The 56,966-nt window shown below is 62.6% G+C and carries 52 protein-coding genes (2 of these 52 cut by a window edge); 22 read left to right on the top strand and 30 right to left on the bottom strand.

What is annotated here, in order from left to right; all coding sequences use genetic code 11:
• A protein-coding gene (locus RIE31_11300; protein MEQ8641169.1) for a hypothetical protein crosses the window boundary here: on the top strand, positions 1-1,284 show its 3' portion. 417 nt of this gene lie to the left of the window's left edge; only the last 1,284 of its 1,701 coding nucleotides appear in the window; its start codon lies off the left edge, out of view; the stop codon is at positions 1,282-1,284.
• 87 nt (positions 1,285-1,371) lie between these two features.
• Here the strand turns inward: RIE31_11300 and murJ are convergent, their stop codons facing one another.
• Together murJ and RIE31_11290 are read right to left on the bottom strand one after the other, a co-directional pair.
• On the bottom strand, positions 1,372-2,700 hold the full coding sequence (gene murJ / locus RIE31_11295) for a murein biosynthesis integral membrane protein MurJ (GenBank protein ID MEQ8641168.1): 1,329 nt from the start codon (positions 2,698-2,700) through the stop codon (positions 1,372-1,374).
• Positions 2,701-2,718: 18 nt separating this feature from the next.
• Positions 2,719-3,681, bottom strand: a complete 963-nt coding sequence (locus RIE31_11290) for a lysylphosphatidylglycerol synthase transmembrane domain-containing protein (protein ID MEQ8641167.1) — start codon at positions 3,679-3,681, stop codon at positions 2,719-2,721.
• Positions 3,682-3,943: 262 nt separating this feature from the next.
• On the opposite strand from RIE31_11290, the gene RIE31_11285 reads away from it, so the two are divergent.
• From RIE31_11285 to RIE31_11265, 5 genes are read left to right on the top strand one after another with little or no spacing between them, the layout of a single operon-like run.
• Positions 3,944-4,777 (top strand): glycosyltransferase family 2 protein, encoded by an 834-nt coding sequence (locus tag RIE31_11285; GenBank protein MEQ8641166.1) that lies wholly within the window; start codon positions 3,944-3,946, stop codon positions 4,775-4,777.
• 9 nt (positions 4,778-4,786) lie between these two features.
• Positions 4,787-5,827 carry a thiamine pyrophosphate-dependent dehydrogenase E1 component subunit alpha gene (locus RIE31_11280; GenBank protein MEQ8641165.1) on the top strand — a complete coding sequence of 347 codons (1,041 nt, stop codon included), beginning with the start codon at positions 4,787-4,789 and terminating at the stop codon, positions 5,825-5,827.
• 54 nt (positions 5,828-5,881) lie between these two features.
• The gene (locus RIE31_11275; GenBank protein ID MEQ8641164.1) at positions 5,882-6,916 is read left to right on the top strand and encodes a transketolase C-terminal domain-containing protein; all 1,035 of its coding nucleotides are present in this window, start codon (positions 5,882-5,884) and stop codon (positions 6,914-6,916) included.
• Positions 6,917-6,950: 34 nt separating this feature from the next.
• On the top strand, positions 6,951-7,472 hold the full coding sequence (locus RIE31_11270) for a hypothetical protein (GenBank protein ID MEQ8641163.1): 522 nt from the start codon (positions 6,951-6,953) through the stop codon (positions 7,470-7,472).
• Positions 7,469-7,948: a hypothetical protein gene (locus tag RIE31_11265; GenBank protein MEQ8641162.1), complete on the top strand. Its 480-nt coding sequence runs from the start codon at positions 7,469-7,471 to the stop codon at positions 7,946-7,948. The genes RIE31_11270 and RIE31_11265 overlap by 4 nt, the downstream gene beginning before the upstream one ends.
• Before the next feature lie 52 nt (positions 7,949-8,000).
• Here RIE31_11265 and RIE31_11260 read toward each other — a convergent pair whose 3' ends face one another.
• Positions 8,001-9,977 carry a hypothetical protein gene (locus RIE31_11260; protein MEQ8641161.1) on the bottom strand — a complete coding sequence of 659 codons (1,977 nt, stop codon included), beginning with the start codon at positions 9,975-9,977 and terminating at the stop codon, positions 8,001-8,003.
• A 328-nt stretch (positions 9,978-10,305) separates the two neighbouring features.
• Between RIE31_11260 and RIE31_11255 the strand changes: the two genes are divergently transcribed.
• Positions 10,306-13,302, top strand: a complete 2,997-nt coding sequence (locus tag RIE31_11255) for a hypothetical protein (GenBank protein MEQ8641160.1) — start codon at positions 10,306-10,308, stop codon at positions 13,300-13,302.
• Positions 13,303-13,417: 115 nt separating this feature from the next.
• Here RIE31_11255 and RIE31_11250 read toward each other — a convergent pair whose 3' ends face one another.
• The 10 genes from RIE31_11250 to RIE31_11205 form a co-directional block, all read right to left on the bottom strand.
• Positions 13,418-14,077: a class I SAM-dependent methyltransferase gene (locus RIE31_11250; protein MEQ8641159.1), complete on the bottom strand. Its 660-nt coding sequence runs from the start codon at positions 14,075-14,077 to the stop codon at positions 13,418-13,420.
• Between the two features lie 12 nt (positions 14,078-14,089).
• On the bottom strand, positions 14,090-14,971 hold the full coding sequence (locus RIE31_11245; protein MEQ8641158.1) for an NAD(P)-dependent oxidoreductase: 882 nt from the start codon (positions 14,969-14,971) through the stop codon (positions 14,090-14,092).
• A 43-nt stretch (positions 14,972-15,014) separates the two neighbouring features.
• Positions 15,015-16,304: a nucleotide sugar dehydrogenase gene (locus RIE31_11240; protein MEQ8641157.1), complete on the bottom strand. Its 1,290-nt coding sequence runs from the start codon at positions 16,302-16,304 to the stop codon at positions 15,015-15,017.
• Positions 16,301-17,230 carry a Gfo/Idh/MocA family oxidoreductase gene (locus RIE31_11235; GenBank protein ID MEQ8641156.1) on the bottom strand — a complete coding sequence of 310 codons (930 nt, stop codon included), beginning with the start codon at positions 17,228-17,230 and terminating at the stop codon, positions 16,301-16,303. Before RIE31_11235 ends, RIE31_11240 begins: the two co-directional genes overlap by 4 nt.
• A gap of 14 nt (positions 17,231-17,244) precedes the next feature.
• Entirely contained in the window at positions 17,245-18,801 is a 1,557-nt protein-coding gene (locus RIE31_11230) for a PfkB family carbohydrate kinase (protein ID MEQ8641155.1), read from the bottom strand.
• Positions 18,802-18,807: 6 nt separating this feature from the next.
• Complete coding sequence (locus tag RIE31_11225; protein ID MEQ8641154.1) at positions 18,808-19,806, bottom strand: GDP-mannose 4,6-dehydratase; 999 nt, start codon at positions 19,804-19,806, stop codon at positions 18,808-18,810.
• Positions 19,803-20,804 carry an SDR family oxidoreductase gene (locus RIE31_11220; GenBank protein MEQ8641153.1) on the bottom strand — a complete coding sequence of 334 codons (1,002 nt, stop codon included), beginning with the start codon at positions 20,802-20,804 and terminating at the stop codon, positions 19,803-19,805. The genes RIE31_11225 and RIE31_11220 overlap by 4 nt, the downstream gene beginning before the upstream one ends.
• Positions 20,805-20,858: 54 nt before the next feature.
• Positions 20,859-21,605 carry a transaldolase gene (locus RIE31_11215; GenBank protein ID MEQ8641152.1) on the bottom strand — a complete coding sequence of 249 codons (747 nt, stop codon included), beginning with the start codon at positions 21,603-21,605 and terminating at the stop codon, positions 20,859-20,861.
• 89 nt (positions 21,606-21,694) lie between these two features.
• Complete coding sequence (locus RIE31_11210; GenBank protein MEQ8641151.1) at positions 21,695-22,246, bottom strand: HAD family hydrolase; 552 nt, start codon at positions 22,244-22,246, stop codon at positions 21,695-21,697.
• 366 nt (positions 22,247-22,612) lie between these two features.
• A complete protein-coding gene (locus RIE31_11205; GenBank protein ID MEQ8641150.1) occupies positions 22,613-23,200 on the bottom strand; it encodes an SIS domain-containing protein in 588 nt (195 codons plus the stop codon).
• Positions 23,201-23,474: 274 nt separating this feature from the next.
• On the opposite strand from RIE31_11205, the gene RIE31_11200 reads away from it, so the two are divergent.
• Entirely contained in the window at positions 23,475-24,512 is a 1,038-nt protein-coding gene (locus tag RIE31_11200; GenBank protein MEQ8641149.1) for a glycosyltransferase family A protein, read from the top strand.
• Complete coding sequence (locus RIE31_11195) at positions 24,509-25,852, top strand: hypothetical protein (protein ID MEQ8641148.1); 1,344 nt, start codon at positions 24,509-24,511, stop codon at positions 25,850-25,852. Before RIE31_11200 ends, RIE31_11195 begins: the two co-directional genes overlap by 4 nt.
• A gap of 16 nt (positions 25,853-25,868) precedes the next feature.
• On the opposite strand, the gene RIE31_11190 is transcribed toward RIE31_11195, so the two are convergent.
• Entirely contained in the window at positions 25,869-26,468 is a 600-nt protein-coding gene (locus RIE31_11190) for a class I SAM-dependent methyltransferase (GenBank protein MEQ8641147.1), read from the bottom strand.
• 421 nt (positions 26,469-26,889) lie between these two features.
• Between RIE31_11190 and RIE31_11185 the strand changes: the two genes are divergently transcribed.
• The 3 genes from RIE31_11185 to RIE31_11175 are packed head-to-tail and all read left to right on the top strand — an operon-like array spanning position 26,890 to position 30,875.
• Positions 26,890-27,369 carry an NUDIX domain-containing protein gene (locus tag RIE31_11185; GenBank protein ID MEQ8641146.1) on the top strand — a complete coding sequence of 160 codons (480 nt, stop codon included), beginning with the start codon at positions 26,890-26,892 and terminating at the stop codon, positions 27,367-27,369.
• A 45-nt stretch (positions 27,370-27,414) separates the two neighbouring features.
• On the top strand, positions 27,415-30,273 hold the full coding sequence (locus RIE31_11180) for a hypothetical protein (GenBank protein ID MEQ8641145.1): 2,859 nt from the start codon (positions 27,415-27,417) through the stop codon (positions 30,271-30,273).
• Positions 30,274-30,278: 5 nt separating this feature from the next.
• Positions 30,279-30,875 carry a hypothetical protein gene (locus RIE31_11175; protein MEQ8641144.1) on the top strand — a complete coding sequence of 199 codons (597 nt, stop codon included), beginning with the start codon at positions 30,279-30,281 and terminating at the stop codon, positions 30,873-30,875.
• A 19-nt stretch (positions 30,876-30,894) separates the two neighbouring features.
• Here RIE31_11175 and asnB read toward each other — a convergent pair whose 3' ends face one another.
• The 8 genes from asnB to RIE31_11135 are packed head-to-tail and all read right to left on the bottom strand — an operon-like array spanning position 30,895 to position 39,266.
• Positions 30,895-32,844, bottom strand: a complete 1,950-nt coding sequence (gene asnB / locus RIE31_11170; protein MEQ8641143.1) for an asparagine synthase (glutamine-hydrolyzing) — start codon at positions 32,842-32,844, stop codon at positions 30,895-30,897.
• 49 nt (positions 32,845-32,893) lie between these two features.
• Positions 32,894-33,739, bottom strand: a complete 846-nt coding sequence (gene cysQ / locus RIE31_11165; protein MEQ8641142.1) for a 3'(2'),5'-bisphosphate nucleotidase CysQ — start codon at positions 33,737-33,739, stop codon at positions 32,894-32,896.
• Positions 33,732-34,730, bottom strand: a complete 999-nt coding sequence (locus tag RIE31_11160) for a lysylphosphatidylglycerol synthase transmembrane domain-containing protein (GenBank protein MEQ8641141.1) — start codon at positions 34,728-34,730, stop codon at positions 33,732-33,734. Before RIE31_11160 ends, cysQ begins: the two co-directional genes overlap by 8 nt.
• Positions 34,730-35,266 carry an LPS assembly lipoprotein LptE gene (gene lptE, locus RIE31_11155; GenBank protein ID MEQ8641140.1) on the bottom strand — a complete coding sequence of 179 codons (537 nt, stop codon included), beginning with the start codon at positions 35,264-35,266 and terminating at the stop codon, positions 34,730-34,732. Before lptE ends, RIE31_11160 begins: the two co-directional genes overlap by 1 nt.
• 12 nt (positions 35,267-35,278) lie before the next feature.
• The gene (locus RIE31_11150) at positions 35,279-36,307 is read right to left on the bottom strand and encodes an aromatic ring-hydroxylating dioxygenase subunit alpha (protein MEQ8641139.1); all 1,029 of its coding nucleotides are present in this window, start codon (positions 36,305-36,307) and stop codon (positions 35,279-35,281) included.
• Positions 36,308-36,315: 8 nt separating this feature from the next.
• A complete protein-coding gene (locus RIE31_11145) occupies positions 36,316-37,173 on the bottom strand; it encodes a creatininase family protein (protein ID MEQ8641138.1) in 858 nt (285 codons plus the stop codon).
• Between the two features lie 5 nt (positions 37,174-37,178).
• The gene (locus RIE31_11140; protein ID MEQ8641137.1) at positions 37,179-38,231 is read right to left on the bottom strand and encodes a GntG family PLP-dependent aldolase; all 1,053 of its coding nucleotides are present in this window, start codon (positions 38,229-38,231) and stop codon (positions 37,179-37,181) included.
• A gap of 3 nt (positions 38,232-38,234) precedes the next feature.
• Positions 38,235-39,266 (bottom strand): succinylglutamate desuccinylase/aspartoacylase family protein, encoded by a 1,032-nt coding sequence (locus RIE31_11135; GenBank protein ID MEQ8641136.1) that lies wholly within the window; start codon positions 39,264-39,266, stop codon positions 38,235-38,237.
• A 236-nt stretch (positions 39,267-39,502) separates the two neighbouring features.
• On the opposite strand from RIE31_11135, the gene RIE31_11130 reads away from it, so the two are divergent.
• The 5 genes from RIE31_11130 to RIE31_11110 all read left to right on the top strand — a co-directional run bounded on the left by RIE31_11130 (position 39,503) and on the right by RIE31_11110 (position 43,620).
• Positions 39,503-40,150 (top strand): cysteine dioxygenase family protein, encoded by a 648-nt coding sequence (locus RIE31_11130; GenBank protein MEQ8641135.1) that lies wholly within the window; start codon positions 39,503-39,505, stop codon positions 40,148-40,150.
• Positions 40,150-41,778, top strand: coding sequence for a rhodanese-like domain-containing protein (locus RIE31_11125; GenBank protein MEQ8641134.1), 1,629 nt, complete (start codon positions 40,150-40,152; stop codon positions 41,776-41,778). Before RIE31_11130 ends, RIE31_11125 begins: the two co-directional genes overlap by 1 nt.
• Positions 41,779-41,841: 63 nt before the next feature.
• Positions 41,842-42,306, top strand: coding sequence for a host attachment protein (locus RIE31_11120; GenBank protein ID MEQ8641133.1), 465 nt, complete (start codon positions 41,842-41,844; stop codon positions 42,304-42,306).
• A gap of 33 nt (positions 42,307-42,339) precedes the next feature.
• Positions 42,340-42,717 carry an HPF/RaiA family ribosome-associated protein gene (locus RIE31_11115; protein ID MEQ8641132.1) on the top strand — a complete coding sequence of 126 codons (378 nt, stop codon included), beginning with the start codon at positions 42,340-42,342 and terminating at the stop codon, positions 42,715-42,717.
• 6 nt (positions 42,718-42,723) lie between these two features.
• Positions 42,724-43,620 carry an MBL fold metallo-hydrolase gene (locus RIE31_11110; GenBank protein MEQ8641131.1) on the top strand — a complete coding sequence of 299 codons (897 nt, stop codon included), beginning with the start codon at positions 42,724-42,726 and terminating at the stop codon, positions 43,618-43,620.
• Positions 43,621-43,696: 76 nt separating this feature from the next.
• On the opposite strand, the gene aceA is transcribed toward RIE31_11110, so the two are convergent.
• Both aceA and RIE31_11100 read right to left on the bottom strand, forming a co-directional pair.
• Positions 43,697-45,016, bottom strand: a complete 1,320-nt coding sequence (aceA, locus tag RIE31_11105; protein ID MEQ8641130.1) for an isocitrate lyase — start codon at positions 45,014-45,016, stop codon at positions 43,697-43,699.
• Between the two features lie 211 nt (positions 45,017-45,227).
• Entirely contained in the window at positions 45,228-45,998 is a 771-nt protein-coding gene (locus RIE31_11100) for an SDR family oxidoreductase (GenBank protein ID MEQ8641129.1), read from the bottom strand.
• Between the two features lie 153 nt (positions 45,999-46,151).
• Between RIE31_11100 and RIE31_11095 the strand changes: the two genes are divergently transcribed.
• The gene (locus RIE31_11095; protein MEQ8641128.1) at positions 46,152-46,826 is read left to right on the top strand and encodes a DNA-3-methyladenine glycosylase I; all 675 of its coding nucleotides are present in this window, start codon (positions 46,152-46,154) and stop codon (positions 46,824-46,826) included.
• Here RIE31_11095 and RIE31_11090 read toward each other — a convergent pair.
• The 3 genes from RIE31_11090 to pabB are packed head-to-tail and all read right to left on the bottom strand — an operon-like array spanning position 46,819 to position 49,670.
• A complete protein-coding gene (locus tag RIE31_11090; GenBank protein MEQ8641127.1) occupies positions 46,819-47,664 on the bottom strand; it encodes an aminodeoxychorismate lyase in 846 nt (281 codons plus the stop codon). The genes RIE31_11095 and RIE31_11090 overlap by 8 nt on opposite strands.
• A gap of 3 nt (positions 47,665-47,667) precedes the next feature.
• Positions 47,668-48,267: an aminodeoxychorismate/anthranilate synthase component II gene (locus RIE31_11085; GenBank protein MEQ8641126.1), complete on the bottom strand. Its 600-nt coding sequence runs from the start codon at positions 48,265-48,267 to the stop codon at positions 47,668-47,670.
• Positions 48,264-49,670, bottom strand: a complete 1,407-nt coding sequence (gene pabB / locus RIE31_11080) for an aminodeoxychorismate synthase component I (protein MEQ8641125.1) — start codon at positions 49,668-49,670, stop codon at positions 48,264-48,266. Before pabB ends, RIE31_11085 begins: the two co-directional genes overlap by 4 nt.
• Positions 49,671-49,966: 296 nt before the next feature.
• Here pabB and RIE31_11075 point away from each other — a divergent pair, with 296 nt between their 5' ends.
• On the top strand, positions 49,967-51,622 hold the full coding sequence (locus tag RIE31_11075) for a urocanate hydratase (GenBank protein MEQ8641124.1): 1,656 nt from the start codon (positions 49,967-49,969) through the stop codon (positions 51,620-51,622).
• A gap of 88 nt (positions 51,623-51,710) precedes the next feature.
• Here RIE31_11075 and RIE31_11070 read toward each other — a convergent pair whose 3' ends face one another.
• Together RIE31_11070 and RIE31_11065 are read right to left on the bottom strand one after the other, a co-directional pair.
• Entirely contained in the window at positions 51,711-52,172 is a 462-nt protein-coding gene (locus RIE31_11070; GenBank protein ID MEQ8641123.1) for an SRPBCC domain-containing protein, read from the bottom strand.
• Positions 52,172-52,480 (bottom strand): metalloregulator ArsR/SmtB family transcription factor, encoded by a 309-nt coding sequence (locus tag RIE31_11065; protein ID MEQ8641122.1) that lies wholly within the window; start codon positions 52,478-52,480, stop codon positions 52,172-52,174. Before RIE31_11065 ends, RIE31_11070 begins: the two co-directional genes overlap by 1 nt.
• Positions 52,481-52,654: 174 nt before the next feature.
• On the opposite strand from RIE31_11065, the gene RIE31_11060 reads away from it, so the two are divergent.
• The 3 genes from RIE31_11060 to RIE31_11050 all read left to right on the top strand — a co-directional run bounded on the left by RIE31_11060 (position 52,655) and on the right by RIE31_11050 (position 56,256).
• Complete coding sequence (locus RIE31_11060; protein MEQ8641121.1) at positions 52,655-53,614, top strand: DUF4892 domain-containing protein; 960 nt, start codon at positions 52,655-52,657, stop codon at positions 53,612-53,614.
• 100 nt (positions 53,615-53,714) lie between these two features.
• Complete coding sequence (locus RIE31_11055; GenBank protein ID MEQ8641120.1) at positions 53,715-55,274, top strand: acyl--CoA ligase; 1,560 nt, start codon at positions 53,715-53,717, stop codon at positions 55,272-55,274.
• Between the two features lie 4 nt (positions 55,275-55,278).
• Positions 55,279-56,256: a 2-dehydropantoate 2-reductase gene (locus tag RIE31_11050; protein ID MEQ8641119.1), complete on the top strand. Its 978-nt coding sequence runs from the start codon at positions 55,279-55,281 to the stop codon at positions 56,254-56,256.
• On the opposite strand, the gene RIE31_11045 is transcribed toward RIE31_11050, so the two are convergent.
• Positions 56,257-56,966, bottom strand: partial view of a Rieske (2Fe-2S) protein gene (locus RIE31_11045; protein ID MEQ8641118.1) — the 3' end only. The gene runs 871 nt beyond the window's last position; the window shows 710 of its 1,581 coding nt (coding positions 872-1,581); the start codon falls outside the window, past its right edge — the gene reads right to left on this strand; its stop codon occupies positions 56,257-56,259. It abuts the gene before it with no gap.

The following is a 56,966-nucleotide window of genomic DNA, read 5'->3' as shown; positions in this document are numbered from 1 at the left end:
GCGGTCGCTGCCTGTCTCATTCTGCTGTTCTTCTACCGTGAAGCCATTGGCACAGTGCTGTCGGAGAATATCGGCCTGGCCTTGGGCTGCGCCGCGCTCGTCATGCTGTGGTCGGGGGTGGTGGAACGCCGCCGCTGGCTGATCGCCCTCGGCCTGTTCGCACTGGCCATGGCGCTGAACGCGCGGGCGGGCGCCTATTTCGTCCTGCCGGCCATCATCGTGTGGCTGTCCGTCAATGCCTGGCGGGCGGGCGGCGGCGGACTCAGGCGGCGGGCGATTGCCGCCTTCACAGTGGCGGGACTATGGAGTGCGGCCGCCGGACTTGCCGGCTTCCTGCCCAATGCCTGGCTGCTGGCCTGGTTTGGCACTGGCGACGGCCTGCCGTTCGGCAATTTCGCCCCCACGCTGTATGGCCTGGTCGCCGGCGGCGAAGGCTGGACCCGCGTCTATGAGGTTCACCCGGCCTTGCAGGCCATGAATGACAGCCAGGCCTTCCCGTTGATCTTCCAACTGGCGTGGGAGCGGTTCGCCGCCGCCCCCGGCGATCTGGTGTGGGGTATTCTCCGCGTCTACAACCAGTTCTTCTTTCAGAACGGGCCGCGCATCCTCACCACCGCACTGACGCTGCTGGGTCTGTGGCGTATCTGGCGCCATCCGCGACGGGCCGAACACGGGCTGTTGCTGGCCGGGCTGGTCGGCACCTGGCTGTCGGTGCCTTTCCTGGCCGATGGCGGGCTGCGGGTTTTTGCCGCGACGATACCGTTCCTAGCCGTTGTGATGGCGCTTGGCGCGGCCTGCTTGGACCGACTGCCCCGCTGGCGCCCGGCTGGCCTGCCGACAGGCGCGGGACTGGCGATGGCCGTGGTTGCGGTGATCCTGGCGGCGGTCGGGCCGGGGACGGCAATCGTCGCCGGCCGCGCCGCGCCGGTGCAGCCAGCCGCCAGCGCCTGTCCGCCGGGCGAGGTGGCGGCGACGGTGTTCTGGCGGGCAGGCATGGCGGCCGTCATAGGCCGGCCCGTGTCCCGGGCCGCCGATCGGCACGACGGCCGGACGGTTCTGGAATGGCGCGTCGAACCCGACCGTCTGTTGGCGGCACGGCCGGACATGCCGCTGCAGCCGCTGACAGAGGGCATGGTTATCCTGCCGAGCTATGACCATGTAGCGGCACGCGGCGGCTGGTTCCTGATGCCGCGCGCAATCGAGCCCGCGACGGAAACATGGGTCGCATTATGCGGCCGATGGGAATCACCGATGCTCTTTCGCGGGAGTCCGGCCAGGTCGTGACCGGGCCGTCGCCTGTCTGTGGCGCCCCACCCTCGCGCTCAAAGAACGTGGCAGGGGCCGGCGGCGCCTGCTCCAAGTCGCCCGAAACTATGAGAGAGCCGGGTGTCGCGGAGCGTCGCGGCCAATCACTCGATAGACCAGCCAGGCGGAGACGCCCGCACTTATGGCCATTGTCAGGCTGGTGGCGAGCGCAATGCCAGCAAGACCGAAGAACCTCATGAGAATGAGGTCGCCGGCCAGATTGAGCATGAATCCGAGCAGTGCAATCACAAATACCTGACGCGCCGCCTGAAGAGCGGTCAGTGTCCGGATGATCAGCGTGCTTACCAATGCAAAGGGAATCTGAAGCGCGTATATGGCGAGAATCCTGCCGACCAGATCGGTATCGGCTGGAGTGAACGCGCCACGCTCGAAGAGTAGCCGAATCATGGAGTCGGCCAGGAAATAGACAATTGCGGCGATTGGCAGACCAGCGATGAACGCGGCGCGAATCCAGCGTTTGAGGTCCCGCGTCAAGGTCTGGCTTTCGCTGCGGCTGGCATGTCCGGCGATCAGGGGCAAGGCCGCCGTGCCGAGTGGCAATGCGGTGAGGCCCAGGATCACGACAATGACCTTGTTGCCGTAGCTGAGCGCCGAAACGGCGCCAGGGCCCAACAGTGAAGCGATCACCTGGTCGACGACCAGCATTCCCGTGAACACGCTGCCGCTTGCCAGCATCGGCCAGAACTGAGTCAGAATGCGGCGTATCGCGGGATGAAAACCGTGCCAGCGGGGCAAAACAGGCAACCCCTGACGGAAAAGAAAACCGCCGACGAGCAGGATCTCCAGCAATGATCCTGCCACCAGGCCGATGACGAGAATCGTGACTCCGAACCGGTCGCCAAACAGCAGCAATAGCAAGAGCGTCAACAACGGCCGAAGCGTCGGCGCTACCGCCACCAAAGCAAAACGCTGGACGGAGTGGGCGACACCGCTCCACACCGTGACCATGCCCTGCAACAGGATGAGCGGCAGAAGCCACCTGAAGAGGTGGGTGGTCAGGTCCATGGTGGCGTCGTCGAAACCGGGCCCAAGGAACCCCATAAGAGGGCGCGCGGCGAAGAAACAGGCCACCGTCAGCGCGACCAGGACACAGAACGCCAGCGCGAGAACGCTGCCGACCCATCGTTTTGTTTCCGCGGATGTGGCTGGGCCGTCCGCCCTGACCAGGGCAGGCACCAGCGCCGCGGCAAGGGAGCCGGCGATGAGCTGGACGAGAAGGGAGGGCAGAATCTGCGCGATGACAAATGCGTCGATGAGCCGGCTGACGCCAAATGCATTGGCCACCGCGAGTTCGCGAAGCGCGCCCACCGCGGTGACGACCATGGTCAGGATGCTGATGAGGCCGGTTGTCTGAACGAGCCGACGAAACATCATCGATCGATTGTCTGCACGTTAGTTGAAGTCAGTCTTGCCGGTATTGCGCTTGTACAACAGCCATATCAGGCCTCCGGGCAAGGCAACGACGAGGCTGGCGAGGCCAAAGATAATGGAAATCAGCAGCACGGTTTCTCCCGGCTGGCCATAAAGGCTGAATCCCACAACCATAGCACCTTCACGCACGCCCCATCCGCCGATCGAAATGGGCATCATCGCCATCAGCAGAACGGGAGGGACAACGATCAGGCACTGCAAGAGTGACACGTCCAGTCCGAATCCCCGGGCCAGAACAAAAATAATCAGGACGTTCAGAAGATTGATGAGAAAGCTGCCGAACAGGGCCTTCGTCCAACCCCAAGGGGCGGAAAATGCATAGCGCCCCGCGCTGACAAGCTCCATCAAGGGGCCCAGCCTCTTCAGGCGGCGCCACGTTGCCGGCATAAATCCGAGAAGCACGAAAGCAGCAGCGAACGCCAGCCCCGCGGCAAGCAGCGCGAACAAGCCGAGACGTGTTGTCTGGCTGGTGATCAGGTCCAGTATGCTGACGAGACCCAGCGTCACCATCGCCATCAGCGCAAACATGCCGCTGACCCGGTCCAGCACAATGGCGACCGCCGCCTTGATGACCGGAATCCCTTGACGGGTCAGTTCAAGCGTGCGCATCGCGTCGCCACCGACAAACGAGAGCATGGCCTGAGAGAAGAAATTGCCGACAAAGGTGGTTGCAACGGCGGCGCGGTGACCAATGGACGCTCCGCTCATTGTGACGCTTACGGCAAGACGCCATGCGGCCAGCACTTGCTGGAAAATCAGAAGAAGGAAAACCTCGGCGACAATCAGCGCGCTTAGCTGGCTAAGGTTCTCCAGTGACTCCGCGAGGTCGAACTGTCTGAATATCCACAGGACGACGATGGCGGGGATAGCCAGCTTGGCGGCGAGAAGAACACGATGTCCCTGTTGACCTCGCAAAATCGCCACCGTCGCCCCCTCTGTCGCCCCCCCCTGCCGCCCCCCGGGTGCCTGTTGCAAGGTTTCTACCTTATGGCCTTGCCCCGGGGGTAGTCGGCGGCGAGCATCGGCGTCCGACCGAGGGCTTGAGACAGCCGCGGGCAGGCTGTCCCAAGGGGTCAATCTGGCCTGCGATGTTGACAGTGATGGGTGGGTGGGGCAATACCGTCCGCAAGTCCGTTGGGGCTCCGATTTTTGTGGAGATATCTATAGAAATAGTGGATTAGAGGGTATGCCTGCGACGTTGCATCGGCAGCACGACAGCGTGGAAGGGGAGCGTATGCACCACGAGAACAGAGGGGCGAATCTGACGATTGTGGTCGCTGCCTTGAATGAAGAAGTCCTGATTCGCAGCGTCGTCACCGAGATCATCGAGGCCGTCGAGCCGCGCGTCGCTGAATATGAAATTATTCTGGTCAATGACGGCAGCCGTGACGCTACGGGGGCCATCATGGACGACATGGCCAAGTCCTCGCCAAGGCTGCGGGTTGTCCATAACGAAACCAATCAGGGCCTGGGCGCGATCTATCGCCATGGCCTTGGCCTCGCGCGCTACGAGTATTACATGCTGATGTGCGGAGACGGCGGGGTTCCCGCGTCCAGCCTGCCCCCAATGCTCGATGCCCTGGGAAGGGCGGACATTGTGCTCCCTTATGTCACCAATCTCCGCCGGATCAAAAGCCCCATGCGGTTCTTTGCGTCCCGGTGCTATACGGGGTTGTTGAACCTCATGTTCCGGCAGAAGGTGAAGTACTACAACGGGCTGCCCATCCATCGCACAGACTTGGTACGCGCAATCCGTGTGACGAGCACTGGTTTTGCATTTCAGGGCGAGATACTGATCAAGCTGCTGAAGGCGGGCTGTACGCGATTCGAAGTTCCCATCGAGGGGGCCGAACGGGCCGGAAAGTCGATGGCGCTGCGTCCGCGCAATCTTCTCAACGTCGTGAGCACGTTGGCAAAGCTGTCGTGGGCGATTTTCGTTTTCAATTCCCGTTCTGTCGCGGGGCGTGGCGCGCCGGAGAATCTGCGCGCCGGTATCCCTGAGCGCGATGCCGGATATTGACTGAGCTTTGTGGCCAAGCGGGCGCTGCATGCCCAGTCCGGCTTTCCGATCGACAAGGGAACGGGTGATTCCGTCATGAAGGAACTTCCTGGCGAGATATTGCGGGATCTCTATCGCGCCGTATTCCGTATCCGGCGAACCGAGGAGACGCTGGCCTCGCTGTACCCGGAGCAGGAGATGCGGACGCCGACGCATTTTGGAATCGGGCAGGAGGCGGTGGCCGCCGGCGTGTGCGGCGCCCTGGGCGATGACGACGTCGTGTATAGCCATCACCGGTGCCACAATCATTACCTGGCGCGTGGCGGCAGCCTGCTGGGGCTGGTGGCCGAGCTGTATGGCCGGATCGACGGGTGTGCGAACGGGCGCGGGGGGTCTGTTCATCTGACCTCGCGGGAAACCGGGTTTGTCGTCAGCAGCGCCATTCTTGGCCAGACAATTGCCGCGGCGACCGGCAGCGCGCTTGCGTTTCAATTGGACAAGACGCCTCGTGTCGCCGTGACCTTTTTCGGCGAAGCGACCTGCGAGGAAGGCGTTTTCTACGAGAGCCTCAATTTCGCCGCCGTGCGCCGGCTGCCGGTTCTTCTGGTATGCGAGAACAACCTGTACTCGACGGAAAGCCCGTTGTCCGTACGTCAACCCGCGGGTACCGATCTGTGCGAACGTGTTCGGGCGTTCAAGGTCACGGCGGAGCGCGTCGATGGCAATGATGTCGTCGCAGTGTATGGCAGGACGTTGGCGGCGCTGGACCAGTTGCGGGCCGGAGAGGGGCCAGTGTTTCTGGAGTGCATGACCTATCGCTGGCGTGAACATGTTGGTCCCAACTTCGACCACGAGGCGGGGCGAAGCTATCGGGACAAGGCGGAGCTGGACCGCTGGATGGATCGCTGTCCGGTCAAGCGGGCTCGGGCGCTGATCGTGGCGTCCGGGACCGGCGAAAGCGAAGTGCTTTCCTGGGAGTCCGCAATAGAGGACGAAATCCAGACGGCCGTTGCGGCCGCCAAGGGTTCGCCCTGGCCCGAGACCAGAACCTTGTTCGATAACATCTACTGAGGTCGCTGAAAGCTGCAATGCTGAGCGTCGGCGATTCCCGGGAACGGCTGATCTATGCGTGAACTGACCTATGTTGACGCCCTTTCGGAGGGCCTGGTGCAGGCGATGGAGGCCGATGACGGCATTTTCGTCACGGGTATCGCGGTCGACTATCCCTCCGGCATTTTCGGATCGACGGTGGAGGCGGCCCGCCGCTTCGGACCGTCCCGGGTCTTCGACGCGCCGGCCATGGAAAATGCCCTGACAGGCATCGCCATCGGCGCAGCGGCCATGGGCAAGCGTCCGGTCGTCGTGCATCCGCGCAACGACTTTATGTTTCTCGCCTTCGATCAGATGATCAATCTGGCTGCGAAATGGAAGTACATGTATGGCAGCCACGCCGGCTCTGTGCCGATCGTCGTTCGCGGGGTGATCGGCCGGGGCTGGGGGCAGGGCGCGACGCACTCCCAGAGCCTGCAGAGCGTTTTGGCTCACTTTCCGGGGTTGCAGGTGGTCATGCCGGCCTTGCCGCAGGACGCGAAAGGGCTGACCATTGCGGCTCTGACGGGCGACGCGCCGACGGTCATCCTGGAACACCGCTCGCTCTATCCGATTGCCGGGCCGGTGGATCAGGCCTTCGCGCCCACGCCCATCGGCAAGGCAGCCGTAGTGCGCGACGGAACGGACGTTTCGGTCGTGGCCTCGTCTTACATGGTTGTCGAGGCGATGCGGGCCGCGGAAAGCCTGGAGCAGGACGGTGTGTCGGTCGAGGTGGTCGATCTGCGCAGCATTCGGCCGCTGGACGAGGAGACGATCCTCGCCTCCGTCCGCAAGACCGGTTGCCTGATTGTCGCCGATACGAGCTGGGTGCTATACGGGGTCGCCAGTGAAGTCGCGGCGCTGGTGGCGGAGAAAGCGTTTCACAGCCTCAAGGCGCCGGTCTATCGAATCGGTCTGGCCGACAGCCCGGCGCCGGTTTCCCAGCCCCTGGAGGATGCCTTCTATCCCAAGGCCTCGACCATCGCGAAGGCGGCGCTTACGCTCCTCGGCCGAACCCACAGTCACCTGGGCGACATCGACCTGGCGGATGAGTTCAAGGGACCGTACTAGTCTCTTTCAGTGACGACAAAGGCCTTGCTGAAGCATGGCGACAGACTCCAGTGCCACAATTGTTCTGTGGGCGACGGCAGGATATAGCGTCATTCACCTGTTGGCCTACATAGTGTTTCTGCGTAACTGGCCTTCGATGCGTCAGGAACGTGGGATTTTCGCTTTTCATATGATTTCGTTCCTGCTTGTTTCTGTGGCAGCGGCACTGGTTGGCTTGTATGCAGAAACGGTGGGGCCCGTGATCGCGGCGATCGCTGTTCACGGGATCTACAGTCTATCCTTTCTGGAGGCGTGGTCTCTCGCGCAAGGCGGCTATTCGCTGACTATCCTTGACCGTTTGAGTCGGACTGCCAGCCAGACAAGCGATGACGTTCTGAAGGGGCTTGAAGCCGTCGGTCTCGAGAAGCTGCAAAGCCGGTACCGCGCCCTGGTCGCTATGGGTCTGATCGCAATGCATGAGGACGGAAAAACCAGACTTACCATCGTGGGGCGGGCGGTGACGCTGCTATTGGCGGCCCTGGTGAATGCAACGGCAACACGAAAATCCGTCTCATGACCATTCTTGTTTTGGTGCTTGGCTACTGGGCTGCTTCGATTTTGGCCTTAACTATGGTGTGTCGCCTGCCCGTATCGGGAACGGCTGTCCATCGGTATTTGGTTGTTGGAGGTCTGATTGGCCTGGCGATGCTGCTTCATGCCTACTTTATCTTCGGACTGACAATAGCCTGGTGGATAAGCGCGCTGTTCTACGCCTTTGTTTGCGAGCTCTACATATTCGCCTTCACACTTGTCGGCAGCAGTATATCCGCTGGCTTGCTGCTTCGCCTGCGGCAGAATCCCCTAACGGTTGAAGAGATCGAGGCTGCCTACAGCCCCGCGTCTATGGTCGAGAGCCGCTTGCATAAGATGGAGGCAACCGGCCTTCTTGAAAGGCAGGAAAACGGAGAGATGCGAATGACAGAGCGGGGGGCTTCTCTTCAGCGCGCGTTCGCCATGCTGCGTCGCTTCTTTCGACACGAGGCTGCGAGCTGATTATTAGTAAGGCTTCCCGCGGGGCGCTTGGGCTCTGGCTCTTTCGCGAAAATCAAAACGGTCTGTAGAGCAGATTGATCGTATTCACCGGGTTTCGGCAGTCCTCTCGGGCAATATTGTCCTGTACGGGGACATTACGCCACGTGGCGGAAACACCTTCTACGCTCCCGAACTCGACGCCCAGTATGCGATTCAGGTTCGTAAGAATCTCGGTGCAGACGCTTCTGGGAACATCCGGATAGACGATTTGGCGTAGCCGGCCGTAGAGGGTCTGCGCTGGCACAACATATGGTATTGCACCTTCCTTGGCATTGACCTCGGGGACGAGGTCATCCGACACCGCCGCTGCTGGCAAAGGCAATATACGAGCCCGTTGCCCTTCTCGGTCAGAGAGCCGGGCACCATCGACCGTAGGCTCGCCGTTCATGAGACTCGCTATCTGGCCCAGGGCGCCATCCACGGCGGAACCGCCAGCGATACGGCACACTGTTACCGAAGCGGCCTGCTCTTCGTGAGACTCCCACAGGCGGCATCGTGTTGCCGGATCGTTCAGTTCTACTGCCAAAGTGGGATAGCGCGCTGCAAGCCCTTCTTGCGTGTCACCGTAGAAGACAATGAGACTTCCGTCCCTGTAGCCCATCGAAGGTGTGAGCGCTGAATGCTCTGAGCGAAGTTGGAAACCAGGAAAGACCTGTTGGACAGACAAGTTCTCCGGTCGTACAACCCAACTGGGGATGTCGGAGAAGCCCTTAACGATGGTGTCTTCGAACGCACTTGGGCGGACGAACATTTCTGCGTTATCAGGAATGATGATATTGACTTCGTCAGGCTGACGGCGAAGCGTTTCAAAAACAGATGCTCGGAAGTCATAGCTGGCTGACTTTGCGGCAGGCACCAAAACACTGGGCAATGGGAAGGTCAGGAGCGCCAGAGCGGCAATTGAGGCGATGACGGCGGCGGCAGCAAACCTGCCCTCGTCCAGCCGGGTCGCGGCCAGTATTCCGAACACGCCCACGGAAAGAAAGCCCATAGCCTCATACGCCGTGCTGCCGGCGGCGCGCACCCATAAAAAGGCAACGCCCGAAAAAGTCGCGCCTACGAATATGATGGCCGCCAGAATAGGTCTCCAATCAGACTTCCAGTGGGCGTGACGCACGGTGGCGTAGGCCAGGGTGGCAAGCGCCATGACGTAGAGCGCTATCAGGACATCGTAGTTGTTGGGTCGAACGTACTGAAAATACGCTTGCGATAGAGTATGAAATTCGTTGCCAGGATTCTGCAAGAAGGTCCACCAACCGATAACGGCAAGCGGAAGTATCTCGAATGAAGGGTAATAGAGCGCGAGCACTATCACGGCAAAGGACACAACGCTGGCAAGCGCTCCAACGGTGATATATTCCATACTTCGTTTGATGTCGGGCTGGTGGATCGCTAGAGGCACGAACCATGCAAGCGCGACGAGCACGAACGAGATCTTTGACGCGATCATGATTCCCACGATGGCGCCAAGTCTCGCCGCGTCGGACAACCGCTTATACCGGTCGGGAGTGATGAGAATCTTGCACCCGAAATAGGCCGCAACTAGGAAGAAAACAGTGTTCAGCGCGTAGTAGTCCGGGCTGGTCCAGAACCAGATTCCCGCTCCTCTGGTCGCGAAAATGAGCGCAAACGGAAGCATAAGGAGAATCATCTTCTGGAAAAAACGCAAATTGCGATCTCTGACGATACACAGTTGCACGGCGATCAGAAGCGCCGAATGTATAGCAAGGGTCACGTCAGCGAACACTTTCAACGTCTCGATGTACTGTTCGCCATAATCCATAAACGGCCGCATCACGATGGCGACATGCTTCTGTATCAGGCTTGTGGCAAAGCCCTGAGGCAACCATAAAGCGCTGTTCTCGCCATCCAGTAATCGCGTGACAAAGCCGAAACGGTAGGCGACGGATTCCGAAAATATCAATGCCAGATGTGAATTCGCCCACAACAAGACCGTCGCGGGAATATGTGGCACGATAACTAGGAACATGAGAAAACCGCTGCCGAGCCATTCGGAGGCTGTGGAGACCGAAGACAAGGATTTCGGCCGATACTCATGTCTTAGGAACGTGATTGGCAACGGTGTCTCCGGTAGGTCAGCCTCGGTGGATATTGCGACTGCGCAAGAATACTGCCAATAAATGCCGGCCGTGAACGGGTTGGCGTGAACGGGTTGGCGTGGTGCCGGTAATTGCTGTCGGGTTCCAGATAACCCTCACCAGAGGCGTTGACCGTACGTTCATTTATCCATTCGCAAAAGAGGGATAAATGTGCCTAGTTGTCAACCAGCGACGGGTTCGGTCAGTTCGGGTTGGGCGATGACGACATTTGACATGTTCGGTCCGGAAAGTTCGAAGGCAGCCTTGGGGCAGAACTTCTGGCTGTGCTTTGGTGCGCTCGCGGCCGTCTACGCTTTGCTTTACGGCTGGATTCTGTGGTCTACCGATTTCCTACCCTATGTGATGGACGGGAACGAGACCTTCTCCGTGCTGTGGCACAGCCACAACATGTACCAGTTCGACTTTTTCAAGAGTTTCTGGGTGACGGATGAGTCTTTCGGGCCCGATCCAGCGGCGCATCCTTTCTACCATACGAGTCAGGGTAATATGCCGCGCCTGTTCGGCTACGTCATCTATGCGCTTGGCGCCCGAACGCCCGAAGCACAGGTATTGTGGACGGTGCTTGTCGTCGGCACTGGGACGCTGTTCCTCGCCTATTCCTATTTTGCGCGGATCGTATCGCCTGTCTTCTCGCTGATTGCTTGCGTCTTCCTGTTCACAGACTATCTACTTTATGCCCAATGGCATGTGGTGACTTATCGAGTCTGGTACGGTTTTCTCTTGTTTGCGATTTTCCTGTGCCTGCACGAGGTTGGCGGAAAATATCGCCGTAGTGCCTGGGCCGGTCTGGCGATTTCCTTCCTGCTTTTGTTTTACTTCGAGCTTGTATTCGCCGCGTTCGTATCTTTGGCGGCAGGACTCTACACGTTAGTCCTGTATCGCAGGGACATCCGCAAGATGCTACTCGTCGGTGGGGTAGCGAGCGGCGCGGCCGTTCTGTCGCTGTCCATGCTGTTCACGCAGCTTGCGACGGCCCTCGGCGCGGACGTCGTAGTGAAGGACTTCCAGCTCAAGCAGTTGTCGCGGAACGCTAGCAGCGCAATCATGGACCGCCTAGCAGTTGCTCAATTCTATGCCGAGCACAATATTGCTTTCTGGCAGAACTTCATTGATGGAGAACGCTTCCGCAATCCCGTTAGTTTGCTGAACTCTGTCAGCCACATAAATCTTCAGGTCCACACGCCGATTCTGATATTCATCAGCCTGCTTCTGATACTGGGAGCCTTGGTGGGGAGCAGTCGGCGCTTCGCAGGGATGGTTTGTATTTCAGAATCTGGCAGAAGGAGGACCCGTTTGCTGGTGTTCTCTGTGGTTTTTGTTGCTGTCCTGTATTTTCTTGACAGCGTTTCTGTTTTTCACTTCATGGCCGCCTTGTCGCGCGATGTAGTCTTGATTTTTGTGGCCGTGCTTTTGGCAATCGGCGGGCTTTGGGTTCTTGCTCGGGTTGCGCGCAAGTGGAGCACCGTGCGGCTCAGGGCGAGTTTTGGTGAGGTCGCAGTTCGCCACACAGCGTTGTTGGCGTTGATTCTGCTGACGCTTAGCGCCCGGCCAAAGATACTCTCGTCGGCACGCTGGCTTGGCTCATCCGACGCTTCCCGTTTTGTCGATGAAATTTTTCAGGCCACGGCAATCTTGTTTGTGTCGCTGGTCGTCCTCTACTCGACCCTGTTCGTGAAGCGGCTGCCGTGGATAACCAGGTCCGGCCAAGCATCCCAGAGGCTTAGATACATTGGCCTTGCGCTCCTGGTTGGATTGCTCGTCGTCGTCGGCATGCAGTTCACGGCAACTTGGGGTGTGCTGCAAAGTCATGGCAAAGCGGACTTTGTCATCGCGGCATTGTGGTGTGTCGCCGTCGTTGTCGCGTGCATCGCCGTCCTGCACCCGGCGAACTTTATTTGGACACTGAGCTGGCCGGTCAAGCACCTGTCCATTGGGCGTCCCATAGAGCTGTTCTCACAGGCTCTTCGAACGAGGTGGCGCCGGCTTGATTCGGCGTATGCTGTTGCATTGGCGACGATATGGTTGAGCGCCTACCTTGTTTTCGTGGTTGGACACATTCGCATCTTCGGACTGGAAGCGCACTATGCCTTCATTCATCCACAGATTGGTCACAACCTAGTATATGGCGCCCTAGCGGCTCTTGCGACCTGGGGCCTTACGCGTATTTACAGCGTTCTTAGCAAGAACGGCAGCGCAGTCACGCTCTCGGCCGCTGCTCGGGTGGCGGTTCTGAGCCTGCTGGCCATTGGGTTTCTTTTTCAACTGCCAGGCCTGGTTCGGGAGTGGTACGCACCACTGTGGATGGGCGTGATGGGCGAAGAGGTTTCGCGCCATGCGGCCCGTGCAGTGTTTGTGATCGCCTTTGTTACCGCGGCTGGATTGTCAGTCGTCGGTATCCGGGCCGTGACAAATGACACTACGCCAAGGCTCCACTATCTGCTGCTGTTCGGCTTGGCCGGTCTGCTCTCCTATGTTGTTGTTTACTGGTTGTCGCCCGGTTATGTGCTAACCGGGTATCAGTTGCGCCTTGCGCCTTTCAGCGTGTTCTTCACGAGCATGATTCCCGCCGCAGGGCTATATATTCTGTGGATAGTGGCTCGGAGGCTTTGGCCCGACAAAGGTTGGCGACCTGGTTTTTGGAATCCTGTTTTGCCAGCGGCGGCTGTCGCTGTGGTCGCCATGCTCATTGTCAGCTACTGGGCGGCGCTTCAATTGTCCTATGTTCGGATTTTTCCACCCGATCAGCTTGCCTTCATTCAGAGATTGAAAGAAGAGCCCTTTAAAGGTCGCTCCTTCGCCGTCAACAACTATGCAGCACCTGCGGCATGGATGACAGGGCAGTGGGCCTATTTTGACCCACTAGCGGAGCGGGGTGGCCTGGAGTGGCGGGAACAGGGTATTAGGCCGCGGCTCGACAACAGCACTTACATGTGGTTCGCAGATGCATCCTGGCGTCCAGAACGCTACCGGTTTCCCGATTACTTTCTATGTTTTAGACCTAAGACTTTTGAACGTGCCGTTGCAGAATTGATCGAATACAGTTCGGCCGCAAGCGCATATGGGTGTCCTGCAACCGCCATGGTGCAGATGCTACAGGACGGTACGCATGTTCTGGATCACAGCGTTATTATAGCGGACGAAGAGCATGGTAGTTGGGCGATCATCGCCATCGACCATGGTCCCGACCCTGGTTAGGGCAGCTAAACGGAAGAGCGGCTTTCGCTGGAGGCCGCGACAGACAATCGAATGTGATGATCTCGGAACTCCGGTAGGAAGGCCGGCGAGGAGTGACACCGAGGTGTCCGGACCTTCATTCCATCTCAAGAATGGTCCAGAAATAGTCGCCGCGATAGCCCGCCTGCGCGAACAAAGATAGCCAGTCCTCCGGCCGTCCGTAGGTTCTGGCGGTCAGCATCCAGTCTTCGAAATGCTGCCGCTCGCTTTCCGTGCGATAGGCGTCCACCTGGACGAACCCGCGTTCGGGGGCGACCCGTTCGATCTCGCGAAGGGCGGCCAGGCAGAGGTCCTGGTCCAGATTGTGGACAGTGTTGATGCAGATCGCCGCGTCAAAGGCGCCATCGGCAAACGGAAGCCTATGGGCGGTGCTGCGGAGGAGACGTCCGGCCACGTCCGGGTGGGCGTGAGTCAGGGCATAGTGGGAGATGTCGAGCCCCGTGGCCGTCAGTCCTGGACATTCGGCCATGAGGTCCCGCACGAGAAAGCCCTTGGCGCAGCCGATATCGAGGACCCGGTCTCCCGGCTTCAGGCCGAAGTGATCGATGATCCGGCGCGCGACCGGTATCCAGCGGCCGTCATAGACATAGCCGCCATATCCCTGTTCGCGGGGACCATCGAAATACTCCCAGTCGAACCGCAGTGCGCGCTCCCGATTGTGCGCCTTGTTGTGCAGGCGTGCGGCGACGTTTCGCACGCATTTCGGATGGGTTTCGAGCAGGTTGACTTCCGCCATGGGGGGCGCCGGTCAGGACGGCAAGGCCGCGTGAACCCGTTGGATGGCTTCCTCCAGGGGCGTGAAGCGCAAGTCGGGGAAGGCCAGGCGCGTCGCCCGAATATCGAAGTGCCGGTGGGTAATCGGCGCGCGGCGCGGGCTGAAGGCCACTTCCGGAGACGGAGACAGGTTCGCCGCGACCAATCGGGCGACATCGGCGAAGGAGTGTGAAACGCCGGTGGCCGTATTCAGAACGCCGTGGCTGCGCTGCTTCAGCACCCGGACGATCACTTCGGCCACATCGCTGTCGAGAATATGGTCCCGGGTTTCTTCGCCTTCTCCGCCAAGCCCGATCTTGCCATCTGTCCGTCCTTGCTGGCGAAAGCGGTTGGGGCCGTAGGAGTTGTGGGTATCGACGGCTGAAAGAACCAGCGTGCAGCGGAGTATCGCCAGCCTGTCAGCAGGAACGGTCTCGCCGAACATCAGTTCGCGGCTGCGGTGCATGACACCATAAAGGTCGGTCGGCGCGGCCGGGCTTTGCTCTGTAAGGACGTCCGTCCCCATGGGATAAACAGCATCCGAACTGAGATAGATGACATGGGCCGGTTCGACGGCGGTGATGGCTTGGCATACGGCCTCCGCCATACGCAGGTTTTTCATCAGGGCCGGAATGCCCCGACCGCGGTCGGGCGTCAGGGCCGACAGCAAGACGACCGCGTCGCCCGCCCGAAGGGTGTCCGCCAGCCGGTCGCCGGCGTCCGGCGACAGCAGGTCAAGCTGTTGGCTTCCCAGCCCCAGGACGGGGATTTTATCCGTGTTGAGGCGGTCAATCAAAGCCTTGCCAAGGACGCCGCTGGCGCCGATGACGACCACACGGTCCGACGTGGCCGGGAGATTGTCAGAATGCTGAAGCACAAGCGTTCACCCGTATTTTTCTGGGGAAAGGGAGGGAAAGGTCTTAGGTTCGAGGCGCGTCGGCGACGCTCTTGCCGAGCCGCAGATGAGCAAGGCCCGCAGTCATGCAGCCTGCCGCATCGAGGAGCCCGAAGGGGTCGAAAACCGTGCGTCCCGACATCCGCCCCGCCAGTTCCGCCGGGTCGATCTCGCGAAACTCGGGCCAGGGCGTCATGAGCACCAACGCGTCTACTCCTTCCGCCGCGGCAATCGCCGTCGGCATCTGCCTGAGTCGGGGATGCCAGGCGCTGTCCGCTTTGACGACGGGATCGTAGGCCTGAATGGCGTATGGAGTCAGCCCTTCGATAAGTGCAACGGCAGGCGAATTCTTGACCGAATGGGTGTTTTCCTTATAGGCGAGACCCAGTACGCCGATCACGGGTGCGGAGCTCGTGCGAAGAACCGTCCGGTGCAGTTGGTGCAAGGCCCAATACCGGCGGTGAGTGCTGTTCGCCCGCCAGGCCTGCATCATGGCGACATCGGTTCCATGACGCGCGCCAATGCGGATAAGAGTCGCGATGTCGCGCTCCAGATTGCCGCCGGCAATGCCGAGACCAGCCGCCAGATAGGCGTGGGGTCCAATCCTGCGGTCGAGCTTCAGCGCCGGCGCAATTTCCGACCAGTCGGCGTCAATACCTTCACAGAGCTCCGCCAGGACGTTCGCAGTGGTCACCGACGCCACAAGGCACATATTGATCGCGATCTTGCTTAATTCGGCGCTTTCGTATCGCATCGGCAGGATCGGACAGTCGAAAGCCGCGAGATAAGCCGACAAAGGCGCCGGGAGTGGCTGCGCGGGGTCAGCGGCGCCGATGATGAATCGCTCCGGGTTGTGCGCGCGGTCGATAGCGCGGCCGAAAACCAGAGTCTCTACCTGATAGAATCGCGTCGCTTCCGGGCGGGCCAGGCTGCGGGTGAAGCCGGGCGGGACCTGGCTCAAAATGACGACGATTGCGTCCGGACGCGCCGCCCGATCTACGGTTTCGACAAACCGCATTAGGCTTCCAAGATCGCTTTCGCCGCGGTCGTCCGTCGGGACATCCGGCGCAATATAAATGACATCCGCCAGGACAAGGTCCCGAGGGTCGCTTGTATATGTGATGTGGTCCCGATTCCTGGCCATCATCTCAGGAAGATCGGGCTCTACGACCATTGGCTTGCCGCTGTCCAGTGCGGCAACGACTGATGGATCGGGGTCAAAGCACAGGACTTCAAAGCCGCGGTTGGCGCTCGCGACCGCCGAGTTGAGGCCCAGGTGGGTCATGCCCACGAAGGCAATGACGGGGCTGTTCATGACGGACTCGCCATGGGGGCGGACCGGGACAGATGGCGCAACGTCCGGTTGAGCAAGATGTCGTTTCGGATATTGCCTGTGCCTGTCCGGGTCAGCTCCAGAAAGTGCCTGTACTCCAGAGCCCAGGTCGGATCATCCTGCACCAGGGTGACAGAGTGTTCGGTCGGGCGGCCGCTGGGCAGGATTCGGTTGCGACGGGTGAAAATGCTGGGGCCCCATTTGCACAGGGACTGTATGTGTGCGGATCCCTTTTCCCCGTGGACGTCGGCATAGAAGTGGTTGCGCCAGCTAAGCAAGGTCATTTCCAGCTGCAGGAGAGGCTGTCCTGGAAACACAAATGCGCAGTGGTCCGGCGCCTGGTTCTCAAATCGGTTGGCGCTGACCAGGGTGGCCGCCCTGTGATCTAGAGAGCCGAACCAGAAGGCGCAGGTGTCGAGCAAGTGCGACCCCAGATCCATCAGAACGCCTGCGCCCTTGTCGCGCCACGGGGATTGTCGCACCAGGCGCGCGGTCCCGTTGCCGTAAAACATCCGGACGGAATAGATGTGCCCCAGGCTGCCCTCGTCCAGCAGGGCTTTCATGTGGACGAAATGGGGTTCGAAGCGATGGTTATAGGCTGTATAGCATGTGACGCCATTGTCTTCGGCCAGAACCGCCAGTTCTTCCAGCTCCGTGTCGGAACCGGCGATCAGAGGTTTCTCCACCAGCACGTGCTTGCCGTGGGAAAGGAGATAGCGCAACAGCGCCACCTTGACCTCGTCCGGCGTACAGACCAGCGCCGCGTCATAAGTTTCCAGGGGGACGGATTCGATGGAACGATGGCTCGCGCCTTCAGAAACGGGATCCACCGTTGCAATGACAGAATCGCCGGCGATAGCGCGGCGTTTGTGCCCCTGCACCCCCAGGCCGATCAAGACAATACGCACAACCCGATTCCGGATCAGGCCGCGAGATTGACGCGCTTTTCGACTTCATCCAGCCGTTTCAGCACCGCCTCGGGCGTAATGGGAACGTTGCCATCGTATTCGCATTCCAGCCCTGCCGCGATGTTGCCCAGGACCGAGGCGATGACGTCATTTCCCGTTGCCCGGTAGGCGAGGGAGGCATAGGCCAGAAGTGCATCCCCGGAGCCGACCGCATCGACCACGTTTGCGGCGAAACTGTCTATAACGACGACCGTTCGGGGATCGTCCGATGACTCGCGGGTGCGATATGTGAGGATGCCTCGCTCGCCAAGCTTTAGAACGAGCGTGCGACAGCGCGCTTTTTCAAAAAGTTGGGTTGCGAGAGGACGCACGACGCTGTCCTGATCTCCCAGCGCGAAGCGCGCCTCACGCTCGTTGGGCGTGATCAGATCGAACCCTTCAAATTCCAGAATATTGCCCCAGCGACTGGCAACCTGGCTGTCTGCAACCCGGAATGCGTCCTGAGGAATCGCCGACACCAAAGTGGGAATTGTCTGACGATTGAAAATGCCATGACGGAAGTCACTGCACACCACCAGATCCACGTCGGCCTGGCGCACTTGCTGCGTGAGGGTCTCCAGGATGCGGTCGGAAATGGTCCGGTTGTCGAGAGTATCGACCTTGAGCATGCGATAGCCGCCGGCGACAATCGCATTCTTGTTGGTGGTGGGGCGTGTCGAATCGGCAATGGCCTGTACTTGAATTCCGGTGTTGGCCAAGTCCTTCAGGACGAAGTCGCGCCATTTGTCGTCGCCGAGTACGGTGGAGAATATGACCTCCGCCCCGGCTGCCCGCAGATGCTTGGCGACCACACCGGCGCCGCCGACGAAATCGGCTTGCCGCTCGAAGCGTAAACTGAGAGTAGGCGTTTTCACCTGACCGCCGATCATCGAGCAGTAGGTATAGCTGTCAACGATCGTATCGCCCACCACGTGGACGCGCAGTCCGCGCATGCGGTCCAGGGCCCCACGCAAGTCATCAAAGCTGATCCCTTCGCCCTGCAGCGTCATGATCAGCTTTTCGATCTGGATGGCCGGCGGTTCCAGCTCGATCAGGCGGGAGGATGAGTAGACAATATCGCCGGGCGTGAAAATGATTTCGCCGCCATACCCCTCCAGCACCTTCAGTTCTTCGCGGGTCTTTACGTGAATGGCATTGGCCGAATATTCGTATCCCTTTGCGTAGAAATCCGGCTGCAGGATCTCCAGGTTCTGCAACGGCGTCGGATCGCGATCGATAATGACGTAGTCGATCATCTCCAATGCCGCCAGGTTGAGGGCGCGCAGGTCCTCCGGAACATATGGCCGGACATTGGCTTTCGACACGTGGGCGTCGGCGGTAAGGCTGGCGACCAAAATGTCGCCTTTGGTCTTGGCGTAGGCCAGATGACGAATATGCCCGGGGTGGACCACATCGAAGGTGCCGTGGCACATGATCACCTTCTTGTCGCGCGGTCGCGGGCCGATGAGTCCCTTGAGCTCGTCTACAGATTTGATTTTCCTGCTTAGATGCCGCCGGCTTGCTTCGTCCATTTGCCGTCAACTCCGCGCCATATAGGTGAACCAGGTCTTTGTTGCTTCGGCGATCGACTGTGGATCCCACAAGGGTGCGTTCTTCCATCGCTGAATTTCTGACAGCATGTTGCTGACCCCCTGCTCGAAACTGACCGTGGGCCGCCATTCCAGGTCGGATTGGATGGTGGAGATGTCCGCCCACGTGCAGTCTGGTTCTCCGGGACGAGAGGGGACATAAACCACTTCGCCGCCCAACAGTTCAACCAGGCGGTTGATGGTCTGGGGATTCCCGCCGCCAAGGTTCCAATACCGCCCGTTCACAGGGCTCTCGGCCGCCGCAAGAAATGCGCCAGCCACGTCGGATACATAGATGAAATCGCGGCTTTGGGTGCCGTCGCCGACGACGGTGAACGGCTTGCCGCCCAGCTTCTGGCGAAGAAAAACACCAAACACCGCGCCATAAGCCCCCGTCGTCCGAACACGGGGGCCATAGGCATTGAAGATCCGTATGGAATTGGCCGGCAGTCCATAGACCTGATGCCAGTGAAAGACGGCCTGCTCGCCCATATACTTGGACAGAGCATAGGGATACATCGGGCGGATGGGGTGGTCTTCCGTGGTCGGCGTGTCCGCAAGCCCATAGCATGAGGACGATGCCGCATAGACCAGCTTGTCGACCTGGGCGGCGCGGGCGCACTCCAGCACGCAGACCGTCCCCTGGACATTGACGTCCATATAGGCGCACGGCTTCTCGATTGACGGCACGATATCGCCAATTCCGGCGAAATGGAAAACGTAGCGAACGCCTTCGAACAGAGAGTCGCCCGCCTTCAGGCCCAGAATGTCCTGCCGGGCAAGGGACAGGTTCGCATTGCCGTCGTGGTGGGCCAGATTGCTCTCATGGCCGCCCGACATATTGTCGATCACGCGCACACGGAACCCGCGTGCGAGAAGGAGATCGACCATATGGCTACCGATGAAGCCGGCGCCCCCAGTGACGACCGCGACAGGAGACGTCGTCATGCGGCTTTCTTCGCCTTCAGAACACGGATGTTGTAGTAGCGCTCGTCATCGAGGCTGTTGGGCAATAGCCCATCTCGAAAGGCGCGACACAAATCGCGGACTGCTTCCTCAATGGAATGGCTTGGGCGGAAACCGAGCTGGCGAAAAATCTTGTCGGAATTGATGTGGTATGAACGGTCATCATTGCTCGGAGTGGTGACGATGGGAATTTCGCCTTTCTCGGGAAACTCTTCCATGACAACGCGTTTCACCAGATGGGCAATGTCCATGATGCTCATATTCTGATAGCCGCAATTGAAGATCTCATCGGCGATTTTCTCGGAAGGCGCCGTCAGCAGCAGCTTGCAGAGGTCCACATAGTCCTGGATGTGGAGATTGGGCCGAAGCTGGCTTCCGCCAAATACGGTGATCTTGCCGGCATTGATTGCGTGATTGGTCAGTATATTGACCGACAGATCGAGTCGCTGGCGTGGCGCAAAGCCGCACACAGTCGCCGGGCGAAACACGACGCCAACAAAATCCGGTGTCGTGTGCTTGAACAAAAGCGGTTCACACATGCCTTTGTATTTATTGTACAAGGTCAGTGGAACGAGGGGATGGTCCTCGGTCACGTCCGGTGCGTCGGAGACGCCGTAAACCGAACTGGACGAAGCATAAATGAAACGCTTCACCCCGGCGGCCTTAGCCGCCTTCACCATGGGTTCAAACGCGTGAAGGTTGATCGAAGTGCTGAGCGCCTCGTCCAGTTCGAAGGTTGCGTCATTTGAAATGCAGGCGAGGTTAAAGACGACGTCGATGCCGGCAAGGGCCCTTTCCAGGTGGGCCGTGTTTCGGATATCGCCCTGGATGACGGTCAGGTTCGGATTATCCTTGGGCAGAAAATAGTCGCCGAAATACAAGGTGTCGTAGACCGTGATTCGATGACCCAGGTCAAGCAGCTGCGGTACCAGGACGCTGCCGACGTATCCGGCTCCGCCCGTCACGAGAATGTTGGTCATAGGTCGGAATCACTCCTGCGCCAGGATTGAGAATGAGAAGAGAAGGGTGGCAGGCTATTCAGCGGTCGCCGATTCGGCAACACGTATGTCGTAGCCGGCGGCGGTAGCGTCCCGGTGGAACATTTTTACGGTTTCCAGGGAATATTCGTCCAGGTCTTTTCCAACCGTGCCCAGCTTGGCCAGGATGTCGTTGCTGACGGTGATAATGCCACATCCGACCTTGTCCGCTTGAAAGATGTTGAAGACTTCCCGGGGGCTGGCCCACAAAAGTTCAGCCTGGGGATGGCCTTCAAGCGCATTCTTGCAGTCGCGCATCACCGTTTCAGGGTCGATCCCGGCATCGGCGATCCGGCCCGCAAAAACCGAGACGATTGCAGGCACTTCGGGATTCAGGTCCCTGGCGACAGCCTTTACCTGCGCGGCGGTCATGATGGCCGTGACATTGACCAACACGCCGCCCTGCGCGAGACGTGCGATCGCCGGGCCGCAATACGTGCCCTTGGTGTTCATCACTGGGACCTTTACGTTCGCGTTCTTGCCCCAGGACGCGATGGTCAGTCCTTGAGCCACCATTTCGTCCAGTTCGTCGGCGAAAACCTCCAGGGATACGGGACGGTCCGGCACGGCGGCCAAAGCAGCGCGACCAAAGCGCTCATAGTCGTCAATACCCGCTTTCCGCATCAGGGTGGGGTTGGTCGTATAGCCCTTGATCAGGGGATTCGTGCTGTAGAGCCGGCGTATTTCTTCCAGGTCTGCGCCATCCGCAAATATCTTGACCTTGAGTTCGTCCAACCCTGCCATTTCGTTCTCCTTTCGGACGCCTGTCGCCCTGGCTGCGTTGTGGAGGGAGCGAGCGCGGCCGATATGCGCCGCCTGGCCCAACTGCTCTGCTACGCGGCTATACAGCCCTCTCTGTGGAGCACATGGTCCACCGCGTCGGCCAGGTTAAGGGCGACATGATCGGGAGACTCGGGCCGGGGTTCGCCATAGGACCGGTCGAGGAAGATCGAATAACACCCCGCACTTTGCCCGGCGACAATGTCAGAGGCGCGGTCGCCGATCATGTAGCTGGATGTCAGGGAGATGCCGAATCTGGCCGCCGCACGCCGCAGCATTCCGTCTTTGGGTTTGCGGCAGTCGCATCCCAGCGAGGCAGGGTGAGGGCACATTTCAATTCCGTCCAGCGGCAGCCAGTCTGCGAGGCGTTGATGCATAGCGTTTACAACGGTTGCCTTGAGAACGCCATTCCCTATGTCAGGCTGATTCGTCACCACGACGAGCCGGAATCCGGCGTCCTTGAGCCTTCTGACGGCCTCACGGGTTCCGGGCACGAGCCGAAAATCGGTCAGACGACGGGGCGCGTAGGGTTTGCCGCCCCGCACGATGCTGTGGTTCAGGACTCCGTCCCGGTCCAGGAATACGGCGGCGATTTCTGACGGCATCTGACCTGGTCGGGCTGTCGGTCCTGTGGGGCAGGGTCGGTTGCCGGCTCTCGCGGGCGCCGGATTGGCTTTGGGCGCACAGCCAAGGCGGGCGTTTGGCGCGTCATTCTGTCCGTTTATTATCAACCACCGGGCGCGGCAAGCAAGGCCTGTGAGCCGCTTTTCACGACCCAGAGGCGGGCCAGCGGGCGGTATGCCGAAACGCCCCGTTTTTCCGCTGGCTAATGGCCGCGGTGGCTGTCGCGATCCGATGGGGCGCCGCCGGCCCCGGTCTGCACCGCCGTCGCCCCTGTCAACAGGCGGCCATAGCGTCCATCCCGGCGCCGGCCTCTGGAAGAGCCTAAATCCGCCGCGGAGCGGACCGGTTCATGGCCATTTGGTTTCCTTGACCTGCAGGGTGGGGTGGGACACCAGGCCATGCCAGATGACCGCCTGAAACGCTTCGGAATGGGGGGTAATGAGCGTCCCGTCAATCGATGGCACGACCACGACGTGATCGCCCATCTGGTGCGTATAGCCGCCTTCGCGCCCGACGATCCCGAACACGGTTCCTCCCCGGGACTTTACGAAATCGATGGCGTGGATCAGGTTCGTGCTGATGTTGCGCTGGGCGTCGCCGCCGCCAACCGAAAATATGAACACCGCGTCTTCCGACCGGAATCGACTGGTGGCGAGCCAGGCGGAAAAGACCGTTTCCCAACCCTCGTCGTTGGTTCGCGCCGTCAGTTCGGAGACGTTATCCGTTGGCGCATAGGCCTCTATATTGCACAGCTTGCGAAAATCATTCACGGCGTGACTGCAGTTGCCCGCACTCCCGCCAACACCGAGGAAAAAGAGTCGGCCGCCGTCTTGGCGAAGCTGAGCCAGAGCCGTGGCCATGGACTCAATTGCGGCCGTATCGATTCGCGTGGCGATCTCGGCGGCTTGCGAAAAATAGGTGGCGGCATGTGACATCGTGTGACACCTCTATCCGGATCGGTCGCGGAGCGATCGTTTGTGTTGACCTGCGTGCGGCGCAGGCTGGCAGGACCCATAGTCAATCGGGCGGTCTATAGCACGGAATCCTTCGGATTATTCCGTGATTAAGTTTGCCCATCACCTAAGTTGTTCCTATATTTCGCCAGCCGCAAACGGGTTCAACCTCAGTATCGGGTCTCGCGCATGCCAGTTAGCGCATCACATATTCTAATTCCACAAAGAAACGATGCGATATATCGAAGAAAATAGAATGACCTGGTCATCAATCACGCCTGACTTGGGGCGGCTGAGTGTCGTTGTCCCGTGCTTTAATCATGGCGAATACTTGGCTGAGTGCCTGGACGCAATTCTGGATCAGAGCGTCGTTCCCGACGAGATTTTTGTACTGGACGATGCTTCAACCGACAGTTCCTATGCCGTGGCGGACGAATATCGCCAGCGCCATTCGTGTATTCGGCTGGAGAGAAACGCCACAAACCTGGGAGCGGTCGGCAATATCAACCGTGGGTTGGAGCGAGCCACGGGACAATGGGTTCTGTTTGCCGCTGCAGACGATTGGCTGCTGCCTGAAATGCTCGCTACTGCCGCACGGGTTCTGGCCGGGCATCCGGGGGCCGGTTTGTGGTCCGCGCTGTCGTTGATCGCAAGGCATGGACGCCTGACAATTCTCCCTACAACGCGACCGCTGCGGAGATCGGGATATCTTTCGCCTGGGCGAGCCCGTAGAAAGATGATCTGGTGCGATTCCTGGTTTATGGGCAACACCTGTATCCTCAATCGCGAGAAGGCCCTTGCATTTGGCGGTTTGCGTCCAGAGCTGCACAGCTTCTCCGACAATTTCCTTTACCGTCAGCTTTCTGCGAAGTACGGAGCCTGTTTTACGCCCAAGCCTTTGGCTGTATGGCGGCTGACATCCGGATACGCGGCGCGGACGCATGCCAATCCGGATATGATGCATGGAATAAGGTCTGCGGCGGCCCGGATTATGCAGGAGGAGTACGGCGACTTGTTTTCCGCCGCGTATGTCGCGCGATTTGAGCGGCGTCATCGCTATCAGGCCGCAACAGGCATCGATTTTTCCAGGCCTGACGCGGCAGATCGCTTGGCCGACGTGCTGATCGCGCCGTCGGATGCGGATCGAAGAATGCTTCGCTGGCTCGTTCGTCGGGGACGACGCAGCGCCCTGGCGTTTCTGTTTTGGAAGCTAAGGCTGCCGGATGGCTGGGAGGTCCTGTCACGCCACCTGTATTGGCGAACACGTATCAAGAGAGAGGGCGGTGGGTCGTGACATCTAATCCAGGGCAGGGTGCTCGCTTCTCACGGCGTGAGTCCTCGGAGCGTGGCCTCAACAGGCTGCTCTTAATTCTCATACCGCTGACCGTCATCGCGGCGGTTCTGTTCTTCCTTTCGGTCGGCGTGACCGGCAAGGCAGATATTTTTTATGTCCATTGGCTCGGATATCGGCTGTTCGAGCCCTCGGCGGCTCAGGCGGCGATCGCGGCGCATGCCGATCTTGCGGCCGGAGAAGCCTATGAGATCGTCCGCCGCGAGGCTTCGGCGACCAACTATCCGGTCATCAGCCTGTCGTCCTATTTTTTCGCCCAGCTGACCGGGGGCCTTACCCAGGCGGTACTGGCCGCTCACACCGCGGCGTTCCTGCTCGGGCTCGCCATCGCCATGGTCGGGTTCTGTCGCGCTCGGTCGCTTGTCGCCCCCGTGGCCCTGACGGTTTCAGTGATGGCTTTGGCCGCACTGCCGGTGGGGCCGTCGCCAAGCGACCACCTGATGATTCACCCTTCGCCGCTCCATAATCTGATCAATCTGGGTGTGCTCGTTCTGTCGCCCGGAGAGGCTTTTAGTCCGCTTGGCTTCTGGCCCAAATCATCCCTGGCGCTCGTAATGCTTGCTGCATTGTCCCTGCGTTGGGCGGGGCAAGCCAGATGGGCCTATGTCCTGCTGTTCACTACGATGGCGTTCCACATTTCATTGGGCGGCCTGCTCCTGGCGGCCTTTCTGATGATGGACCTGCTGATGCGGCCCCGTCAGGTAGACTACCGTCTTATCGTGCCCATGGCCGTCGCTGGGCTGCTTCTGTTCAGCCTGAGCCAGTGGAGCATTCTTGCGGATACCAACGCCGGCTGGTTCTTCGCCGGGGTTGTGACCGTCGGCGTTGTCGCCTGTCGTCTGGCAAGCCGCTGGGTGGCGCCGCGCATGGGCCAGATTCCCGTTTGGAAAAGCGACAGCTTTACCGCGGCCATTGCCACAATAGTTTTGGTGCCGACGGCGATGGTCGCCTATGCGATCTCGGCGACCGACAATCCGTGGGGTCCGCAATCGGTCTATTTGCAGCTTGCCGCCCGGATGATTGTTCTGGCCTTTAGCGTCGTGCTTCTGGGCCTGTCCTGCGCCGCCGTCAACTGGCTGCACGCCCGCCATGCTGTCTGGTCCGTTGCGCCGGTCGTCGTGACGGCCTTGATTGTCGTGGGCTATGGGGCGGCCGGTTCGTGGTGGTGGCAGGCCCGCACTCTGGAAGGTAGGATGCATCCGTCCGTCGAGCGTCAGAACGCGGACCCGGTGACGGCTATGTACTATAACGCTGTGCGCGACTTGCAGAAGGCCAACCCGTAGGAGAGAAGGCGAGGCCCTATTCCTTCTTGCCGCAACACACCGCAATCAGGTAGTGGGCCATCTTGTGGTAGCCGGTGTGGAGGACTTCATCGTTCATGGCGAACATGAACACGTTGTGAAAAAATCGCTGCATGCCTGTTCGCAGGTCCGGCATTGACTGACAATTGACATGCCCCGCCTTGCTTTGTGGCGAGGCGTAATCCTGACTTTCCAGGCTTGGCATGCCGATAATCAACGTTCCGTGCTGCGTCAGGCCGGCTATCATATTTGTTAGAAAGGCCGCTTCGTCGTCTGGCGCAATGTGCTCCAGAACATCCAGCGCATACATGGCATCGTAGGTGCCCTGGACAGGCCCGGCCAGCATGTCGTGGACGAAGGCGCCGGCAAGCTCCCAACCCTGCACGGTTCGATCGCGAACGTCCTGGATGAAGAGTGGATCGAAATCGGTCACAAACAGGCGGCTGACTTCCTGCTGCACGATCCGGCTGGCAAAGGCGTCGCCGCAGCCGACCTCAAGGACACGATCAGAACCGGCCAGCATCTTGGCGACAAACTTGTATCGGGCAAATGTGAACGTCAGGCGTTTGGGATCGTCATACCACGCCTGATTGACCATCAGGCCGAGACGTTCCCTTCCATGGTGCGCCTCGCGGTCCTGAAGGATGTGGTACTGAGGCTCGCGTGTGCCGGAAGGCCGTTCAACTTGCCTCTCTTTGTCTGTAGCCAGGGTGCGGCTCCTCACAAATGACTGGAGGACCTCTGTATGCCATAGAGGCCGCTTCCGGCCAAGCATCGCCGCGCCGGTGTGAGGGGCCGGCAGGAGAGGGCTGCGGTGGTGGAGGCGGGGCGGGTACGCCGGGTCTTTCCGTGAAAAGCCTGCGCGCGTGAGTCTCCTATTGTTCTCGGACGGAGGCGGATTCGGTCTCGGCCAAGCCCGCGGACCACATATATTCCCTGGCACTTATTCTTGCTTTCCCGTGAGCCTCGTGTATCAACTTCGGCGTCGTCCGCCGGACAGAGAATTACGAAATGCTGCAATGACGAAAAGCCTGTTATACTCGGACTCGGCGCTGACTCTGGAGGATTCGATCGCGGCGGTAATCCAGACAGAGGACGGACGGTATCTGCTGCAGCAACGCGACACCAACCCCCATATCCTCTATCCCGGTTATTGGTGCTGTTTTGGCGGCGCCGTCGAGAAAGGCGAAAGCGACCTGGCGACCCTGGGTCGGGAACTGCATGAGGAGCTGGGCCTGCAGATTGGCCGGCGGACGCCAAGTTTCCTCTCCCGCAGCCGTTTCGAGCTTCCGCACGGCTTGCCCACCCATTCGCGCACGTTCTACAGCCTCAATCTGTGTCTGGATGAGATTGACGGCCTCACCCTTAGGGAAGGCCGGGCCATGGCCTTGTTTGATCCTGATGCCGTGCTGAGGCTCGAGCTTCTGGCTCCCTACGACGCCTATCCGCTCTGGCTGCTTATCAACCGGTCTCGATTGCGGGCGCCGGTTTTTTCATGAGATCGAAAATGGTTCCCTTGGCCGACGAAGCCGAGTGGTAGTGCCATGCGTTTAACAGCAAGCGAAACCTGGCTCCGCCTGGCCGGACGTTCCGAACTTGGATACTGGTACGGCTGGTCGATTGTCGTGGCGGCATATTTCACGCTATCGGCCTGGCTGTTGATCGCCGGTGATTTCATCCCCTACGTCCTGGACAACAATGAGTCCTTCTCCTCTCTGATCCATGCCTACAATCTCTTCCACTTCAGCCTCGCAGACAGCAAAGGACTGGCGGATGAGGCCGCCAGTCCTTTTGCCGCCGCCCATCCCGTTGTTCACACTCACCAGGGAAACTGGCCGCGCCTATATGCCTTCGTCCTGTTCAGCCTAGGCGCGCGCTCGATTGAGGCCCAGATTATCGTCACGACCTACACGGTCGGACTAGGCTCGATCATGCTGGCCTATCATTTCTTCAGCCGTATTCTGTCATCGGGATATGCATTGGCCGCCTGTATTCTGCTGCTGACGGACTATCTCCTGTTCGGCCACTGGCAGCTTGTCACTTACCGCGTGTGGCATACGGCGTTTTTCTTCGCTGCCTTTGTCTGTGTGCAGCAGGCGGCCGCCATGCGACCTTCCCATGGCTGGTATGTTGCGATTTTTCTGATCAACCTGTGTCTTGCCTATTACGAAATCGCGTTCGCTGGATTTGTCATGGTCGCGACCGGCCTTTTTGCCGCCGTGCTGCTGTGGCGGCGGTCAAAGCGCCTCGCTCTGGTCTGGGCCAGTCAGGTGACGGGGGCTCTTGTCGGCGTTGGAATCGTCCTTGCGCAGCTCGTCGGATATTTGGGATGGGAAGGCTTTCTTCAGGACCTGCGACTGACATTCACGGTCCGCAACTTTGGTGCCGAGTCTGCCAGAATCGCTGAACTCAGGGCTTTTCTGGAGACCCATAACATCGCGACGTTCTTCAACTTTGTTGACTCTAGGCCGCTCCTCCGGCTGGACGCCTTCTTCCAGTCATTCTTTCGCTGGGGATATCAGATCTATACGCCGGTTCTGGCTACATCGCTTTTGCTCCCCGCTGTGGCAGGTCTTCTGGCGCTCTGGCGGTTCACATCGCCAGAATCCCTGTCGGCGGTCAATCAGCCGTCCAACAGAGGTGTAGAGCCAGCGCAGGTGGTACTGTTTGGTGTTGGTTTCGGGCTTGTCATCTTGGCCCCACTGTCCTCCATCCTGGCATGTGTGTTGCTGCTTCTGCTGGCCGGAGTCGCTGCGCTGCTGCGGTGGAGGTATTCCCGATCAGTGAATGCCTCTGGCGAGGCGCGCATAACTAATTTGATCATTCTCGCGCTGGCATTTTTTATGTTCTTGCGGACTCTGTGGCTGGGACCGTCGGCTTGGCTCAATGCGACAGTTCGCAGCGATAGTCTGGTCCTGCTCATGTTAGCGCACCTAGCGCTCGGAGCAGTCAGCGTTGTGGCGGCCGTGTATGGCAGGAGAATGGCGCGGGGCCAGAGTTGCATATCCGGAGCCTGGTTTCTGCTCGCAGCGGCAGCCTATCTGTGGGCAATACCGAGTCTGTTTGACCTTGGCTACGCTCCTCTCTGGCATGAGGCCTTGCTGCCAGGGTTGCCTGTGGCCGCGTGGAAGACCGTTGTCATGGTATCGGCATTTGTCGCCACGGAATGGTTGCTGAGTGCGGAGAGACCGGTGGTCTTCAAGACCGGAAATGTCGGCACTTTCGTGTTCCTGTTGCTGTGTTGTTTTGTGTCTTTTGCGCTCGTATACCGGTTGCTGCCCGGCTATATGCACTCTGGCTATCTGTGGCGCTTCACCCCGTTTCATGTGTTCTTTTTGGCGCCTTTGGCGGCCTTTGGTCTCTATATGCTGGTAGTGTCGGCTGGAGTCTTGGCTCGGCGGGCATGGATCTACTGTCATCACATGGGCTTGCGGCGTTTCTGGGCGAATGCCGTCGCCGGGGCCGCTGTCGCCGTTCTCACGGCGGTGCTGACAGCAAGCTGGTTTTCGCTGCAGATTGGATACGTGGACAGGCTTCCTCCGGACAGCTTTGCTTTTGCCAAACAGATGAGAGAACCGCCGCTGCGCGGCGCCTCGGTCGTCAGTAACGCCTACGCGCTGCCGTTTTCGAACCTTGCGGGTTCATGGGCATATCTGGACGCTCATATCGGCCAAGGTGAATATCGATTGGATGATAATGGCTACAGCCTGATCCGAGATGATCGGGCCCTATGGTTTGCCGACCGGACGGAGAATCCCGCTTACGGCCAACCTGCCTATTTTGTGTGTTTCTTTGCCAACAGTCTGCACACTGTTCTTGCCCGGCATGAAGAACGGCACGGGTCATACAGCAACAATTGCAACAATGTTGGACTGGTGCGTCAGGCCAAGGGATTGGCCGCGGAGACGCTGATGAACCATCGTTTGGTCGCCGAAGACCTGTCCCAACGCGCCGCCTGGGCTATCGTGGAACTGGATTGGGACTTTCCGCCATTTCTGAGCCCCTTTGATGAAACAAGCCGGACTTATCCTGTCGGTTTGTCGATCGGACACGTGGACGATACTCCTGTTGCAACAGTCACCTACGGCTATCGGCAGCAGCAAGGTCAAGCGGAAGGTGAAACATTGGTTTCACTTCATCAGGCGGCATTAACATCCGGAGGATGCTACCAGGTGGGGCGCCTTCTTCAGAAAATGACAGTATCCGGAGGCGCGGCTCAGTTGAAACTGCCGCGTGAGACGCAGGTTCAGCCTGTCGTCGCCACTGTCACCCCCCGCTCGCTTTCACGGTCTGGGCAAACAATGACCAGTCGTGTCGTCGACCCCTTCCTGGGCATATTGCCACGGATGCCGTGTGGCGACGACTTGCCCCTATCGGTCATTGGCAGCAGCAAGAAAGGTTAAGCTATATGACCAGTGCGACTTCTTCATCGACAAAATACAGCTACCCGTTGATCATGCGGGAACGCAACGGCTCCTTCATTCTAGCGTGCCCGACACTGCGATTGATCCTCGAGGGTCAATCCCTGGATGTTCTGTATAGCCAAATGCAGGTTTCGATCGCGGAGCTGCTTGAGCGCCATGAACGTGCGGGTCTGTCGCCTCCACAGCCAGGCGGAGGTGAGGGGGATTTGCGCGGCGAGTCAACTGGCTTGCGCCCGACCAGGCGGCGATGGTTGTTTTTGCCGGTCGTGATGGCAGTGGTGTTTGTTGGAATGGTGGCGGTGGTGGCGCCGGCGGCGCAATTCATCGGCGAGGTTCAGTCCAGGGTGCGCGAAGCAGCGGCCCAGATGGCAGAGCCCAGACTTTGGTCCAACAGGCTGATTCAGCTCGCAGAGGTTCTTGAGCAGATTACGCCTGAACGGGAACAGGAACTGTTGCAGGCCATAGATCGGATTGTTCTCGCGCTCGAACCTTATGCTGACCGCTTGCGCCCACTGTACAGTGATCCGGGGGCTAGCCTTGAGCCTTCCGGGTCTGCGGAAGAAACTTTGCCGGCGCCGTAGGCTGACGTCGGCGCGCCCTTCAGGCGTTGGCGCCCTGGCGTCGCTGGTCCAGCCAGGCATTGAGCATGAGAATGGTCCACAGCCGTGCGCCGTGGTTTGCGGCTTCGCTCATATGAGCATCGCACAGCGCACGAACGGCATTGGCGTTCAGCAAACCCTCGTCGCGCAACCGTGTCGGATCCAGCAGCGATTCCGCCCAATCCCGCAGCGGGCCGCGAAGCCACTGGTCAAGGGGGATTCCGAAACCGGTCTTGGGCCGTTCGAATAGCGCTGGCGGAACATACCGCGCGAGAATCGTCCGTAGTATGAGCTTGCCGCTGTCGGCGCCCAGCCTGGCGATCCGCGGCAGCCGCCATGCGGCTTCTACAATCCGCCGGTCGAGCAGCGGCACGCGGGTCTCCAGGGCGACGGACATGGCGGCCCGGTCGACCTTCACCAGAATGTCGTCGGGCAGGTAGGTCAGGCTGTCCATGACCTGCATCCAGTCGCCATAGTCGTCAAACCGCTCGCCGAGCGCACGATCCCACAGCAGACCACGGGCTTCGGCCGCCGGGGCGATTTCGGATGGGTCGTTCCAGTGCGACACGATGCGGCGGAACAGCGCCTCGCGGTCCGGTGTGGCCAGAACCTCCGCCGCCGTGCGCCGGCTGTCCAGCCGTCGGCGCGGCCCCGCCGTGTGGTCGCTCAACCGGCCGACCAGGGCGCGGAACAGGGGCTCCGGCACCAGGCCGACGAAGCGCGCCGCCAGCCGCCGGACAGGCAGCGGCACGGACGCCAGAAGCCGCCACATGCGGCGCGCCGACCAGTAGCGGCGGTAGCCGGCGAACACCTCGTCGCCGCCGTCGCCGGTCAGGGCCACCGTGACGTCGCGGCGGGCCAGCCGCGAGATGAGCCACGTGGGAATCTGCGAAGAGTCGGCGAAGGGCTCGTCATAGACCCGGGCCATGGCCGGCACGGCGTCCAGGGCCGACGTGCCGTCCACATAGAGCTCCGTATGGTCGGTCCCCAAGTGACGGGCGATGGCCGCGGCGTGGGGCGCTTCATCGAAGCCGGACTCGGAAAAGCCGAGGCTGAAGGAGCGGACAGGGCCGCCCGTTCGCGTCATGGCCGCGGCGACGAGGGAGGAATCGATGCCGCCGGAGAGAAAGACGCCCAGGGGCACGTCGCTCACCATGCAGTCCGCCACCACCTCGCCGATCAGGGCGTCGAGCGCCGCCGCCTGCGCCTCGACCGGCCGCGGATCGGGACGGGCGATGCCGTCGGCCGCCACATCGGCCAGCGACCAGTAGGGACGTTCCGTCGCCGCCCGGCCGTCGGCGGCGACCGTCAGGAAGGTTCCCGGCATCAGCTTGCGGACATGACGGAAGATCGTACCGGGCGCCGGCACGTAGTTGTGGCGCATGAAGGCGGCGACCGCGCCGGGATCGATCTCCGGCGTCCAGCCGCCGGCGGCCTCCAGGGCTCGCAGCTCGGAGCCGAAAAGGAACAGCCCGTCCTTTTGCAGCCAGTACAAGGGCTTCTGCCCGAAATGGTCGCGGGCGAGAGTCAGCGTGCGCGCCCCGCGGTCCCACGCGGCGAAGGCGAACATGCCGTTGATCCTGGCCAGCGCGGTCTCTATGCCCCATTGGGCGATGGCCTCCACCAGGACTTCGGAGTCCGACGTGCCGCGAAACCGCGTTCCGTTCGCTGCAAGCCGGGCCCGCAGATCGCGATGATTGTAGATCTCTCCGTTGTAGGTCAGGGCCACCCGACCGTCGGCCGATACCATGGGCAGGTGCCCCGTGGGCGTCAGGTCGATGATGGACAGGCGCCGGTGAGACAGGGCGATTGCGGCGTCTGCGTCGCTCCACAGGCCTTCATTGTCGGGACCGCGATGGATCAGCGCCGCCGCCATGCGTTGCGCGCGACGCTCCAGCCGCGCGCCATCATTGCGCGCGGAAAGGTCGATCAGGCCGGCAATGCCACACATCCGCGCTATCCTGATGCAGTTTGGCTTGCGGCGCGCGTCATATGCCGCACTAGGACGATCCCATGTCGCCGGCCAGCGCCCGGAAGCTCTGATCCAGTCCGTAGGCCGCCAGCCTGTCGCTGCCGTCAACCGCGCCGCAAGCGATGAAGGGCGGGTTGCGCAGCCGCGCCGGATGGTAGGTCAGCGGCTGGCCGTCCCAGCAGGTGACATCACCGCCGGCCGCCTGCAGCACCGCATGGCCGGCGGCAATATCCCACGCCATAGTGGGCGTGAGCCGGGGATAGAGATCGGCGCTGCCGTCCGCTACGGCGACCAGTTTGAGAGAAGAGCCGTAGTGCAGGACCTGACGAACCCTGAGCAGCGCCAGAAGCTGATCCATGCGGGTGTGCCGGTGCGAGCGGCTGGCCACCACCCGCAGGCCGGCGGTATCCGGCGTGGCGACGCAAATGAGCTGCGGCGGTTCGTTCCGGTCGGCGCGCCAGGCGGCGCCCGCAGCGTCGCTCCACCAGGTGCGGCCGCTGGTCGGCTGATGCACCGCACCCAGTCGCGGCAGGCCGTCCACCACCAGGGCGATGTTGACGGTGAATTCATCGCGCCCGGCGACGAACTCTCTGGTGCCGTCTAGCGGGTCTACCAGAAAGAAGGCCCCTTGAACGTCGCGTGGCGCGGCGCCGGCGGCGCTGGCTTCCTCGCCGATGACCGGCCAGCCGGTGGAAAGGGCCGCCAGGCTCTCGTCAATCAGGGCCTCGGCTTCGCGATCGGCGCGGGTGACCGGCGAGCCGTCGCTCTTGGTCTCTGCCTGCGCGCCCTGCCGCTGGATCTCCAGGATCAGGTCACCAGCGTGGCGGGCGATTGCCGGCAGTTCGGCGGCGACGCGCTGCATCATGTCAGCCATCGGCGGCGTCGCTCCGGGCGGACCGTCCGCGCCGTACGCGCAGAAGGATCAATCCGCCGGGCAGCGCGATCAGGGCCATCAGCAGGCCCAGCAGAATTGCCAGGGCGGCGGACTCCGTGGCGGCGATGCCGGCCATGCCCAGCGCCACCACCATGGCGCCTTCGCGCACCCCCCAGCCGGCGATCGACACCGGCAGCATGGCCAGCAACATGACCACGGGGACGAACATGAAGGCCTGGCCCAGGGTGAGTGGCACCTCCAGCGCCAGCGCCAGCGCCGCCACGGCAAGCACCGACAGGGCCTGAACCAGCAAGGCCAGCACGACAATGAGGAGCCCGGCAGGCTGCGCCAGAACGTGACGGGCGCTCTGCAGGTGGCGATGAAGCGTGACCAGGCGCGGCCATCGGATATAGGCCTCCAGATAGGCGCCGGACAGCAGCCACAGCGCCGCCAGCGCGACGACGACCCCGGCTGTCGCGACGATCAGGGCCGGTGCGGCGGCGCCCGGCGGCAACAGGGCGATGAGCCACGGCAGGGCGGCGACAATTAGTAGGGCGATGGCGAGGAAGCCGGTCAGGCGGTCGAGGACGACGCTGGTAAGGAGCCGGCCGAGCGAGCCGACGTGCGGTCGCATGTACCAGATGCGCGCGGCATCGCCCGCCACGACCGACGGAAAGCCCTGATTGAAGAACTGGCCAAGCCAGGTCAACTGGACGCACATGGCGAATCGCGGACTCTCCTCCAGGCCAAGCAAGACACGCTGCCAGCGCAGGCTGCTGGTGACGATCTGCAAGGCTAGAGCGGCGAGCGCGACCGCAAGCCAGGCGGGGTTGGCGCCAGTGATGCGGCCGACCGCCGCTGCCAGGTCGATACGCGACAGGACCAGAGCGAGAATTGCTCCGCTGACCAACAGCTTCGCCAGAATCAGCCAGCGGCCATGGTTCGATCGGCGGTCGGCCGATGCCGCTTCGGCCCTCGGCGGGATGGTCATCACCCTAGACCGGCGAAAAAGGCCGCAAGCCGGGTAGTGATTTCGTCGGCAACATCCTGGCTGCCGGTCTCCAGCGCTTGCAGGGCGGCGGCACGGCTGGCGAACTCCGACTCCACCTCGTCATAGCTGACGGCAATCGACACAGTGTCTTCGAACAGCGGCTCTGCGCCCTGGCTGCCATACAGGCGGAAACGGGCCGCCAGCAGCAGGTTGGAGCGCGTCGTGGTTTCGTCCTTGCGGATGGCCAGGGCTTGTTCGGTCACACCGAACGAGACGTCAAGGCGATAGAGTGGCCGCGGCGGCTCGCCTCTCGGGTTGATGCGATCGAGAAGGAAGTTGCGTAGCTGCTGGCCAGCCCGGTCGCCGATCACCGATATCTTGATGGTTGCCATCTGCTGCGCCACCGGGACGCCGCCACGCGCACCATAGAGTGGCTGAAAGCCACAGGCGGCGAGAAGTGGCACGGCGATGGCCGCCGCCAGAACATGACGGCGTGTGAGAGCGGGGTCACGGACCTTGCCAGTCGGCGCGATCATGGGAGGCATGGGTCAGGCGGCCTCGGTCCGGCGGCGGACTTCGGATTCGCCATGCGCGGCCAGCAGGCGGGACAGGTGCTGGCGCATCAGCAGGCCAGGCTTGTCCGACGGCATGTGGAACTCACCGCCGCGGGCGATGTCCAGCGGCGCATCGCCGTCGGTGCCTTCGAGGACGACCCGGTCCTCACCGGTGATCTGCCGGTCATAGGCGATGACATCGGCCGCCCTGACCTCCGCTTCCGTGTCGTTGCGGACGACGAACTGACAGACCTGGATGGACTCGTCGTCGATCGGCGTGGCGGCGGTGAAGATGATCTGCTCCAGCCCGTTGGGATAGGTGATCTTGAACTTGCGGCAGAACGGCATGAACCAGGTCTGGTGGCGCCGGCGGGTGGTGACATCTTCGGCCGAGCCGGTCGTCTTCTTGCCGAGCTCAGGATTGCGCACCTGGCTTTCGGAACGCAGATGAAAGCCGCCGTCGAACTCTTCCACCGTAAAGTCGGCCGGTTTCGGATTCTTGATATCGCCGAAGCTGGACTTGTGAACATAGCTCAGATGAGCCCCGTCAAACGAGTTTTCCATAAGGCGCAGGGCAGAGCAGCGCCATGGCTCATAGAACTCCTGAATCAGGCGGTAGCCTGCGGCCTCCGCTTCCGGCAGGTCGGGAATGTCCGTCAGCGGGTCGTCCAGCGCCACCCAGACATAGCCGTAGCGGGCGGCGGCGCGATAGGACGGCACACGGATGGTCTCGTTGCGGCCGCTTTCCGCGATCTGGGGGATACGCACCAGCACACCGTCAGCGCCATAGGTCCAGCCATGGTAAGGGCAGACAATATGACCGTCCTCTATCCAGCCGCCGGACAGGCGGGCCGAGCGATGGCAGCAGCGGTCGCGCATGGCGACCGGCTTGCCGTCGCCGGTCAGCCACAAGACCAGGGGAGTGTTCAGCAGAGTGAAGGCGCGCGGACCCCCGTTCAACTGGTCGAGCGGGATGACCGGGTACCAGAAACGCCGAAGGATCGGCTGGCGGGCTTGGAGCATGCTCTTCCCTAGTCTGTGTCGGCAACCGGCCAGGCGGCCTTGTTGCGCAGCATTTCTAGGGGAAAGCGGGCGGTTTCGTCCACCAGCTCGGCCAAGGCCCGGGCCGTCTCGTCGATCAGCCGGCGGCCCTTTTCGCCATCGGCCAGGCGGGCGTCACCCATGGCGCCCAACGGATTCAGGTCCTGTGCCATCCAGCCCACGGAAACGCGCCCTTCGAACCGCAGATGCCGGTTGCTCGCGGCCAGGGCCGCCGCGGCGGAGGTGAAGTCCTGGACGTGCGCCGTGTCCACCTGGTCCGGCTGCAGATGCAGCATCATGCTGGTTTCCACCGCGCCGCCATGGATGCCGTGGTCGCGCTCTGCCTGGCCGAACATTTCACCGGTGGACTGGCGCAGGCCGTAGGTGCTGGCCACCACCACCAGCATGCCGAAGCGCACCCGCAAGTCGCGGGCAACGATTTCCGCCACCTGCGGCTGACCGCCGTGACTGTTGAACAGGATGAGGCGGCGCACCCCGGTCCGCGCCACGCCTTCGCCGATGGCGGTCCATACCTGGCGCAAGGTCTCGCTATCCAGGGTCAGTGTGCCGGCGAAGGCCAGGTGTTCGTCGCTCTTGCCAATGGGCAGGGTCGGCAGCACCACCAGCGGCGACTGCGGCGCCAGCCGCCCGACCATGTGGCTGACTATGCCGTCGTTGAGGAAGGTATCCACGCCCACCGGCAGGTGCGGGCCGTGCTGTTCTACCGCGCCCACGGGCAGCAGGGCCACCAGCCTGCTGCAATCCAGTTCGGAAAAAGTCCTGGCCGACATCTCGGCCCAGTAGCGGCGAAAACCCGGATGGCGTGTCGGGTCGTGGGTTTCGGGCATGAGAGTCAGGCGGCCTTGGCCGTTTCGTCCAGTACGCGGCCGATGATCTCCGCCGCCTGGTCCATATGGGCCGGGGTCAGGGGGGCATGGGTGACAAAACGCAACCGTCCGCCACCCGGCGGATTGACCCGGACGCCAGCGGCCGCCAAAGCCACCGTAAAGGCCGTGCCGTCGCTGACCCGTTGCGGCAGGCGGCAATAGACCATGTTGGTTGCCGGCGGCTCGGCCTCGACGCCAAAGCCAAGGGCCGCGAGGCGGTGATGGAGGCGGCGGGCCGCGGCATGGTCGTCGGCCAGTCGTGCCACCATATTGTCCAGCGCGTAGAGCCCGGCGGCGGCGAACACGCCCGCCTGGCGCATACCGCCGCCGACCATCTGACGCCAGCGGCGGGCGGCGGCGATGAAGTCGCGGCCACCCACCAGCAAGGCGCCGACCGGACAGGTCAGCCCCTTGGTCAGGCAGATGGTCAGGGAATCCGTATGACGGAACAGCTCGTCCGGGGTCACGCCAAGGGCCACTGCCGCATTGAAGATGCGCGCGCCGTCCACATGGACGGCCAGGCCCAACCGGTCGGCTTCCGCCCGCAGCGCCGCCAGTGCTGCCGGTGGCACCGCCACACCACCGGCGGCATTGTGGGTGTTCTCCAGACACAACAGGGAGGTGGGCGCATACAGGACCTCGCCGCTGCGCTGGAAGACGCGGGCCAGGCTGTCGGCTGCGATGATGCCGCGGTCGCTGCGGACCAGGCGCGCCGTCAGGCCGCACACCGGGCCCAGGTGTCCGCCCTCATGGTTCTGAATGTGACAGGTCTCGTCCAGGATCACCGAATCGCCGCGCCGGGTGTGGGCCATCAGCGCCACCAGATTGGCCTGGGTCGCGCTGAACAGCAGCATGGCCGCCTCGGCGCCCAGACGTTCCGCCGCCACCGCCTCCAGGCGGGCGACGGTCGGATCGTCGCGGTAGTAATCATCCCCCACCTCGGCCTCGGCCATGGCCCGGCGCATGGCCGGCCCCGGTTCCGTCACCGTATCGCTGCGCAGGTCGATAGGCATGACCATGGCTTACTCCGTCGGCTGGCTGACCGGCGCTGTTGCCGGCTGAAACAGGGTAAAGGCTATATCGCCCGGCTGCACGGTGGCCCAGCGCCAGCGCACCGCAACCGTCCCGGCCAGCGGTGCGGTGATGGTGGTGATGGGCGCGCCGTTGGGTTGCCGGAGAGTGGCCAGGGTCTGGCCGGCACTGACCGGATCGCCCAGTTCCACAGCGCAATCCAGCAGCCCGCCGGCCGGCGCCGGGATATGGCGGGCGGTAAAGGCGGCGGCCGGACCTTCTCTCGGCGGCGGGGCGGCGGCGATCATTTCCAGGTGATGGAGCAGCCCGGCCAGCCGTGCCCGATAGAGGGTCTGGAACCCTGCCTGGCTGACACCACCGCCGCCAATCTCCGCCTCGATGGCCGGAATTCCCGCGCCGTTGGCGCACTTCACCAGCAGACCCGCCGGCCAGTCCACCAGGCGTACGCGGGCAAAGCCGGCGCCGTCCGCCATGGACCAGCAGGTCGCCGCGGTCGGCGCGCCGGCGCCGGGCACCTCCACATAGGGCAAGGTCTCGCCGTGGCGGCTCCAGCTATGCATGGAAAAGACAAACTGTGCCTGGCTCACCACCTGGTGCCACAGCGCGTGGGCGATGCGCTGGGTAGGACTGCCCGCCGGGTCACCGGGAAAGCTGCGGTTCATATCCTTGCCGTCCAGCGGGCTCAACCGCTGATTGGCGAGAAAGGCCGGTGGATGCGCAACTGGCACCAGGACGAGCCGGCCACGCACCCTAGCCGGATCCAGCGTGCGCCACAGGTGATGCAGGGCCAGCGGACCTTCGGGCTCGTCGCCGTGCACGCCGGCGATCAGCAGGGTAACGGGTGAGGGGCCGTGGCCGGCGATGACCTGCACCGGCACCGTGAGCGGCGCTCCGTCGCCACCAATATAGGCGGACAGGGCGTATTCGGCGCGCTGCCCGTCCGCCAGTTCCGCGATGCAGGCGGGCACGGCCGGAAAGGGTGTCTGTGATGGCGCTAGAGGCGCTGAGGGCACTGGAGGCATGGCATTTCCGACAGGTCTGGCGTGACACCGACAAACGCGCCGTCACAGCTTCACCAAACCGGGCGTCCAATGCCAGTGCCGCCGCACAGGCCCAACATGCCGGCCGGCATCTGCGCATGAGCCAGCGGGCCCAAGTCAGCGGGTCCAAGTCAGCGGGCCTTGGTCAGCGGGCGGTGGGCGGGGCATACTGGGGCCGAGCCACGTCAGCGCCGCCGCCGTCCAACAGGGAGCCCGCCATGTCCACCGCCGAACCAACCTTCGCCGACCGGGAAGACGTGGCCAGGCGACGCCAGGCCAGCATCGCCGCCGCCATAGAGCGTATCCGTCGCATCGAGAGCGAGGATGGCGTGTCCTGGGCCGCGCTTGACCGCATCAAGCAGGTGATGATTGATCTGACAGCCGATGCGCGGTTGTTCCCGGCCGCGGACTTCCCCCTGGGCGCCGGCGGGACCAGCAAGCTCTACACCCTGTCGCGCGACGACGACGGCCGATTCACCCTGTATATGTCGGTCGGTCGCGAAGGCAAGGAAACGCCGCCCCATGACCACACCACCTGGGCGGTCATTGCCGGGCTGAAGGGGCGCGAACACAATCAGTTCTACCGCCGGCTGGACGACGGGTCCGTACCCGGCAAGGGGCAGATCGAGAAGACCGAACGAATTACCGTCGCCCACGGCGATGCGGTCTCTTTGATGCCCGATACGGTGCACAGCATTCACCTGGAAGGCGAAGCGCCGACGTTGATGCTGCACATGTATGGTCGTGCTCTCGACCTGCTGGATGAGCGGGTCGCCTTCGATATGGAAAAGGGCACAACGTGGAAGTTCGGCGCCGGCAATCTGGACGACAGTCAGGTCGTCGCTCTGGGGGCCGTGCAGCGCTGATGGCCCGCCGTTCAATCTCTCCCGCCGAGCTGAAGGCCCGGCTGCGCCAGCCAGGGGAGCTGGCCATCCTTGATGTGCGCGAGGAGGCGGCTCACCACGCGGCCAAGCCGTTCTATGCGGCCTTTGCTCCGCTGAGCCGGCTGGAGATCCTCATTCGCGACCTTGTGCCCCGTCGCGCCACGCCGCTGGTGCTGTTGGACGATGGCAATGGGCTGGCGGAGCGGGCGGCCGACGTTCTCGACGCCATGGGCTATTCCGACCTTGCGGTTTTGGATGGCGGCGTACCCGCCTGGCAGGCGGCGGGCTATGAGCTGTTTTCCGGCGTCCATGTACCGTCCAAGGCTTTCGGCGAGGTGGTGGAGCAGCAATGTGGCACGCCGCATATCGAAGCGGGCGACCTGAAGGCCATGATGGATTCCGGCAAGCCACTGGTGGTGCTGGATAGCCGGCCGATTGAAGAGTTCCGCAACATGTCGATTCCAGGCGGCGTGGATGCGCCGGGTGCGGAGCTGGCCTATCGCGTCCATGATATGGCGCCGGACCCGAGTGTTCCGGTGGTAGTCAATTGCGCCGGGCGAACGCGATCGATTATCGGTGCCCAGTCGCTGATCAATGCTGGCATTCCCAATCCGGTTTTTGCCCTTAAAGATGGCACCATGGGCTGGACCCTGGCGGGGTTTGACCTGGACCATGGTCGCGACGTCATGGCGCCGGACCCCAGTGCGGAAGGCCTGGCCAGGGCCCAGGCGTGTGCGGCGGAGGTGGCCCGGCGCTACGGCGTGCGGTCGCTCTCTCTTGCCGGGCTTGATCGCCTGCGGCGGGAATCGGCCGACCACAGTCTCTATGTGCTCGATGTGCGCAGTCCGGCGGAGTATGAGGCCGGCCATCTGCCCGGTGCGGCGTCGGCGCCGGGTGGGCAACTGGTGCAGGAGACCGAGCGTTGGATCGCCACCCTCGGCGCCCGCGTTGTGCTGGTGGATGATACCGGTGTGCGGGCGACCATGACGGCATCGTGGTTGTTGCAGATGGGCTGGGAAGAGGTCTTTGTTCTGGAAGGCGGCATCGTCGGCCGCACTCTGACTCGTGGTGCATGGAAACCCAACCTGGCCGGTTTGCAGCTTGACCCGCGGCCGCCGCTGCGGGTTGAGGAACTGCGCGCCATGATCGACCGCGATGAGGCTCTGGTGATCGATCTGGCGACCAGCCAGGACTATATCAAGGGGCATATTCCTGGCGCCTGGTTCGCCATCCGCGCGGAACTGGATGAAGCGGTGACCCGCATGCCGGGAACCGATGTCTATGTGCTGACCTCGCCGGACAATGTTCTGGCCAGGCTGGCGGCGGAGTCACTGCGCCAGTTGACCCGTAAGTCGGTGCTCACTCTGGAGGGCGGAACGCGCGGTTGGGTGGCGGCCGGCGGGGCGCTGGCCAGCGGTCCCGAGCGCATGGCCAGCGAGGCGCGGGACGTGGCCCTGAAGCCTTACCATCACCCGGACGAAATTGCCCAGCGCATGCGTGACTATCTGGTGTGGGAGGTGGGGCTGGTGGCGCAGATTGCGCGCGATGGCGATCATCGCTTCCGTGTCGGGCCGCTGCAGAATACCGCGGCCAGTGTGGCTGAAGCCTGATCTGAATCAAGGCGCTGGTCACAAAACCAGCGCACAAGAAACGGGTGGAAACCAGGAGGTCCGATGACCAGGAAGATACTGACTTGGATTCTGGTGGCGGATGGCGGCAAGGCGCGGCTGTTCTGCAGTGATGTGCGCCTGCCCAGGATTCGCCCGGTCATTGACGATGCCTTCGTCAGTGAGGCGCGACACCTGAGCAATCAGGACATCCTGAGTGATCGGCCGGGCCGCGCCTTTGACCGCTCGCGCGGGCAACCGCACGCCATGGAGCCGCCAAGCGATCCAAAGACCGTGGAGGAAGACCGCTTCGTCCGCTATCTGGCGGACTATCTGAAGCAGGCTCTCGACCGTGGCGCCTTCGATGCGCTGGTCCTGGTGGCCGCACCGCGCGCGCTTGGCATCCTGCGTCGGGCCATGGATAAGACAGTGCAGGCGACGGTAGAGTCGGAAATTGCCAAGGATCTGACCAATCTTCCCATTAAGGAGCTGACGGAGCATCTGGAGTCCGATCTGCAGTCGCAGTCCTAAGACATTCCATCAACGGACAAACGAGGATCAGGCATGGCCATTCCCCTGGAGATCACGTTTCGCAATATGGACCGTTCGCAAGCAGTTGTTGATCGGGTCAACGAAAAGATGGAATGGCTCGCGAAATTCTATGAGCGGATCGAACACTGCCGCGTGGTGATCGAGGCGCCACATCGCAACCACAGCAAGGGGAACCACTATAAGGTTCACCTGACGGTCGGCGTCCCGGGGCAGGATATTGTCGCCGGCGCACATGTGGGGAAAAGCCCGGCCCATGAGGACGTGTATGTGGCGGTGCGCGATGCGTTCAACGCGGCCCGGCGGGAGTTGAAGTCGCACAATCAGAAACAGCGGGGCGAGGTCAAGTCGCACGGCGACGATACGCTTCCTGCGGAAGTCCAGGGGGACTAGTCCGGTATGGCGGATAGTGAAAACAGCACGCACAACGTGCTGCGGCCCAGGGTCGCCGGGTTCTTCGACGAGGACACCAATACCGTTTCCTATGTTGTGTCTGATTCCGCAAGCGGCGAGGCGGTCATCATTGACCCGGTGCTGGACTATGACGCGGCGTCGGGCCGCACAAGCACGGCCGCGGCGGACCGGCTGGTGGCGTATGTAAGGGCGGAAGAGCTGGCTGTGCAGCGTATTCTGGAAACCCATGCCCATGCCGACCATCTGACCAGCGCGCCGTATCTCAAGAGCGTTCTTGGCGGCCGGATCGGTATCGGCGCCAACATTCGCAGCGTGCAGAAGACGTGGAGCGGCATCTTCAATCTGACCGGCGACCTGAAGACCGACGGCAGTCAGTTCGACGATCTTTTCGCGGATGGCGAGACATTCTCTGTCGGTAGCCTGACCGTTCGCGTCATGGAAACCCCCGGCCACACGCCGGCCTGCATATGTTATGTGGTTGGCGATGCGGCCTTTGTCGGCGACACCATGTTCATGCCGGACTATGGCTCGGCCCGGGTGGATTTTCCCGGCGGCGACGCACGTACGCTCTACCGGTCCATTCAGCGCATCCTGGCACTGCCCGACGATACCCGTCTGTTCATGTGCCACGACTACAAGGCGCCGGGCCGCGATGAATATGTGTGGGAGACGACAGTGGCCCAGGAGAAGGCCCACAACATCCACTTCGGCGCCGGGATCAGTGAAGACGGGTTTGCCGCCATGCGCATCGAACGGGACAGGACGCTGTCCATGCCCCGTCTGCTGCTGCCGTCGATTCAGGTGAATATCCGCGCTGGCAACCGGCCGCCGGCGGAATCCAACGGCGTCTCCTATCTGAAGATCCCGCTCGACTCCTTATAGGCGGGGCCTGATCGTGCGCACATGAAAAAGCCCGGCCAATGAACGGCCGGGCTTTTCACATGCAGGCGCGGCGCGTCTAAAACTGATGAGCCTCTGTGGAGTCGGCCAGAGCGGTGGTGCTGGATTCACCACCGCTCACCGTCTCTGACACCGTATCGAAGTAGCCGGTGCCCACTTCGCGCTGGTGGCGGGTGGCGGAATAGCCCTCCGACTCTGAGGCGAATTCGGCCTGCTGCAGCTCCGAATAGGCCGCCATGCCGCGCTCGCGATAGCCTTTGGCCAGCATGTACATGCCGTAGTTGAGAGAATGGAAGCCGGCCAGGGTGATGAACTGGAACTTGTAGCCCATGGCACCGATCTCCCGCTGGAAGCGGGCGATGTCCGCATCATCCAGATTGGCTTTCCAGTTGAAGGACGGCGAGCAGTTATAGGCCAGCATCTTGCCGGGAAACTGCTTGTGAATGCCTTCCGCGAACTGCCGGGCCTGGGCCAGGTCGGGCTTCGAGGTCTCGCACCAGATAAGGTCGGCATAGGGCGCATAGGCCAGGCCGCGGGCGATGCCGGCTTCAGTGCCGTTCTTGACCCGGAAGAAGCCTTCCTTGGTCCGTTCGCCAGTCAGGAACGGGCGGTCATATTCATCCACGTCGCTCATCACCAGCTTGGCGCTTTCCGCATCGGTGCGCGCCAGGACCAAGGTCGGGACGCCCATGACGTCAGCCGCGAGACGGGCCGACAGCAGGGTGCGGACATGCTGGCGCGTTGGCACCAGAACCTTGCCGCCCATGTGGCCGCACTTCTTTTCTGAAGCGAGCTGGTCTTCGAAATGGACACCGGAAGCGCCGGCCTCGATCATCGCCTTCATCAGCTCAAAGGCATTCAAGGCGCCGCCGAACCCGGCTTCGGCGTCGGCGACGATGGGGGCGAACCAATGGGTCTTTTCGCCCTTGCCCTGACCGTTCAGATGCTCCAGATGCTGAATCTCGTCGGCTCGCTTGAGCGTCCGGTTGATGCGACGAACCACGTCGGGAACGCTGCTCGCCGGATAGAGGCTCTGGTCGGGATACATCTGGCCGGCATTGTTGGCGTCCGCCGCTACCTGCCAGCCGCTAAGATAGATGGCCTTAAGGCCGGCCTTGACCTGCTGCATGGCCTGCATGCCGGTGAGCGCGCCAAGGGTATTGACGTAGGGTTCCGTGCGCAGAAGGTTCCACAGGCGACGCGAGCCGAGATCGGCCAGCGTGTGTTCGATACGCAGGCTGCCGCGCAGTTTTTCAACATCCGCCATGGAATAGTCGCGCTGGACGCCATCCCAGCGCTCACGCTCCCATTTCGGGTCTTCATGGCGGCCGGTCCAGCCCAGGCCGCTGTCCTGGGGCTTCAGAGTGCTGTCGGGCATTGTGATCCTCGATCAGGTGTCGAATCCGGGTGAGTCAGAGAAATCGGGCTGCGCAACAGCCGGAGCCGTTGTCGGTCAAGCCGCGTTTTCCAGCCGATGGCCATGGGTGTATCGCAACCGTGCGGCGGGTCAAGACCCGGCCTGATTCGGGGGAGGTGAAACCTACCCGTTAGGGTAGGTTCGGTCAATGCATAGCCATCCCTGGCCAGCCTCAGGAGGCCAGCCAGCCGCCATCCACATTGATATGGGTGCCGGTCATGTATCCGGCCTCTTCGCTGGCCAGAAAGACGGCTGCGCTGGCGATGTCGGACGGTCTGCCGAAACGGGGCATCGGCGTTGCCAGCCGGGCGGCAGCGATGCCGTCCAGGCTTTGTGACACGCCACCCTTGCCGGTGACGATGCGGCCGGGATTGATACCGTTGCAGATGATCCGGTCCTTGGCATAGTCGACCGCGATCTGTTTGGTCATGTAGATGCCGGCTGCCTTGCTGGTGCCATAGGCCAGATCGTTCGGTGCGCAAACAATGCCGTGCTGGGAGTTGATGTTGACTATGCGGCCGCGCGCGTCGCCCAACGGCGCCTGGGTCAGCATCTGCCGTATGGCGTGCTGGCAGCAAAGCATATAACCACGCACATTGACCGCCATGACCCGGTCCCAGCTTTCCGCCGACTCGCCCATCAGGGGCTGGCTGTTCCAGGTGGCGGCGCAGTTGACCATGACGTCCAGGCGCCCCCACTCCGTCACCGTATTCGCCACCATGCGCGCGATATCGGACTCCTTGCCGATATCCGTGCGCACAGTCAGGGCTGCGCCGCCGGCCCGGCGGATTACGTCGGCCGTCGGATCACCGCCTTCCTTTGGCAGGTCCAGCATATCGGCGACGGTCACCTTCGCGCCTTCACGGGCGAAGGCAATGGCGATGGCGCGACCGATACCGGAAGCGGCACCCGTGACGATCGCGGTTCGGTTGCGCAATCTCATGTGTTGGTTCCTTGCTGGCCCTGCTGGCGTCCAGTGACAGGTCACCGACGCGGCGTCGGCGAACCGCCGACGATGACGATAGAGACTTGACCATCTATTGCCAGTCGTCTCGCCAGTCTAGACTGTCTCGTCATGGCCGGTAGGTTCGATGGTATGGCGTTGCGGCGTGCGGCGGTTCTGTGCGCCGGCGGCGAAGAGGCGCTCAAGATGCGGCTGCCGACAGTCCGTTCGGCCGCCGCTCTGCGCCGCATGGCCGATGATCGATATTTGTCGGACATGGCGCGCCGGGTATTTCGCGCCGGCCTGCGTCACAGCATGGTGGACGACCGTTGGCCGGCCTTCGAGGAGGTGTTTCTCGGGTTCGAGCCGCGGCGGGTGGTGGCCATGGACGATGAGGCCCTGGAGGGCCTGATGGGCGAATCCCGGATCATTCGTCACTGGGGCAAGATCCGCTCGGTCCGTGACAATGCCGCCGCCATGCTGCGGGTGGCACAGGAGGCGGGTAGTTTCGGCGCCTGGCTGGCGGCCTGGCCGATCACGGACACGACCGGCCTGTGGCGGGTTTTGCGCAAGGAGTTCAGTCAGCTCGGCGGCCATTCGGGCCCGCGCTTTCTCCGCATGGTGGGGCGCGACACTTTTCTGCTGACCGAGGACGTGGCGCGCGGCCTGGCGAACTGGTGGGGTCTGGACAAACCGCCGAAAGGCGCGCGCGGCGAGCTGGTGGCCCAGGCGGCGTTCAATGAGATGCGCGAGCGGTGGGAGGGCGGCAAACCGCCGCCTCTGGCCCATCTCAGCATGATGCTGGCGGTGGCGGCCGACGCTAGCTGAGGGAGCGGTCCAGTTCCTGCTCATAAAGGGTCATGAGCTGCCGGGTGATCGGGCCGGGGCACGACGCACCGACTACCTGTCCCTCCACTGAATGAACCGGGCGCAGCCCTATCAGGCTGTTGGTCAGGAACACCTCCTCGGCGCCGTCGAGCGCGGCCAGGGCCAATGTGGCCTCGTTGACGGCGATTCCGGCAATGGTCGCCCGCTCCAGAACCACAGCGCGCACGGTGCCCGGCAGCGGCCCGTCACTGAGGGGCGGGGTCACAAGGGTGCCTCGAATCACGGCGAACAGGTTGGCGGCGCTGGCGCAAACCAGATTGCCCGCCGCATTACGCAGCACTGCATCATCACAGCCAGCGTCCAGCGCCTCGGCCCGGGCCAGGACCGCATCCAGATAGGACAGGCTCTTGATAGCGGAAAGGGGCGACGTTTCGTTGCGGCGATAGTCCGAGATGGCCAGGTGGGCCGGCTCGCCGCCAGCCGCCAGCGGGGCACAGGTGACCAGCAGCGTCGGCACCGTCGTGTCGGGCACGGCAAGGCCGCGTCCGCCGGGTCCGCGCGTGACGGTCAGGCGCAGGGCCGCGCCGCCGGTTGGCGCGTTGGCGGCTACAGTGGCGCGCAGGGCCTGCTCCAGGCTGGCGCGGGGCGGCAAGGGAATGCGCAGCGTTGCGGCACCGCGGGCCAGCCGGTCCAGATGGCGCGCGGCAAAGGCTATGCGTCCGTCACGGACCAGAAGCGTTTCGAACAGGCCGTCGCCCAGCAGCAGGCCGCGGTCGGCCGGGCTGATGCACGCCGTATCGGCTGCAACAAGTCCGTCATTGAGCCAGACCTGCGCCATGGTTCAGGCCGCCTGTCGCCGGTCTTGTGGCGTCTCCTGGGCCAGGGCCAGGAAATTGGCGATCAGGGCGTGGCCATGTTCGGTCAGCACCGCTTCGGGATGGAACTGCAGACCGACCACCGGATGGGACTTGTGGGCCAGGCCCATGATCACCTCGTCGTGGGTCCACGCCGTCGCCAGCAGGCTGCGCGGCAGGCTGTCCGGGGCGACCACCAGGGAGTGGTAGCGGGTGGCGAGGAATGGCGATGGCAGGTCGCGGAATACGCCGCGACCATCGTGCCGCACGGCTGATGTCTTGCCGTGCACCGGCTCGCTGGCGCGGACGATGCGCCCGCCATAGGCCTGGGCGATGCACTGGTGGCCGAGACAGATGCCAAGAATGGGGACGCGGCGGCCAAACCGTTTGACGATGGGTACCGACAGGCCGGCCTGGTCCGGGGCACAGGGGCCGGGCGACAGGATGATATGGCTTGGCGCCAGCTCGGCGATGCCGCCCAGGGTCATGGCGTCATTGCGCATCACATGGCAGGCGTGGCCCAGCTCGCGCACATACCGCGCCAGGTTGTGCACAAAGGAATCATAGTTGTCGATGACCAGAATCATGAGGCTGCGCGAACCGGACTGAGGCAATCGAGCAAGGCACGTGCCTTGGCCAGGGACTCGGCATATTCCGCCGCCGGGTCGGAATCGGCGACGATACCGCCGCCGGCCTGCACGGCCACTCGGCCGTCGCGTATGGCCATGGTGCGGATGGTAATGCTGGTGTCGAGGCTGCCGTCAAAGCCCACATAGCCGATACTGCCGCAATAGGGCCCGCGGGCAACCGGCTCCAGCTCAGCAATAATCTCCATGGCCCGGATCTTGGGGGCGCCTGTAATGGAGCCGCCGGGGAAGGTGGCGCGCAACAGGTCCACTGCATCGCTGTCGGCGGCCAGAGCGCCCTGCACCGTGGACACCAGATGATGCACGGTTGCGAAGCTTTCCAGCGTGCAGATTTCCGGCGTTGTCACGCTGCCGGGCTGACAGACCCGTGACAGGTCATTGCGCAGCAGATCGACGATCATGACGTTTTCCGCCCGGTCTTTTTCACTGGTCAGCAGGGCGCTGGCCTCGGCCGCGTCGGCGGCAGGCGAGGCGCCGCGCGGCCGCGTACCTTTGATCGGCCGCGTCTCTACCTGGCCGTCGGCGAGGCGGAGAAACCGTTCCGGCGAGGCGGAGGCGAGGTGGGTATCGCCGCAGGCGAGGAAGGCAGCGAAGGGTGCCGGGTTTACGGCGCGCAGACGGCGATATAGATCGAATGGCGTATGCCCGGCCGGCATGTCGGCCAGAAAGCGCTGAGTAAAATTGGCCTGGAAAATGTCGCCGGCACGAATGTATTCGATGATGCGGGCAACCATCCGTTCATAGGCGGGGCGGGTGAAGTTGCTGCGCCAGGCGACGGGCCGGGCGAGGCGCGGCAGGCGCGGCAGGCCGCGCACGCTTTCCAGCCGCCGGGCCAGGCTGGCGCTGCGCTCTATTGCACGTGTCTGCCGCGCTGGCCCCGCGGGTTCGGGCAGGCCCGTCGACACAATCCAGGCGCGCCGGGCGATCATGTCGAAGGCCAGCACCGTGTCATAAAAGCCGATCGCCATATCGGGGAATTGCATGTCGTCGCGATTGGGTCGCGGCAGGCGCTCCAGATGGTGGCCCAGCTCATAGGCAAAATAGCCGACAGCGCCGCCCTGGAACGGCGGGCCGTCCGCCAGGCGATCCATGGCGTGACGCTGCAGAACCTCACGCAAGACCAGGAACGGGTCGCCGGAGAACGACTGATCGCCCAGGGTCAGGCGGCCGTCTTTTGCCGTCATGGTCAGGAACGGATCGGCGGCAATGAAGCTGTATCGCGCCTGACGCGGCGCGGGCGCGGCGCTGTCAAGGAAGGCGACCCACGGATCGTCGGCGAAGGCGGCCATGGCCGCCAGCGGGTCGGCGAACGGAATCTCCCTGGCGCTGGGTGTGCTGGTCATGGGCCCACGGTCGGCGGTGGCCGGCGGCGCTCTGCCGGACGGTGCTGGACGGTCCGGTTCACTGACCGTCTGTGTGGCAATATGGCGTCGGCCCGCCGCCGCGGCAAGCGCCTGGCCGGTGGCGGGCGCGGCGCCGATGGCGGGCCTCAGACGGGGTCCATGGACTCCGCTTTGGCGGCTGGGCGATAGTAGCGGCAGATCAACAATACTGGCGGCACCGCATAGGTTTGCCGGTCTGGCCGTGCCACAGCCTGCTGTGGCGGGCCGCCATGACCCAGGGCAGGGAGAGCACAAGGATGACCGACACTCGTCACCGCGACGTCCGCATCAAGGCCGAACGCGGCACCACGCTGCGCTGCAAAGGCTGGCGGCAGGAGACCATCCTGCGGATGCTGGAAAACAACCTTGAGAACGGCGAGAAGCCGGAAGACCTGGTGATCTATGGCAGCCGTCACAAGGCCGCCCGCAACTGGGAGGCGTTCGACGACATCGTCGCCTCGCTCAAGACACTGGAGGTCGGAGAAACCCTGATTATCCAGTCGGGCAAGGCCATCGGCATTATGCAGACCCATGAACTGGCGCCGCTGGTGATCATGGCCAATGGCAATGTGGTGGGGAACTGGGGCACACCCAAGGACGTCATCGAACTGGAAAAGAAGGGCCTGACCGCGTTGCCGGGCATGACCGCCGCCGCCTGGCAGTACATTGGCAGTCAGGGCATCCTGCAGGGCACTTATGAGACCTTCATGACCGCGGCGCGCGAACATTATGGCGGCGACCTGCGCGGACGGGTGGTACTGACCGCCGGTTCCGGGGGCATGGGTGGCGCCCAGCCGCTGGCCGGCAAGATGGCCGGCGCCGCGACCCTGGTTCTGGATGTGCAGAAGGATCGTATCCAGAAGCGCATCGACACCGGCTATTGCGACCAGGTGGTGGAAGACCTGGAAGAGGCACTGAAGCTGATCGAGACGGCCAAAGCCAACAAGCAAGGCATGAGCGTTGGTCTGGTGGGTAATGCCGCGGAAATCTATCCCAAGCTGCTGGAACGCAACTGGCAGCCGGACATCGTCACCGACCAGGTGTCGGCTGAGCCCTACCTCGCCTATTTCCCGGCCGGACTCAGCGTCAAGGAAACCATCGCCATGCGCGAGAAGGATCCGGAGAAGATCAAGGCGCTGGCCCTTCAGTCGATCCGGGTTCACATGGAAGCCATCGTCGAGTTCCAGCGGCGCGGCGCCATCGCCTTTGAGTATGGCAATCACCTGCGGGAATATGCGAAGGAGGCCGGGTCCGCCACCTCGTTCGAGGTGCGCGGCTTTGTGGAAATGTTCATCCGGCCATTGTTCTGCCGTGGCATCGGCCCGTTCCGCTGGGTTGCTGCCTCCGGCGACGAGCAGGACATCCGCGAGGTGGACGAGATCATCAAGGAGAACTTCTCGGCCAACCATCCGGTCGTGCAGTGGATCAAGATGGCCGGGGAGCATGTTCACTTCACGGGCCTGCCGGCGCGTATCGGCTGGCTGGGTCATGGCGAGCGGTCAAAGCTTGGCCTGCTGGTCAATGAAGCGGTGAAGTCCGGTCGTCTCAAGGGGCCCATTGCCTTTACCCGTGACCATCTGGATTCCGGGTCCGTTTCCGCGCCCATGCGCGAGACCGAGAAGATGCCCGACGGTAGTGACGCCATTGCCGACTGGCCGATTCTCAATGCCTTGTTGAATTGCTCCAACGGCGCCGATGTGGTGGCCATTCACCGTATTTTCCGTCTCAACCAGTCGGCCGGCGTGACGACGATCGCCGATGGCAGCGAGGAAGCGGCGGCCAAGCTGAAGCGGGTGCTGGACGGCGACACCGGTATCGGCGTGGCCCGTCAGGCGGATGCGGGGCTGGAGATCGCGATTCAGACCAAGAAGGACGCAGGTATCGGCCTACACCTGGAGAGTGCCGGCGCCTAGTTTTGCCAATCAGCTACACCGGCAATGCCAAACGGCCCCGGTTTCAACCGGGGCCGTTCTGATTCCGGGGCCGTTGCTGTCTGGCGGGTCAGAGTGACTTGCGTTCGCCCGCCGGCACCGCGTTGCTGTCCGGGCCGGCATCGGCGCCCGTCGCCGCCAGGGCCAGGCGCCCGTAGTAGTGGGACCAGCCTTTCTCGTGCAAGGCCGCCGCGTCTTCTGACAGACCACGGTGGATGAAGTGCAGGCGCGTACGTCCGGCCACCTCTGCCAGTGTAATTTCCACTGTACTGGAGCCCACCGGTACGCTTTCACTACCTTCCCATCCCCACGTGTAGACCACGCGGTGGGGCCGGCTGATTTCCCGGAACGTACCGCTGGCTATGTTGGCGCCGGTAATGTTGAAGCGGTAGGCGCCGCCGACGCGGGCATCCACCTGGGCCTCGACGCAGCACCACAACCGCAGCTTCTGCGGGTCCACCAGGTAATCGAAGATCTCGGCCGGGGCGGCGTCGATCCAGATTTCCTTTTCAATGATTGTCGGATCAGTCATCAACCGTTGCCATGTGCAGTGCCTTCGACGGCGCGCTTGAGCCGCTCCAGGCTGTTGTCCCAGAAGGCATCCAGATAGTCGCGGACGGCGGCGATGGTTTCCGGTCGCGCGCGATAAAACCGCCGCGTGCCCAGCGGGCGCACAGCCACCAATTCCGCATCACGCAGGATGGCCAGATGCTGCGACACGGCGGGGCGGGAGACGTCGAAGTGCGCGGCTATGTCGCCAGCGGTCATTTCGTCGTGCCAGACCAGCGTCAGAATGTCGCGCCGTCGCTGTTCGGCCAGGGCATGAAGAACCAGATCCATGGAGCAACGATAGGGGCATATATATTTAAGTGTCAACTTACAATGACACACTCTCCGGCCAGGCGGTCCAGCGTGTCCGGAGGTTTGCCCTGGGGCTCGCCTTGGCGTGGTTTGATGGCATGGTCTAGGTTCGGGCTTTCTGTTTGTGCCTGGCGGGACGAGTAAGGGATTTCCATGATGCGAGTGATAGCGACCGCCTGTGCCGCCCTGATCGGTATCACCAGTGCGGCCCTGGCCGCCGATCTGGCCGGCAGCAGCGACCATCCCCTGCTGTCCCGCTATGGCGGCGCAGAGATCGTCGGCTACGCTCACAAGGCGTTTGATGAATATACCGGGATCGCCGGTGCGGCCGGCGGGCAGGGCGGCTATGGCGCGCTGGTGGATTTCGAAGGGTCGGTCACGCGCATCCTCTATGCCGCGCCCAGAGGACGGTCCACCCTGGAGATTTTCCGCAACTATCAGGCGGCGCTGGCCGACGCGGGCTTCGACATTCGATTTTCCTGCAAGGAGGATGAATGCGGACCCGGCTTCTTCACCTATCTGCAGCCGGTCTGGCCGGAAGGCTGGATCCGGGACGTCTATGTGGTCGAGCCGCTGGCGCAGCGGTATCTGGCGGCGGTTCTCGACCGGCCTGAAGGGCGCGTCGGTGTATTCCTGCATGTCTCCGAGCACACATTCCTCAATTCGATTGCCCGCCCCTATGTGCATGTAGACATCGTTGAAGAGGCGGCGATGGAGACAAACGTGGTCAGGGTCGATCCGACGGTTCTGGCCGGCGACATCGAGCGTCAGGGGCATGTGGCGGTGGACGGTATTTTCTTCGATACGGGCAGCGCGGCGTTGCGTCCGGAGTCCGGCGACGCGCTGGCGGCAGTGGCGCAGTTGCTCGCCGACCGGCCGTCACTGGCGCTGCATGTGGTCGGGCACACCGATAGTGTGGGTGAATTTGACGACAATCTTGATTTGTCGCGTCGTCGCGCCGCGGCCGTGGTGGCGGCGCTGGTAGAGGGTTTTGCGATCGATCCGGCCCGCCTCACCGCCAACGGTGTGGGTGCGCTGGCGCCGGTGGCGTCAAACCGGTCGCCAGCCGGTCGCGCCCTCAACCGCCGTGTGGAGTTGGTGGAGCGGCCATGAGTCCCGCAACCGCATGGCCTGTCTCGGCATGGCCTGTCACGGCAAGGCCTGGTGCACTGTTTCAACCGACCGCGCCGGCGCGGCGGAAAGGGCCATCAGTATGACGCTACAGGAGAAAAACCGACCGGCGCGGACTCTTGCGGAAACGCTGGCGCGTGGCGCGGACCGGGCGCCGGCCCTGCTGGCGCCGGAGCGACCGTCCCTGACCTATGGCGGGCTGCGGCGTCTGGTGGCGGACGGCGCCGCAGCGCTTCGGGAACGGGGGATCGGGCCGGCCGACAAGGTCGGGCTGGTCATTCCCAACGGACCGGAAGCGGCCAGCGCCTTTCTGGTGCTGGCTTCGGCGGCGGTCGCCGCTCCGCTCAACCCGGCCTATACCGAGGACGAGTATGCCTTCTATCTGGATGATCTGAAGGCGCGGGCGCTGGTCGTACCGGCGGGTTTCCAAACGCCGGCGGTGGCGGCGGCGCGGCGACTTGGAATTACTGTTTTGCCGATTGAGGTCGACCCGGCGGCGCCGGCCGGCGTCTTTACCTTCGGCGATGGCCGCGTCGGTGATCCGGTGGGCGCCGGCGCGATCGCCACGCCTGACGCCATGTCGCTGGTTTTGCACACCTCCGGCACGACCTCGCGGCCCAAGATCGTCCCGTTGAGCCAGGCTAATCTTGCCGCATCGGCTGATCACATCGTCGCCTCCTTAAACCTGACGGCCGATGACCGCTGTCTTAACATCATGCCGCTGTTTCATATTCACGGACTGATTGCGGCGGTGCTGGCATCGCTGGCGGCCGGTGCCGGCGTTTGTTGCACGCCGGGGTTCAACGCGCTGCGCTTCTTTGGCTGGATGCGCGATGTGCAGCCAACCTGGTATACGGCGGTGCCGACCATGCATCAGGCCATCGTCGCCCGGGCCGGCCGGCAGGACAGTAGCGACGGCCAGCCGCATCTGCGCTTTATCCGCTCGTCTTCCGCCTCATTGCCGCCGCAGGTCATGACGGCACTGGAGGAGGCGTTCGGCTGTCCGGTGATCGAAGCCTATGGCATGACCGAGGCGGCGCACCAGATGAGCAGCAATCCTCTGCCGCCGGGCGAGCGACGGAGCGGCAGTGTCGGCGTGGCGGCGGGACCGCGCATTTCGATTCGCGATAGCGCAGGCGCCGCTCTTGCCGCTGGCGTAACCGGCGAAGTGTGCATCCAGGGGCCCAACGTGACCGCCGGGTATGAGAATAATCCGGAGGCCAATGCCTCGGGCTTTGTAGAGGCGGACGACGGGCGCTGGTTCCGCACCGGCGATCAGGGGGTGCTGGATGCGTCCGGCTATCTGACCATCACCGGACGATTGAAGGAAATTATCAACCGTGGCGGCGAAAAGGTCTCACCGCGCGAGGTGGACGAAGTGCTTTTGGACCATCCGGCCGTGGCCCAGGCGGTGACTTTCGCGGTGCCGCATCGCAGTCTGGGCGAGGCGGTGGCGGCGGCTGTGGTTCCGCGCGACGGGGCGGCGGTGGATGAGGCGGCGCTCAGGGCGTTTGCCGGAGAACGGCTGGCCCGCTTCAAGGTGCCGGAAAAGATCCTGCTGCTGGAGGAAATCCCCAAAGGCCCGACGGGAAAGGTGCAGCGCATCGGGCTGGCGGCGAAGCTCGGCCTGGCGGGGGGCTGACACCATGCGAATCGCAGTCTTCGGTGCCGGCGCCATAGGCGGCTATATCGCCGCGGAGTTGGCGCTGAGCGGTGCCGATGTGACGATCATCGCCCGCGGCCTTCACCTGGCGGCTATTCAAAACGACGGCCTGCGTCTGGAACAGGATGGGGCGGTGCGTACCAGCCGGCCGCGGGCCTTTGCTGATGCCGGCGAGGCGGGGCCGCAGGATGTGGTGTTCCTGACTCTCAAGGCTCATCAGGTGGCGGCCGCGGTGGCCGACATCCGCAAGCTTCTGGGACCGGATACCGCCGTGGTCAACGCCATGAACGGCGTGCCGTGGTGGTACTTCCATCGACTGGCCGGCCCGTATGAGGGGCATCGGGTGGAGAGCGTCGATCCGGGCGGCGTCCAGTGGGACGGCATCGGCCCGGAGCGCGCCATTGGCTGTGTCGTCTTCCCGGCTTGTGACGTGCCAGAGCCGGGCCTGATCCGCCACATCGCGCACAATCGCCTGACCCTGGGCGAGCCGTCGGGCGAAAAGACCGAACGTCTGGCGGCCATCGCCCGGGCGCTGGTGGCGGCCAATATCAAGGCGCCCGTCCGCACCAACATTCGCGACGAGATCTGGGTCAAGCTGTGGGGCAATCTGGCATTCAACCCCATCAGCGCGCTGACCCTGGCGACCATGGACCGCATTACCGGCGATGACGGTACCCGCGCGGTCACCCGCCAGATGATGGTCGAATCGCAGAATATTGCCGAGAAGCTGGGGGTGCGCTTTCCCATTGACGTGGATCAGCGTATCGCCGGCGCGGCCGGTGTCGGCGCCCACAAGACCAGCATGTTGCAGGATCTGGAGAAAGGCCGGGCGCTGGAGATCGATGCGCTGGTTTCCGCGGTGCAGGAAATGGGCCGGTTGACGGCGACGGCCTGCCCGACCATCGATACGGTACTGGCGCTGGTGCGTCTGCGGGCCCGTCAGGCCGGCCTCTATGGCTGATTATTCTTCCGCCACGAAGGCCCGTGCCTGATGCGCCGTGCGCAGGGTGTGTCTGCGTTTTAGCGGTGAATTGACGAAACGGTTCAGCGCCGCCGCCATCAGGCTGGCGGTTTCCTCCGCGATGCCGCCGGCCATCAGGCGACGGGTCGCCAGTAAAGTCTTCAGGTGGTGGACCGAGACGATGTATTCGTCCAGTCCATGGTCATAAAGCCCGTCAATGGCCTGCTCGATGAACGCCGGCGGATCTTCCACCCGCCACTCATTACCCACATGCATGGCGTCGGCATATTTGGCATTGCGCCCGTTGTGGCAGGCGAGCTGCAGCAGGGCCGCCGGCCACAGCTCCGGCCGCCGGGCGCACACCTGACCGATGGCGTCGGCGAAGGTGAAGGCGTGGGTAAAGCTGAGCCAGCCCACATTATCGCGGATCGGTCCGTCGATATGACGCTGATAGGCCATGTCGTAAGTCAGCATATTGGCGGCGCTGGTCCTCAACAGACGGTCGAACAAAGTGTCCGGGGTCAGTTCGGCGCCTGCGGCGACGGTCTTTTCCATAGACGGGTTGACGCCAAGCCCGCGGAAATCGGCCTCGCCATTGGCCCGGGTTCGGGTGCCGCCGCCGGTCCAACCGGTCAGGAAATCCCGGTAGCGCCGGAACTCCGGTATCTGGTCATCGCGCACACCATAGCAAAAGCCGCGCACCAGCGATT

The organism is Alphaproteobacteria bacterium (assembly GCA_040218575.1).
Classification (GTDB): domain Bacteria; phylum Pseudomonadota; class Alphaproteobacteria; order JAVJRE01; family JAVJRE01; genus JAVJRE01.
The sequence above is the reverse complement of the archived record's forward strand: the minus strand, read 5'-3'. Positions and strand labels throughout refer to the sequence as shown.

Bases quoted from the DNA above. Each gene is read 5' to 3' on its own strand.
- RIE31_11175 (MEQ8641144.1), top strand. From the start codon at position 30,279: ATGACCAGTGCGACTTCTTCATCGACAAAATACAGCTACCCGTTGATC.
- RIE31_11095 (MEQ8641128.1), top strand. From the start codon at position 46,152: ATGGCGTTGCGGCGTGCGGCGGTTCTGTGCGCCGGCGGCGAAGAGGCG.
- pabB (MEQ8641125.1), bottom strand. From the start codon at position 49,670: ATGACCAGCACACCCAGCGCCAGGGAGATTCCGTTCGCCGACCCGCTG.
- RIE31_11220 (MEQ8641153.1), bottom strand. From the start codon at position 20,804: ATGACCAACATTCTCGTGACGGGCGGAGCCGGATACGTCGGCAGCGTC.
- RIE31_11135 (MEQ8641136.1), bottom strand. From the start codon at position 39,266: ATGCCTCCAGTGCCCTCAGCGCCTCTAGCGCCATCACAGACACCCTTT.
- RIE31_11090 (MEQ8641127.1), bottom strand. From the start codon at position 47,664: ATGGCGCAGGTCTGGCTCAATGACGGACTTGTTGCAGCCGATACGGCG.
- RIE31_11200 (MEQ8641149.1), top strand. From the start codon at position 23,475: ATGACCTGGTCATCAATCACGCCTGACTTGGGGCGGCTGAGTGTCGTT.
- RIE31_11260 (MEQ8641161.1), bottom strand. From the start codon at position 9,977: ATGTTCCTAGTTATCGTGCCACATATTCCCGCGACGGTCTTGTTGTGG.
- lptE (MEQ8641140.1), bottom strand. From the start codon at position 35,266: ATGATCGCGCCGACTGGCAAGGTCCGTGACCCCGCTCTCACACGCCGT.
- RIE31_11130 (MEQ8641135.1), top strand. From the start codon at position 39,503: ATGTCCACCGCCGAACCAACCTTCGCCGACCGGGAAGACGTGGCCAGG.
- RIE31_11120 (MEQ8641133.1), top strand. From the start codon at position 41,842: ATGACCAGGAAGATACTGACTTGGATTCTGGTGGCGGATGGCGGCAAG.
- RIE31_11180 (MEQ8641145.1), top strand. From the start codon at position 27,415: ATGCGTTTAACAGCAAGCGAAACCTGGCTCCGCCTGGCCGGACGTTCC.
- RIE31_11085 (MEQ8641126.1), bottom strand. From the start codon at position 48,267: ATGATTCTGGTCATCGACAACTATGATTCCTTTGTGCACAACCTGGCG.
- RIE31_11110 (MEQ8641131.1), top strand. From the start codon at position 42,724: ATGGCGGATAGTGAAAACAGCACGCACAACGTGCTGCGGCCCAGGGTC.
- RIE31_11275 (MEQ8641164.1), top strand. From the start codon at position 5,882: ATGCGTGAACTGACCTATGTTGACGCCCTTTCGGAGGGCCTGGTGCAG.
- RIE31_11190 (MEQ8641147.1), bottom strand. From the start codon at position 26,468: ATGGTCAATCAGGCGTGGTATGACGATCCCAAACGCCTGACGTTCACA.
- RIE31_11270 (MEQ8641163.1), top strand. From the start codon at position 6,951: ATGGCGACAGACTCCAGTGCCACAATTGTTCTGTGGGCGACGGCAGGA.
- RIE31_11250 (MEQ8641159.1), bottom strand. From the start codon at position 14,077: ATGGCGGAAGTCAACCTGCTCGAAACCCATCCGAAATGCGTGCGAAAC.
- murJ (MEQ8641168.1), bottom strand. From the start codon at position 2,700: ATGATGTTTCGTCGGCTCGTTCAGACAACCGGCCTCATCAGCATCCTG.
- cysQ (MEQ8641142.1), bottom strand. From the start codon at position 33,739: ATGGCTGACATGATGCAGCGCGTCGCCGCCGAACTGCCGGCAATCGCC.
- RIE31_11115 (MEQ8641132.1), top strand. From the start codon at position 42,340: ATGGCCATTCCCCTGGAGATCACGTTTCGCAATATGGACCGTTCGCAA.
- RIE31_11185 (MEQ8641146.1), top strand. From the start codon at position 26,890: ATGACGAAAAGCCTGTTATACTCGGACTCGGCGCTGACTCTGGAGGAT.
- RIE31_11060 (MEQ8641121.1), top strand. From the start codon at position 52,655: ATGATGCGAGTGATAGCGACCGCCTGTGCCGCCCTGATCGGTATCACC.
- RIE31_11055 (MEQ8641120.1), top strand. From the start codon at position 53,715: ATGACGCTACAGGAGAAAAACCGACCGGCGCGGACTCTTGCGGAAACG.
- RIE31_11075 (MEQ8641124.1), top strand. From the start codon at position 49,967: ATGACCGACACTCGTCACCGCGACGTCCGCATCAAGGCCGAACGCGGC.
- RIE31_11210 (MEQ8641151.1), bottom strand. From the start codon at position 22,246: ATGCCGTCAGAAATCGCCGCCGTATTCCTGGACCGGGACGGAGTCCTG.
- RIE31_11285 (MEQ8641166.1), top strand. From the start codon at position 3,944: ATGCCTGCGACGTTGCATCGGCAGCACGACAGCGTGGAAGGGGAGCGT.
- RIE31_11240 (MEQ8641157.1), bottom strand. From the start codon at position 16,304: ATGAACAGCCCCGTCATTGCCTTCGTGGGCATGACCCACCTGGGCCTC.
- RIE31_11205 (MEQ8641150.1), bottom strand. From the start codon at position 23,200: ATGTCACATGCCGCCACCTATTTTTCGCAAGCCGCCGAGATCGCCACG.
- RIE31_11100 (MEQ8641129.1), bottom strand. From the start codon at position 45,998: ATGAGATTGCGCAACCGAACCGCGATCGTCACGGGTGCCGCTTCCGGT.
- RIE31_11230 (MEQ8641155.1), bottom strand. From the start codon at position 18,801: ATGGACGAAGCAAGCCGGCGGCATCTAAGCAGGAAAATCAAATCTGTA.
- aceA (MEQ8641130.1), bottom strand. From the start codon at position 45,016: ATGCCCGACAGCACTCTGAAGCCCCAGGACAGCGGCCTGGGCTGGACC.
- RIE31_11125 (MEQ8641134.1), top strand. From the start codon at position 40,150: ATGGCCCGCCGTTCAATCTCTCCCGCCGAGCTGAAGGCCCGGCTGCGC.
- RIE31_11065 (MEQ8641122.1), bottom strand. From the start codon at position 52,480: ATGGATCTGGTTCTTCATGCCCTGGCCGAACAGCGACGGCGCGACATT.
- RIE31_11225 (MEQ8641154.1), bottom strand. From the start codon at position 19,806: ATGACGACGTCTCCTGTCGCGGTCGTCACTGGGGGCGCCGGCTTCATC.
- RIE31_11050 (MEQ8641119.1), top strand. From the start codon at position 55,279: ATGCGAATCGCAGTCTTCGGTGCCGGCGCCATAGGCGGCTATATCGCC.
- RIE31_11160 (MEQ8641141.1), bottom strand. From the start codon at position 34,730: ATGACCATCCCGCCGAGGGCCGAAGCGGCATCGGCCGACCGCCGATCG.
- RIE31_11265 (MEQ8641162.1), top strand. From the start codon at position 7,469: ATGACCATTCTTGTTTTGGTGCTTGGCTACTGGGCTGCTTCGATTTTG.
- RIE31_11215 (MEQ8641152.1), bottom strand. From the start codon at position 21,605: ATGGCAGGGTTGGACGAACTCAAGGTCAAGATATTTGCGGATGGCGCA.
- asnB (MEQ8641143.1), bottom strand. From the start codon at position 32,844: ATGTGTGGCATTGCCGGCCTGATCGACCTTTCCGCGCGCAATGATGGC.
- RIE31_11255 (MEQ8641160.1), top strand. From the start codon at position 10,306: ATGACGACATTTGACATGTTCGGTCCGGAAAGTTCGAAGGCAGCCTTG.
- RIE31_11145 (MEQ8641138.1), bottom strand. From the start codon at position 37,173: ATGCCCGAAACCCACGACCCGACACGCCATCCGGGTTTTCGCCGCTAC.
- RIE31_11150 (MEQ8641139.1), bottom strand. From the start codon at position 36,307: ATGCTCCAAGCCCGCCAGCCGATCCTTCGGCGTTTCTGGTACCCGGTC.
- RIE31_11140 (MEQ8641137.1), bottom strand. From the start codon at position 38,231: ATGGTCATGCCTATCGACCTGCGCAGCGATACGGTGACGGAACCGGGG.
- RIE31_11070 (MEQ8641123.1), bottom strand. From the start codon at position 52,172: ATGACTGATCCGACAATCATTGAAAAGGAAATCTGGATCGACGCCGCC.